Here is a 56,904-nt window from a genome sequence, read left to right as displayed (position 1 = left end):
ACCGCGCAATCATAACCCAACGGCAGCCGGCGCGCTGTAGAGACGCGACACCTCGCGTCTCATCGTTGAACAACCAAAACCGCGCAGTTTCAACCTAACGTCAGCAACGGCGAGACGCAAATATGCGTCTCTACAGCGTGCAACAACAAACTGCCGGATGGACCGGGGCCTGGCCCTGCTTCGTCCGGTAGTTGGCGTTTGGGGGCGGCGGGGCGCCCGATTTTGGTGAATGTGTGCTACCTTCCGCCCCACCCGCCGTGGCGGGTTTTCCACCCTCTCTCAATTCCATGCAGAATTACGTACTGACGCTGGCGGCGGCGGTGCTGCTGGCTCCCGCGGGAGCTGCGGCCCAGGCGCGGCCGGCCCTTACCGCCCCGGATTATGCCCGGGCCGAACGTTTTCTGGGCTACAACACCCAGCCCCTGGTAGATGGCAGCGCCGGCCCGCCCAACTGGCTGGCCAACGACCGGTTCTGGTACCGGGTGCTCACGGCCCGGGGCAGCGAAATCGTGCTCGTGGACCCCGCCCGCAACACCCGCACCGCTGCCTTCGACCAGGCCCGGCTGGCGGCGGCCCTCTCGCAGGCCACCAGCCAGCCCTACGAGGCCAGCCGCCTGCCCCTGCGCGGGCTCACGCTCTCGCCCGATGCCAAAACGCTGACCCTCACGGCGGCGGGCAAAACCTGGCGCTACGACGTGGCCGCCGGCCAGCTGACCCCCGCCGCGCCCGAGCCGGCCAAGGGCAAGGACGTCAACGAGGCCAACGAAATCCTGTCGCCCGACGGGGCGCGGGCCGCGTTCATTCAGGACCATAACTTGTGGATGCGCGACACCAAAACCGGCCAGCTCACCCAGCTCACCACCGATGGCGCGCCCGACTACGGCTACGCCACCGACAACGCCGGCTGGACCCACAGTGAGAAGCCCGTGCTGCGCTGGTCGCCCGATTCGCGCAAGATTGCCACCTTCCGCCAGGACCAGCGCCGGGTGGGCAACATGTACCTGACCACCACCAACGTAGGCCGCCCGAAGCTGGAAACCTGGAAGTATCCGCTGCCCGGCGACCCGGACATCATCACGATTGAGCGGGTAATTGTGGAGGTGAGTCCGGCCAGAGTGGTGCGCCTGCAGGTGCCGCCCGACCCCCACCGCGGCTCCCTCTCCGACGATATTTCCAGCAGCGGCACCTTCGACGACGTGGACTGGAGCCCCGACGCCACGCAGCTGGCCTTCGTCTCGACTTCGCGCGACCACAAAGAGGAAAAAATGCGGATTGCTGATGCCGCCACCGGGGCCGTGCGGGAGGTGTTCGCCGAAACCGTGGCCACCCAGTATGAGTCGGGCCAGGGCGCTATCAACTGGCGCTACCTGCCCAAAACCCGGGAAATCATCTGGTACTCGGAGCGCGACAACTGGGGCCACCTCTACCTGTATGACGCCACCACCGGCCGGGTCAAGAACCAGATTACCAAGGGCGAGTTCGTGGTGACCCAGCTGCTGAAAGTGGACGAGCAGGAGCGGCAGCTGTACTTTCTGGCCAACGGCCGGGAGCCTGGCAACCCCTACTTCAGCCACCTCTACCGCATCGGGCTCGATGGCAAAAATCTCCGGCTGCTCACCCCCGAGCCCGGCCACCACCAGGTCACCTTTGCGCCCTCGGGGAGCTACTTCGTGGATACCTATTCCCAGCCCGATCAGCCGGGCATCTCGGTGCTGCGCTCGGCCGCGGGCAAGCTGCTCAGAACCCTGGAGAAAACCGATATTTCCCGCCTCCTCGCCACCGGCTGGCAGCCGCCCACGCCCATCACGGTGAAGGCCGCCGATGCCCGGACTGACCTCTACGGGCTGATGTTCACGCCCACCACCCTCGAGCCCGGCCGCCAGTACCCCATCATCAACTACATCTACCCCGGGCCTCAGGGCGGGGGCGTAGGCAGCTGGTCGTTCAGTGCGGCCCGTTCCGACCACCAGGCCCTGGCCGAGCTGGGCTTCGTGGTGGTCGTCATAGAGGGCAGCTGCAACCCGTTGCGCTCCAAAAGCTACCACGACGCCTGCTACGGCAACATGGCCGAAAACACGCTCTCGGACCAGATAGCCGGCATGCGCCAGCTGGCCCAGCGCTACCCCTACATCGACCTGGCGCGGGCCGGCATCTGGGGGCACTCGGGCGGGGGCTACGCCACGGCGGCGGCCATGTTCCGCTACCCCGAGTTCTTCCAGGTGGGCATCGCCGAATCGGGCAACCACGAAAACCGTAACTACGAGGACGACTGGGCCGAGCGCTACATCGGTCTGCTCAAAACCAACCCCGACGGCACCACCAATTACGACAACCAGGCCAACGCCCTCTTCGCCAAAAACCTGCGGGGCAAGCTGCTGCTGGCCCACGGCCTGCTCGACGACAACGTGCCGCCCTACAACACCTGGCTGGTGGTGGAGGCCCTCACCAAGGCCAACAAGAGCTACGATTTGGTGGTGTTCCCGAACGCGGCCCACAGCTACGGCAGCTCGTCGTACTATATGATGCGCCGCCGCTGGGACTACTTCGTGGAGCACCTGGCCGGCCTCCAGCCCCCCCACGACTACCAGCTCACGCCCGCTGCCGACCCGCGCACGGCGGCCCGGTAAGTGCCGTCCGCCCGCTGCCGCCTGCGCGAAAGAAAGCGCGCCGAAATGGGCCCGGTAGGAGGACGTATTCCCTGCACACAGAAAGGCCGCCCGCCGGATACGTTCCGGCGGGCGGCCTTTCTGTGTGCAGGGAGGCCGGAACCAGCCAAAAACAGCTTATTCCGGCAGACTGCGGCGGAAATGCAGTTGCAGGATATGGTCGATTTTTTCCTTGGTGAGGGGCTTGCTGACCAGGCCGGCAATGTTGAGTTCCTCCAGGCGGCTCAGGTCGCGCGCATCCATGGTAGTGGTGAGCATGATGATGACGGTGGCCCGGTGCTGTACGGCGGGTAGCTGCCGGTAGGCTTCCAGAAAGGCAATGCCGTCCATGCCGGGCATGTTCACATCGAGCAGGATGAGGGCGGGTTCATCCTGGTCGGGCGTGTCGGCAATGATTTCCAGAGCCCGGGCCCCGTCTTCGGCCGTGAGCAGGTGGTCGGTTACGTTGAGTTGCTTGAAGAGCAGCTCGTTCAGGAAATTATTAGTCGAGTCATCGTCGACCAGCAGGATACTCGAAAGCTTCTCCATGAGGAAAAATAAAAGACAATGAGGCCAGCCTAAGCCGGCAATGAAACGGTGAAGGTGGAGCCCTGTCCGGCCTGGCTTTCCACAATGATGGTGCCGCCCGCATTTTCCACCAGCCGCTTCACCGTGAACAGGCCCACGCCCGAGCCTTCTACGTGGGTGTGCAGGCGGCGGAACATGCCAAACAGGTCAATCTGCTGGGCTTCGGTGAGGCCCAGGCCGTTGTCCTGCACCGTCACGGTAAGACGCTCGGGCGTGCAGCGGGCCCGCAGCCAGACCTGGGCCGGCCGGTCGGGGGTGCGGTACTTCACGGCGTTGCTGAGCAGGTTATAAACCACTGAGCGCAGGGTTTTGGGCGCCACGTGGATGGCCTCGCACCCGGCCAGGTCGATGGAGAGGGTGGCCCCGGCGGCTTCGATGAGCGGGGCCAGATCCAGCTGCACGCCCGCAATGAGGGCGGCCAGGTCCATGGTTTCGGGGGCTTCGGTTTGCTGGAGCTGGGAAATATCGGTGAGGTGGCCGATGGTGCGCTGGAAGCGCGTAACCGAATCCTGGATCAGGTCGAGCAGGCGGGCCACCACCGGGCCCTGGCGCACGTGGGCGGGCAGGTCCTGGCGCAGGGCCAGCAGCAGCCCCTCGATGTTGGCAATGGGCGCCTTCAGATCATGGGAAGCGGTATAGACGAAGGTGTCGAGGTCGGTGTTGGTGCGCGTGAGGCGGGCGTTGGTGAGGTGCAACTCCTCGTTGGTTGCCTGCATTTCCCCGTTGATGGTGGCCAGCTCCTCGTTGAGAAACTGCACCTGCTGGCGGGCCCGCACCTGATCCGTTACATCATAAATGAAGGCGGCCACGCCCACAATGCGGCCCTGCTCGCGGTAGGCCTGGTAGGAGAACGTGACGTAGCGCGGGCTGCCGGGGTGGAGGTTGGCCAGGGGCATGTCGAGCACGGCCTGGGGCTCCCCGGTCTCAAATACGACATCGAGCAGCGTAATCAGGCCCGCCGTTTTGATGCGGGGGTACACCTCGGCCAGGGTATGGCCGTGCATGTCGGTGCCCGTCCATTCCTCGGGCGGAAACAGCTCCTCGAAGGCGGGGTTGAAGTAGTCGATGCGGTGGTCGGGTTCGCGCAGCAGCACAATGGCCACCGGGGTCTGGGCAAAAATCTGGTAGAGCTCCTGGCGCTGCTGGGCCCGGCGCTGCACGGCCGCCAGGGCAGCGGCCTGGAGGGTTTCGGCCTGGCGGCGGGTGCGCACCTGCTCCGTAACATCGAGGGCAAATACCAGAATCCCGTAAACTTGTCCTTGGCGGTCGGTGAGAGGCTGGTAGGTGAAATCGAGGTACTGCTGGCTGGCCGGGCCCGTGGGCTGGGCCAGCAGAACCGCAATTTCCTTCCCGATGAAGGGCTCCCCGCTGGTGTACACCTGGTTGAGCAGGGGCAGAAAGCCCTGCTCCACTATTTCGGGCAGCGCTTCGGCCACCGTCTGGCCCAGGCGGGCGCGGTTCCCGGAAAGAGCGTAATACTGGTCGTTGAAGAAAGTGAAGCGGTGGTCTGGTCCGCTGAGCGTGGCCACGGCGGCGGGTACCTGGGCCAGAATCTGACTCAGCAGATTCTGCTGCTCGCGCAGCTGTTCGCGCTGGTCCTGGGCTTCGCGTAGGGCGGCGTGGGCCTGGGCCGTACGCTCCTGCACGCGCACTTCCAGCTGGTCGTTGAGCTGCTGCACCTGCTGGCGGGCCAGCACCTGCTCGGTCACTTCGGTGGCAACCACCATGGCGCCGTAAATGCGGCCGTCATCCTCATACATGGGTACGTACACGAAGTCCCAGTACACCGTTTCGCGCCGGCCGTTCCGGTCGTGCTGGGCGGGCATGGCGTGGGCCACGTAGGGTTCCCCGGTGGCCATTACGCCATCGAGCAGTTCTTCATAGCCCATGCCGGCCACTTCGGGCAGGGCTTCAAACAGGCCCTTGCCGATAATATCCTGCTGGTTGCGCCCCCACAGGCGGCACACGGTAGGGTTGGCCAGCTCAATGATGTACTGCGGCCCGCGGTACACGGCAATGGCCACCGGGGCCTGTTCCAGCACGCGTTCCAGCTCGCCCTGCTGGCGCTCGGCCGCCATCTGGGCCCGTTGGGCTTCCCGGGTGCGGATTTCTACCCGGGCTTCCAGGGCCTCATTACTGGCTTGCAGCTCGCGGTTGAGCTGCTGCACCTGCTGGCGCACCAGCACCTGCTCCGTGACTTCGGTGCCGCTGGCCATCACCCCGTTGATTTCGCCGTTGGCATCGAAGAGGGGCTGAAACGCGAAGCTCACGTAGGCCTGGTTGGCCTGGCCGGTGTGGGTCCGCGTCAGCGTAACGGGGGCATCTACCAGAAAGGAGGCCTGGCCCGTCGCCAGTACCCCGGACAGGACCTGGCCAAAGCCCGGGCCGTCCGTTTCGGGCAGAGCTTCCAGGTAGGGGCGGCCCATTACCTGGCTGACCTCCCGGCCCCAGATGGCCAGGATGGCGGGATTGGCCAGCTCCACGCGCAGGTTGGGGCCCCGCAGAATGGCAATGGCCACCGGCGTCTGCTCAAACACCTGGTAAAGCTGCTCGCGCTGCTGCTCGGCGGCGGCGTAGGCGTGGCGCAGGGCCTGGGTCCGCTCCAGCACCTGGGCTTCCAGATCCTGATTGAGCTCCTCCACCTGTCGGCGGGCCAGCACCTGCTCGGTCACTTCCAGGGCCACATCGAGCACGCCCAGCACCTCCCCCCGGGCATCGTAGAGGGGCTGATACACGAAATTGTAGTAGGTCGTCGTCAGCTCTCCGTTGCGCAGCAGCCGGGCCGGCACCTCCGTGCCCACGTACGGAACGCGGGTGTCGCGCACCTGCTCCATGAGATGCTCAAACCCCTGGCCCCGCAATTCGGGTACGGCTTCGAGCAGGGGGCGGTCGAGCAGTTCGGCCTGCGGCCGGCCCCACATGTCGGCAAGGCGGGTGTTGGCGGCCGTGATGCGCAGCTCGGGGCCCTCAAACAATCCCAGCGCGACCGGGGCCTGGTTGACGAGGGCCTGCCACTGGTTGCGCTGGCGCTCGGCCTCGGCGCGGGCTTCCCGCTCCCGGGCCTGACTGGCGCGCAACGTTTCCTCAATGGTTGTGCGCTCCTGGTCGTTGCCATCCGTGAAGCTGACGACCAAAACGTTCTCGTGGCGCTGGGCCCGCAGCACGTAGTAGCCATCCAGGCCGTCGTGCTGGTACAGGTTCTGGCGCTGCCGGAGCCGGCCCGACTCGAAGGCCTCGCGGTAAAAATCGAATACGCCTATGCTGTTGGCGGTCGGGTACAGGGTCAGGAAGCTTTCGGTGGGATGTTCCGGCAGATTGAGCATCTGCTGGGCGGCCGGGTTGAGGCGCACCCAGTCAAAATCAATAATTTCCGGGCCTTCCGGCGCGTACCGGGGGCGCAGCAGCAGAATGCCGTCGAGGGAAGTCGTCAGTAAAACCTCCACCAGGCCGGCCGGGTTAAAGTCGGGTAGGGGAGGGCTAACAGAAGCAAAATCAGGCATAGAAAGCAGTAGCAGTAAGCGCAACAACCCGGCGCCACGGCCGCGGGGGCCGCTCAACGCTCAGCTGGTCAAAACAGTAACCCGGTTTCCCACCGGCCCGCCCACGGCAGCTCACCGGCTCCCTGCTGGCAAAGGCGGCCGCTCGCCCGGGGCCCGCGCCGCCAGGCAGGCTCGGGCGTAATACGGCCCCGATTATAAAAAGGGGGTAAAATGTATCTTTGAGGCCGATAATTTTTTGCTCCCTCCTACCATGCAGGATGAAATAAACGAACTCCGACGGGTCATGCAGCAGCAGGGCTTCCACGCGGCGTTGCAGTACCTCAACCACCGCACGCCCCACCGCTACACCGGCGTGTTTCGGTTCGATGGGGAGCTGCTGCGCAACGAGGCCTTGTTCGACCGGCTGCAGCCCGCCGTGCAGCAAGGTGCCGACGTGCCGATGGCCGTTACCTACTGCTCCCTGGTCGGGCGCCAGCAGGCTCCGCTGGAAATAACCGATGCCACCACCGACGCCCGCGTGCGGGGCCTCATCGATACGCCCGTGGTTTCCTACTGCGGGGTGCTGGTGCGCGATGCCCAAGGCCAGCCCTTCGGGACACTGTGCCACTACGACCTGCAGCGCTGCCAGGAGCGGACCACCGACCAGCCCCTGCTGGAAGCGGCCGCCTCGCTGTTCTACGAGTACCTGCAGGCCGGCTCCCGGCCCCCGGCTGCCTCTGCTGCCCGGTAAGCCCGGCCGCCACCGTTCCGGCCCTGGGGGCGGCGGCCAACGGGAATCCGGGCCGCCGCCGTTCCGGCCGGATTCCCGTAGCTTTGCTCTTTGCGCCGCCACCGGCGCGCTCTTTCTTCTGAATCCGTTATGAAAATCCGCTCTACTACCGTGCTGGGGGTGCGCCACAACGGCCAGGTGGCCCTCGGGGCCGACGGCCAGGCTACCATGGACAAGCACGTGGCCAAAAGCAACGTGCGCAAAGTGCGCAAGCTCCACGACGGCAAAGTGGTCACCGGCTTTGCCGGCTCCACCGCCGATGCCTTTATGCTGCTCGATAAGTTCGAGGAGAAGCTCGGCAACTACAGCGGGCAACTGCGCCGTGCCGCCATCGAGCTGGCCAAGGAGTGGCGCAAAGACCAGTACCTGCGCAAGCTCGAAGCCATGATGGTCGTCTGCGACCGGGACGAGCTGCTCATCATCGCCGGCACCGGCGACGTGCTGGAGCCCGACAACGACGTGGCCGCCATCGGCTCGGGCTCCATGTACGCCCAGGCCGCCGCCCTGGCCCTGAAAAAGCACGCCCCCCACCTCACGGCCCGCCAGATGGTGGAGGAGGCCCTGCACATCGCCGCCGACATCTGCATATACACCAACCACAACCTCATGATTGAGGAGCCGGTATAGCGTAGTTGTTAGTTATTCGTTGTCAGTTGTCAGGTCGTTTTATCCTGACAACTGACAACGAACAACGAACAACTAACAACTGACAACGACCAACTGACAACCCAATCCATGCAAATCACCAACTTCCTCAAGCACCACTACCGCCACTTCAACGCCGCCGCGCTCATTGATGCCGCTGAGGGCTACAACAAGCACCTGGCCGAGGGCGGTAAGATGATGATTACCTTGGCCGGGGCCATGAGCACCGCCGAAATGGGCATTCAGCTGGCCGAGCTCATCCGCCAGGACAAAGTGCAGATCATCAGCTGCACCGGTGCCAACCTGGAAGAGGACATTTTTAACCTGGTGGCCCACGACTTCTACGAGCGCGTGCCCAACTACCGCGACCTGACGCCCGCCGACGAGCAGGCCCTGCTCGAGCGCCACATGAACCGCGTGACGGACACCTGCATTCCCGAGGAAGAGGCCATGCGCCGCCTCGAGCACTCGGTGCTGAAGTTCTGGGAAAAGGCCGATAAGGCCGGCGAGCAGTACTTCCCCCACGAGTTCTTCTACCAGATCCTGAAGTCGGGCGAGCTGGAGCAGTACTACCAGATTGACCCCAAGGACAGCTGGATGCTGGCCGCCGCCGAGAAGAACCTGCCCATCATCTGCCCCGGTTGGGAAGACAGCACGCTGGGCAACATCTTCGCCGGCCATGTTATTTCGGGCGACATCCAGAACGTGCACACCGTGCGCACCGGCATCGAGTACATGATTTACCTGGCCGACTGGTACACGAAGCAGGCCACCGAGGAAAGCAAAGTGGGCTTCTTCCAGATTGGCGGCGGCATTGCCGGCGACTTCCCCATCTGCGTGGTGCCCATGCTGCACCAGGACCTGGGCCGCACCAGCGTTCCGCTGTGGGGCTACTTCTGCCAGATTTCGGACTCCACGACCAGCTACGGCTCCTACTCCGGCGCCGTGCCCAACGAGAAAATCACCTGGGGCAAGCTGGGCCAGGACACGCCCAAGTTCATCATCGAGTCGGACGCTACCATCGTAGCGCCGCTGGTGTTCGCCATGGTGCTCGGGCAATAGGCCTCCGCATCATCTTGAAAAAAGTCCCGCCGCTGAATTCAGCGGCGGGACTTTTTTGTGTTTGTTGAGGAACGGGCAAAACTACCGAAGTAGCGCCGCAGCGGGCTTACCGACGCGGGCCTGCTGCAGCCGTTGCTGCTCCATCTGCTGCTTCATAGCCTCTTTGAAAGTAGACCAGTTGATGGCGTAGGTAGTAATCACAATCACCAGCACGCAGACTATGTAGCCTAGCATGTAGGTCATGAAGCCGCACCACAGGCGGCGGGCCAGGCTTAGGGTAGTGTGCTTGAGCAAGCTGCCATACGCCCAGGTGGCGTAGGCAACCACCGGCAGCATGAACAACATGCTGGCCATACTAATCTGGTGCGTACCGCTATACGTGTACATGACTGGCAGGTATAGCAAGGCAAAGAAGTTGATGATGGCTGTAACAAAGGCCGCGATAATCAGACATTCGGCGTAGTTGTAGCCGCCGCGCCGCAGAAACCACCGCGCAAACAGCGCCCATACCGGTACCATGGCCACATAGCACCAGCTCAGGTACTTCATGAAGAAGCCGGTGGAAGCTTGCTGCATCTTCCACACTGCCTCGGGCATAGTGGGGTCGCGGGGCGGCATCATCTGAATGTGCAGCACCGACGACAGCAGCGCGTACAGACCCGTTATCATAAACAGCAGCGCCAGGGGCCGAAAATGGTCGACGCGCTTGCCGGCCAGATACTCCCGGATGGTAGGGCCGGGCCGGCGGATCATGGTGCGCAACGTGTACAGAATGCCCTTATCCACGTGCCAGATGCTGTGCAGCACGTCGTGGGGCATGTCGGCCATCGTGAAGCGGTGGGTGTGGTGGGCGTCTTGGCCGCAACGCCCGCAAAACCGGTCGGGCACGGGGTGGCCGCAATTCAGACAGGCCGAAGAGGTGTGCGCCGCTTCTGAAGAATGGGACTGATGCGCGGCAACAGGTGCGGTAGGTAGGGAAACGGAGGGCATGCTGCGGAAGGCAGAGAACAGGTGACGGGAGGATTGAAAGATTAATAATAGGAAATACTATATAAAAAGGCCCGCCGCTGGATTCAGCGGCGGGCCTTTTTGATGTTTTTTTTAGCGGTCAGGATACATACGTTGGGCTTTCAGTAGGGACCAGCTGACATCGTGAATGGTGCAGGCGTGGCGTTTCAGCTCTTCCAGACCGGTTGCCGCAATCCATTGATTAGCGCGGTCATAGAAGTCAAAAAACGGCAGGCCAGCTATAGAGTCTTCGGCCGCCTGGTCGGGGCAATGGATGCCAATGGCCGGATAGTGCGGGTCCAGCCCGGGATTATGCGGGTTGGTTACGGCTATCAGATCAAACGCACTACCTGAGGCCTCGGGTAGGATACCGGGAAAAGCCCAGCGGACTACCTCATGGCATTTGACCAGTAAATCCAGTTCCCAGTCCTGGGGTATATCGATTTCAACAAGGAGGTAGCCGCGTTCCATGCACAAACCTTATGTGGTCTGGCCTACGCTACCTCCGCCACCTCCCGCACTGCTTGCGGCACGCCCACGGCCTCAAACGCTTGGCCTAAATCCAGCATCAGGTCCTGCGGGTCTTCCACGCCGATGCTCAGGCGAATCATCTGGGCGGTGATGCCCATTTCCTTCTGGTCCTCCACGGTGATGTCGGAGTGGGTCATGGTGGCGGGGTGCTCGGCCAGGCTCTCGGTGCCGCCCAGACTCACGGCCAGCTTGATGAGGCGCAACGCATTGAGGAAGCGGAAGGCTTCGGCCTCGCCGCCCTGGATGTCAAACGAAATCATGGAGCCCGGCGAGAGGCAGTGGCGCTGGTAGATGTCCTGCTGGGCGGGGTTGTGCTCGAGGTGGGTAAGGTAGTGGGTGCGCTCTACCAGCGGGTGCGCGCGCAGCCAGTCGGCAATTACCTGGGCCGACTGGGCGGCGCGCTCCATGCGCAGCTTGAGCGTTTCGAGGCTGCGCATGAGCATCCAGCCGGTGTTGGGGTCGCACATGGTGCCCATGAACGTGCGCATGGCCTTGATTTCCTTCATCAGGGCGTGGGAGCTGAGGGCGGCGCCGGCAATGAGGTCGGAGTGGCCGCCCAGGAACTTGGTGGCCGAGTACAGCACCACGTCGGCGCCGTGCCGGAGCGGGTGCTGGAACACGGGGCCCAGGAAGGTATTATCCACCACGAAGCGCACGGGCTTGTCGGGGGTGGCGTACTGGCGGGCCAGGGCGGCGCAGGCTTCCAGGTCGATGAGGTGGTTGGTGGGGTTGGCGGGCGTTTCCACGTACACCATGGCCAGGCGGCCGGGGGCAATAGCGGCGGCCTGGGCCCGCATTTCGGCGGGCGTGGCGGTGGGGCGGAAGCCCACGGCCTCGATGCCGAACTTGCGCAGCACGTTCTTCAGGAAGAAATCGGAGCCACCATACACGGGCTCGGAGTGCAGCACCACGTCGCCGGGCTGCAGCAGGGCCAGCAGCGTGGTGCTGATGGCGGCCATACCGGAGGCGAAGGAGGCCGCTTCCTCGGCCCCGTCCCAGAGGGTGAGGCGGTGCTCCAGGATTTCGAGGCTGGGGTTGTTGAGGCGGGAGTAAATCAGCCCCATTTCCTCGTCGGGGCCCTGCTGGCGCAGGCCATAAGCCAGTTCGAAGAAGGCTTTGCCCTCCTCGGCGTTCCTGAATACGAAGGTGGAGGTCTGGAAAATAGGGGGCTTGATGGCGCCTTCGCTCCAGGCGGGCGTGTAGCCGTAGCTCATCATCAGGCTCTCGGGGTTCAGGCGCTGCCCGTTGATGCAGGCGTGGTCGGTGGGGTTGGTCATGCGGGTGGGAAGTGGAGGGTGGGTGGGAAAATTGGGTAGCGTGAAGTTACCGTTTCCCGCGAACCCGCCCCGAAAAAAGCCGGCATTTCCCACTGCAACCGTGTACCTTCGGGCTCACCCTCCCTTTCCCGCCGCGCCATGTCCTTGGATATTCTGACCTACCTCCAGCACACGACCGAAGCCGAAAAAACGACTTTCTACGTTCATGGCGAGGATGAGGACGGCGAGGAAACCCTTCAGGCCCGGCAGGCGCTGCTGGTAGCCTGCACCCAGTATCAGAAGCTCTTCATCACCCTCGAGCCGCGCCGCCGCTACCTCACCCACAGCCAGGTGCCCGGCGAGGAGGAAGTGGAAATAGACTTCCTCCAGGACTACGAAGAGGTAGAAGCCATTATGGAAGACGCCGGCCTCGACGGCATCTACGACGGCGACCAGGGCGTCCTCTACCACAACCTGCTCTTCCTGTTGATGAACCCGTAATGGAGTTGTCAGTTGTCAGTTGCTGGTTGTCAGTAGAAGAACGTCATTCCGAGCGGAGCCGAGGAATCTCGCGTGCTGACGTTGAGTTACTACTGCAACATCAGCACGCGAGATTCCTCGGCTCCGCTCGGAATGACGTTCTTTTACTAACAACTGACAACTGACAACTGACAACTGACAACTGACAACCAGCAACTCATTTCCGCGTGTAGTCGGCCAGCAGGCCTTCGTAGATCCAGTTGGCCAGGGCCTGACGATTATCGGCGCGCAGGAAGCGTTGCTGGTCGCGGGCGTTGCGGATGTTGCCCAGCTCCATAAATACGGCCGGGGCGTGGCTGGTGCGCACCTCGTAAAGGCCGCTGCGCTCCGATACATTGCCGGCGTAGGGCCGATTCGGCTGGGCGCGGCGGTAGCGGTTGGTGAATACCTGGTGGATGTTGCGGGCCAGGCGCAGGCCGGCCGGGCTGTTGGCGTGGTGGTAGAAAAATACGTCGATGTTCTGGCCCGCGCTCCGGCTATCAACGTGCAGGGCCAGCAGGCGCTGATAGGCCCCCTTGTGGCGGGCGTAGAGTTTGTTGGCCTGGGCAATGCGCTGCTGCAACCGCCGAAGCTGGCTGAGCGGAATGCGTTGGTGCGGGTAGGTCACCTCGTCGTGGTCGATGGGCAGGATGCTCGCGTCGCGGATGCCGTCGTTGGGGTCCTGCACCAGCATGTACACCGTGGCGCCGTGCTCCAACAGTACCCGGGCCAGGCGCAGGGTCACGTCGTAGGCATACTCATCCTCGGCCAGGCGGTAGGCCCCGTACTTGCCAATAGCCCCCGGATCGGGGCCGCCGTGCCCGGCCGAGAGGTAGTACACGGCCCCGCGCAGCGCCCGGTCGCGGACAATTACCCGGGCGTAGGAAGGGCCGAAAACCGGGGCTTGCAGTGCCGAGGCGCTAACCGGAGGGGCCGGGCGGGCGGGCGTAACCGCGCCCGTGGGCAGGCGGTAGGTGCGGCCCGCCACGAGGCCGTTGCCGGCGGTCAGGTTGGCCTTGTTGAGCGTCAGAAACTGCTGGAAGTGCTGGCTGGAGGTGAGGCCGTAGCGGCGGAGCAGGGCGTGGGCCCCGTCGCCGGGACGGGCCACCACGGTGGCAGGCACCCGCTGGGCAAGTACCCCCGGACAAATCAGAAACAGCAGACCAACGAGAACGGAAAAACGCAAAAGCAACAGGGTTGACGAGAGAAAAAGCACCGGGGCCAGCCGGGCGCAAAAACCGGGCAACGAATGCCGCGCCCTCCCCAAGGCCGGGTACCGGACGGGCAGCACACCGGGCAAAAGTACTGTCCCGGAGGGATGCTGCCGGAAGGCAGAACGGTAAACCTACGGCCCTGGCACGACTGTTACAAATCCGCCTGCCCCCCGCAGACCACGGCAGAAGGCCTCCGGGGGCGGGCCCCGGTCTTCGGGCAGAGGGCGGGCGGAAAGCCCCTGTTGGGTGTAGCGCTACCTGAGTCAGGAACGGAAATGCCAGTCTTGCTGGTAGCGTTTTTGCCGGCATTTTCGCCCTTTCCAACCCTTAAACTGTTGTTTCAGGCGCTAGTACACCTGCACGTTGAAGCGGACTCCACCGTGTTCACCCCAGTTCGTATCAACAGGATACGTGCCGCTTTTTACTTTGATGGCGTGGGCGCCCAGGGCGTCGGTTTCCGGCTGGGCCACGAAGAACTCCTCCCCGGGCCGGATGGTGATACGCTTCACGTCCGGATCGTAAGGGGTCAGGAACTGCACGTGCAGCCGGCTCGGGCTCAGCGTAAGGCGTACGCGCGGAATGCGTGAGGGGGCGCTACTGGTCCGGCCCGTTGCCTCGGGCGAGTTGGCCTCCGTAACGGCCACGGCGCAGGCCCCGTAGCCCCAGATGCACTGATCGTAGAGGGCGAAGCCGCGCATGTACGAATCAACGGAAACGGAAGCCCGCGCGGCAGCGGCGGCAGCAGCGGGCTGCACGTCGGAAGTGGCGGCCTGCTCGCAGCCCAGCAGCAGCAGCAGGCCCAGAGGTAGAAGCTTTTTCATAGGATGGAAAGGGGTGAGAAGGATGGGATGCGGGTAGCCAATATAGAAATTTAGAGAATGTCAATCATGGAATAACTAAAAAAGGTCGACCCCGGGGCCGACCTTTTTATAAACAACCAAACCGGCCTTATCCGGCGGTTTAAACGTGAAATACCGGGCGGGCCGGGTTCCATATGCCCCAGGGAATCATAATTAATACCAGGATTAGTGCAACCAGAAACCAGGTGAAGGCCTTCTTGTGCTTGAGTACGGGGTCGGAGGCTTTCTTGGAGAGGGTACGGCCCACCTGGGCGGCCACCACGGCCAGCAGCATGCCCACCAGGTGCTCCACGGCGAAAAAGCGGCCGGTCGGGTCTTTCATAACGGCACTGCCCGCCGTTTCAAAGGCCTTCACGCCGTAGGGGCTGATGAAGTACAGGATGATGCCCAGCAGCAGCTGCAGGTGCATGGAGCCCACGAAGGCGGCACCCATGCCGTTGTCGGCGCCCACCCAGGGCTTGCGGCCCTGCCAGCCGGCGAAAGCGCGGAAAATGGCAATCAGACCAAAAACAAGGACGAGCCAGCGCGTCCAGGAGTGCAGCAGCAGAATGGGTTGGTACATGGGCAAAAGAAAGCAGAAAGATGTAGGAGAGCCGGCAAAAGTCGGGACCGGCGTCCAAAAGTACACGCCCGGATTCACATTCGGCCGGCCGGCGGCTTATTGGGCCGTTTCAAACAGGGTGGGGGAGGATTCGTACTTGTGGCCCTCAAAGGCGTAAATCTTTTCCGGCACGTACAAATCGTCTTCCTGCCGCAGAATGGCCAGGTTGGTAATGGCCAGCTTGAGATTGAACGTCTGCTGGTTGAGGTACTGCATCACGGGCCCCAGCAGCTCGGGCGTAGTATCGTGCAGGGCCAGGGAAATGTGGGGCAGCCAGCAGTCGGGCCCGCTGAACTTATCGGTGCGCAGGCACAGGGGCGCGGTGGCGCGCAGAATGCGGTGGTGGAGCTGGTTGAGGGCGTCGGAGCGCAGCACCGGGATGTAAATAACCGGGTTGGGGCCCGGGAACACGCCCAGGCCGCTGGTATGGGCCACGAAGGGCTGGGTGTGGCGGGCCACCTCGCGCAGTACCTGCTTGAGGGCGCTACGCTTGCGCACCCCGGCCAGCTGGTAGGTGATGTGCGGATCGGGGGTGGCCTGCACGTCGTCGAGGCCAAATTCCGTTTCCAGGTTCTTGATCAGCCGGTTGATCCGGTCCGCGTTCTGGGCGTTGAGCAGAGAAGTTATGGCGAGCATCGGGCAGTTAACTGCAAACACGGGCGATAGGTTGGGCGGTTAGTCGAACGAAATCCCGGCGGGGTTCTTCGGCGCTGTGCAAGGTAGCCGTTCCGGCCGGATTGGATTACGTGGCAGTCGGACGGTAAGGTAAAAAAATGTGCAGTCAGTTCAGCCGCGACCCCGATTGCCGTCGTAAGCCCAGCCGTGCCAGTTCTCTCCCACTTTGCTGCTTCCCGCGTCGGGTCGGGGCTGCGTCGCCACTGGGGCCGCGGGCTGCTGGGTGTGCTGGCGGGGCTGGCCGTGACGATCTGGGCCGCCGTTACCTTTCTGCTCGACCCCTGGCTGCAACGCACGCTGGAGCAGCAGGTGCGCACGGCCAGCCAGGGCCGCTACCAGCTGCGCATCGGGCACTTGCGCACCAGCCTGCTGCGCCAGCGGGCCGAGGTGCGCCGGGTGCAGCTGCGCACCGTGGGCACCGATTCGGCCCGCCGGCCCCGGCTGGCGCTGGCCCTGGGCCGCGTGCTGGTCGAAGACGTGGGCCTGTGGGCGTTGGTGCGCGGGCGGGAAGTGCCCATCGGCCGCCTCCGCCTCGATTCAGTGGCCGTAAGCCTGGACCGTCTCCCGCAAGCCGACGACCCGCGGCCTTTGCACGAGCAGCTACCGGGCGCCGGCCTGCGGGTGCAGTACCTGACGGTGCGCCACCTTACGGGCCGCATCGGGCCGGCCACCCAACCGGCGGGCCGCCTGGCCCGGGCCGACCTGACGGTCCGAGACCTGCGCCTGAGCGCGGCCGGCGCCGCCGATTCGGCCCGGGTCGGTTACGCGGCTTCGGTGGCGGGGCGGGCCCGGGGGCTGGTGGCGCAGGTGCCCGGCCACACCGTAAGTCTGGGGCGGCTGCGGTTCGCTACCACCGTCCGCCAGCTCGTACTCGATTCCGTAGCCATTCATCCCACCCAACCCATTAACAACCGGCGCAGCGCGGCCCTGCGCGTGAGCCTGGCTTTGCCCCAGCTGGTGCTGCGCGGCCTCGATGCCGCCGCCCTTGGCCGCCGCCGCTTCCGGGCCGATACGCTCGGGTTCCGGCGCCCGCACCTGGCCCTCACGCTGCCCGCCACGCCCCCGCCGCCCTTCCATGAGTTGCTGGCTCCTTACCTGCGCGAGTGCCGCCTGGGCGCGTTGGTAGCCACCAGCGGCCGCCTGCGCGTGGCCGGTACCGGGCTGGCCCCGGCCGCAGACCGCGTGCAGGTGCGGGGCTCCGGCCTGCGCGTGCTGCCTTACCGCCCGCCCGGAACCAGTATCTTTTATGCCGAAGCCTGGCGGCTGCGCACCGGCCGGGCCACGGCCACCCTCGATGCCCCCTACTACCACCTTTCCTGGCAGCAGCTGCGGGCCGATACCCGGGCCCGGCGCCTGGAATTGCAGCAGGTAGCGGTGGTGCCCACGCGGTCGGTGGTGGCGCTGGCGCGGGGCAAGGGCCACCAGGTGGCTCACCTGACGGCGCGGTTGCCCGTGGTGCGTTTGGTGGGCCTCGATTTCGCCGCAGCCGCCAACGGCCACCAGCTGCGGGCCGGCACGCTGACCATGGACCACCCCCGCATCAGTACCCGCAGCGACGGACGCTTCCCCGAGAACCCCGCCGTGTCCCACATCACCCCTGAGGCCCTGGGCCGGCTCCCTTTCCAGTTCGGACTCGACGAGTTCCGCATCCGCGGGGGAACCATCACAACGCAGTACCGCGCCCCGCGGCAGGCGCAGCCGGGCATTCTGCAGATTTCCCGGTTTGCCGCCACGCTGCGCAACGTGAGCAACGACCCGGCCCGCATGCGGGCGGCCCGTCCGCTCACGGGCGAGGCCACCGGTTTGCTCCAGGGGGAATGCTGGGCCCGGATAACCCTGCGGGCCAATGTGCTCGACCCAACCGGGCGGCACACGGTCAGCGGCACGTTTTACGCGGCCCCGCTGGCCATCCTCAATTCCATGACTGTACCTACCCGGGGCATCCGGTTTCGCCGCGGCAGCATTGCGCAAATCCGGTTCCGCATGCAGCTCGACCAGCGGGCCGCCCGCGGCACCATGTGGGCCCGGTACTCTGATCTGAAGCTGCAGCGCCTCAACCGCCGGAACCAGCCGGGCGTTTTGCACCGGGTACAAACCACGCTCATCAACGGCCTGGTTATCCGCGACAACAATCCCCGCCGGCCCGGGCAGGCGCTGAAATCCGGCAGTATGCACTCGGGCCGGGAGCGTCACTACTCGGTGTTCACCCTCTGGCGGCAGGGCCTGGTGAGTGGCCTGCTCAACAGTGCCGGCGTCCCGAAACCGTTGGCCAAAAAACTCAGCGAAGGCGGATAGCCCCCCGGCTTCTACCCGAAACAACGAAAAAAAAGGTGCGCTACGAGCCGGGCAGTCCGTCCGGTGCCTGGCGCACCTGTTGGCGGCTGAGCCAGAGAAAGGCCGTGGCCACATCGTCGAAAGCCAGCACGGTGGGCTTTTCCAGGTACCGCACCAGGGCATCGGAGGGCTTGCGGCCCGGGTAGTCGGGGGCGTACACCCAGGCCACGAAGCGCAGGCCCTGGCCGTACATTTCCCGCAGCCAGTTGACCCCCCACTCCGTGAGCTGCATCTGCGGGCGGGAGAGGTTGGAGTTATCGTTGAGCAGTTTGCTGGTTGGGTACTGGCCCAGGGCCGTTTGAATGTGGTGGCACCCCACGCGCGCCGAGTCCTGCGTGTGCTCGCCCTGCCAGTCAGCGTACAGCCACTGGTTTTCAGTGTCATAGCTGATGATAATTTCCGGAGCTTCCAGAACAGGTAGCAAGGGCATATTCAGGTAGTAACGCAAGGAATAGCAGGCGGCAATACGAGCCAGCACGGGGCCAAATTAAGGCCTGGGTAACGGGCTGCAAGCTCAGTACGCGGGCTGCCCGGCTTCTGTTTTACCGGGCTGGCGCTACCGGATTGCCGCCGGGAGCCGGCGCGCGTTGCAACGGGTGTGAGGGGCGCACGAAAACCGACTGGTGCGGTAAATTCCGGCCGACCCAGCCTGGATTCCGGGTTTGCCGCCTATCTTGAGCATTCAACCGCTGCCTCCATGAATCGTCGAATTTTCCTTCGTACCGGCTCCGTAGCCGGGCTGTCCTTATCCGTATTCTCCCTGGCGGCCTGTTCCTCCGCCCCCGAGCAGACGCCCCCCGCCGGTTCGGGGGCGGGGGCGGCTGGTGCCGCTTCCCCCGCCCCCGAACCGGTGGCGGCCGACTTCGGGCTGCTGGAAAATACGCTGGCCGAGTTGCAGGAGAAGATGCAGCGCGGCACGCTCACGGCCCGCGGCATTACGGAGCAGTACCTCAACCGCATCAAAGCCCTCGACCAGGCCGGCCCCCGCCTCAGCGCGGTGCTGGTGGTGAACCCCGAGGCGCTCGACCTGGCTCACCAGCTGGACCAGGAGCGCAAGGCGGGCAAAATCCGCGGACCTTTGCACGGCATTCCCATTCTGCTCAAGGACAACATCGATACCGCCGACCGGCAGCCCACCACGGCCGGCTCCCTGGCCCTGGCCGGGCACCGCGCCAAGCAGGACGCCTTTATCGTGCAGAAGCTGCGGGCCGCCGGGGCCGTGGTGCTGGGCAAAACCAACCTGAGCGAGTGGGCCAACTTCCGCTCCACGCGCAGCACCAGCGGCTGGAGCAGCGTGGGCGGCCAGACCAAAAATCCTTACATCCTCGACCGCACGCCCAGCGGCTCCAGCGCGGGCTCGGGCGCGGCGGCCTCGGCTAACCTGTGCGCCGCCGCCATCGGTACCGAAACCGACGGCTCCATTGTATCGCCGGCTTCGTGCAGCGGGCTGGTGGGGGTGAAGCCTACGGTGGGCCTGTGGAGCCGCTCGGGCATCATCCCCATTTCGGCCACCCAGGACACGGCCGGGCCCATGACGCGCTCGGTGCACGATGCCGCCCTGCTGCTCACGGCCCTGGCCGGCCCCGACCCCCAGGACGCCGCCACCCGGGCCAGCGCCGGCAACATCCCGGCCGACTACACCGAATTCCTCAAAGCCGACGCTCTGAAGGGCAAGCGGCTGGGTGTGGAGAAAAACCACCTGACCGGCAACTCCGAAGGCGTGGCCCTGCTGCAGGCGGCCCTGGCCGTGCTCCGGGCCCAGGGCGCTACTATTGTGGAAGTGGAAGTGGAAAAGCTCACGGATCCGCTGGGCCAGGCCGAGTACGATGTGCTGCTTTACGAGTTCAAGGACGGCGTGAACCAGTACCTGGCCACGGCCGGGGCGGGCGTCAGGAACCTCTCCGAGGTCATTGCCTTCAACCTCCGGAACAAGGCCAAGGCCATGCCCTTTTTCCAGCAGGAAATTCTGGAAGCCTCCGACAAGCTCGGCGACCTGACCACCCCGGCCTACCGCAAAGCCCTGCAAACCTCGCGCGACGGGGCCCGGGCGGCCCTGAACGGGGTGCTGCAGCAACACCGCCTCGATGCCGTGGTGGCCATCACCAACAGCCCCGCCCGCTGCATCGACCTGATTAATGGCGACGCGGGCGGCGGACCGGGCTTTTCCTCCCCGGCGGCCATGGCGGGCTACCCGCACATTACGGTGCCCATGGGCCAGGCCCACGGCCTGCCGGTAGGCCTTTCCTTCGTGGGCGGGGCCTGGCAGGAAGGCCCGCTGCTGGCCCTGGCCTACGCCTACGAGCAAGCCTCCAGGCACCGCGTGGCCCCGGAGTTCAAGGGGCCGTTTGTGGGGTAGAGGGCCCTTGGCGCCGGGATGCCGCCGCCGGCAAGCTTAGCGGTGATTATGGCTGGGCTCGTAAATCAGGCGCAGAAAGGAGCTGAGCCGCTCGTTCTCGCGGCGTACCGGAATACCGCCCACAATGCCGATAATCAGGTTGTCGGCCACACTCACGCGCATCTGCGGCCGGAAAGTCAGGTCGAAGCTACCGTGCTGCCAAACCTTGTTAGTCTCCAGGCCGATGAAATTGCGGGTGCCCGGAATCATGTAGTGAAAGCTCGAGTTAAGCTGGTAGCTGAACTCGGTGTGCCCTTCGCGCCCGTAGTGCTGCTCCCAGATGGGGCCGGTATAGATGAGCGAGTGCACATTGGAACCCCAGCGGCGGGCCGCCACCAGAAACGGGCTGTAGGCGTTGCCCGTGACGGCGCGGCGGCTCAGGGCCGTAAAATCATTGAGCAGCACTTCATTGATATAGCCCAAAGCCAGGGAAGTCTGGTGCTTTTCTGAAACGTAGAAGGAATACTGAAACGCCGTTTTGAGGCCATTCAGTCGGTTTTTGGGCCGCTGCGTGTCGTTCTGGCGGCGGCCCGAGTAGAAAGTAACCGGCACTTCCACCTCCAGGCCCAGCCGGTTTACCGGCGCCCATTCGTATTCGACCAGCAGCTCGTGGCTGTCGTAGCTGAAGTTATCGGTCAGGCCCAGGCCCACGTTCCACTCCCGCTCGCCCTTGCGCGCGCCCAGGTCCCGGATCAGGTCGATGAACAGGGGCTCGGCGTGCAGTACTTTGTCAGGGCCCTTCACGTCCTGGGTTTCGGCAATGTAGAGGCTGTCGAGCCGGGGATTGGCCAGGGAATCGGGCGTTTGGGCGGCGGCGGGCAGTGCCAGCAGCCCCAGCGCGGCTACAACGATCAGGCGGAAAAACGGAATCATGACGAAAGACGAGGATGAGCGGCCCCGCCCACAAAAACGTTGCCGTCCGGGGCCGTTTAACGTCGATTTAACGCCGCTCTGCCACCCCGGCCGTTGTTGCTACGGCACGAACTGCTCCGTCAGGCTCACGATTTCGCCCTGCCGGGTAACCACCACAAACGGCGCATACTGCAGCGCCGCCGGGGGCGCTGCCAGAACCTGGGCCGGAGCCAGAGGGCGCTGGGCCAGGCCGTTGCCGCCGTTCTGCCAGAACCGGAACGTGGCCCTGGTGCCCAAAGGCAGGGTACGCTCCTTTTTCACGTCGTTGACGATGTAGTAGTTGTTGGGTACTGAATACACTGTGTCGCCGTTCTGCATCTCCGTCATGGCGTCGCCGCGGCGCTGGGCGGCGGCCACTGCGTCGGGGCCCTTCAGAAACTGCACGTAATCGAGCACGGCGTAGTAGCGGCCTTTCTGCTCGTAGAAGCGGCGCACATAGGCATGGCCCCGGCCCGTGTTGCCCACTTTCTCAGTGGTCGACTGCTCGCCTTCCAGCGCCGTCAGGTTCTGGTCGCGCGATTCGGCCACCGAGCCTTCCTGCTCCGTGGAGCGGCAGGCGGCAAAAGCAAGAAGCAGGGCAACGGGCAACAGGCGACGAATCATGCGGCAGAAGTAGGAGAGGGGATTGAGTCCGCAAGATACAGGCTGAACCGGCCGCTACCAGCTACGCGGCGAGTTCTGTATGCCCGGCCTGCTTCCGGTAGTCACATTGCCGGAGCAGCAGATGGGGCAGAGCGGGGTGAGAGAGGGAGATAAGTTACCTGAAACGAAACACCGGGCTACCGGCCTGCTTCGAGCTTATACCACTGAAGCTGAGCCACCGTGTCACGGAAGCTTATTCGACTGTGCTTTTTTATGCCCTTCAATCGGGTGACGTACGTGATTTTGTAGTCCTTTCCGACTTGTTCCAGCTTCGTGATGCCAATGCTGGTGTCGGTGGTAGTGCTGTCCTTAAACGCGCGGATTTCAGTGAAAAAATCGACGTTGTCGTTTCTGTACAGGCCAATAAAATCCACATTTTTCCGGGGGTTAATAAGGACTGCACTGGCCACAAACGCTGTGGCCTTATCACCGAACGGGTACGTCTTCTCTTTGAATGTATAGACGCGTTTAATATCGCCGCCCGCGTGGCTGGCTAGAGTAGATTCCAGTTGTTGAGTAATATCACGGGGTAAATAATCACTAACTGAATCCAGTGGGCTGGCTACGGTATCGACGGCTTCACCAGACGTATACACTTCCCTGCTTGCGGGTAATCGAATAGCAGTTCTCTTATACTGGCTGACCTCAGATTCGCAACTGCAAAATAGATACGCGCTCAGGGCGAATAGAATATACTTCATAGGAGGGCCTCATGATTTAAGGGGGGGGTGAAGCGGTAAGGAGGTAAGTGCAGAGTGCCTACCTCTGTGGGTAAACCTGTACCTTTGCGGCTTCAAGCCCCGCAAAGTAGGATGATTTCCATTACCGACCTCGACTTCCATTTCGGCTCCCGTACGCTCTACGACAAGGCCAGCCTGCACATCAAACCCAAGGATAAGATTGGCCTGATCGGGCTCAACGGCCGCGGCAAATCCACGCTGCTGCGCATTCTGGTGGGCGAATACAAGCCTGATGGCGGCTCCATCTCGATGAGTAAGGACGTGAGCCTGGGCTTCCTCAACCAGGATTTGCTCAGCTACGATTCCCACGAGTCCATCCTGCTGGTGGCCATGCAGGCCTTTGGCGAGGCGCTGGATATTCAGAAGAAGATTGACGAAATCCTGCTGGAGTTCGAAACCAACTACACCGACGACTTGGTGGAGAAGCTGGCCGACCTGCAGGAACGCTTTGAGGCCCTGGGCGGCTATACCATGCAGGCCCGCACCGAGGAAATTCTGGAAGGTCTGGGCTTCACTACCGAGGAGCTGCAGCGCCCGCTGAAGCTGTTTTCGGGGGGCTGGCGCATGCGCGTGATGCTGGCCAAAATCCTGCTCCAGCAACCCTCCCTGCTGCTGCTCGACGAACCGACCAACCACCTGGACCTGCCCTCCATCAAGTGGATTGAAAACTACCTGGCAGGCTACGAAGGCGCCGTTATCATCGTGAGCCACGACCGGGAATTCCTGGACCGCACCACCAACACCACCGTGGAGGTAACCGGCGGCAAGCTGGTGCCTTATGCCGGCAACTACTCGTTCTACCTCGAAGAAAAGGAGGAGCGCAACGCCATTCAGAAAGGCGCCTTCGAGAACCAGCAGGCCCAGATCAAGCAGGCCGAGCGGTTTATTGAGCGGTTCAAGGCCAAGGCCAGCAAAGCTAAGCAGGCCCAAAGCCGCGTGAAGGCCCTCGACAAGCTGGAGCGCATCGAAGACGTGGCCGCCGACGACGCCAAAGTGAACATCAAGTTCAACTTCACCGTCACGCCCGGCCGCCACATCCTGCGCATGGAGCACGTGGGCAAGAAGTACGGCGAGAAAATCATCTTCCGCGACACCCACGTCCACATCGAGCGGGGCGACAAAATTGCCCTCATCGGGGCCAACGGCAAAGGCAAATCCACGCTGATGCGCCTGGTAGCGGGGCAGGAGGCACCCACCAACGGCAACCACCAGCTGGGCCACAACGTGATTATGTCGTTCTACGCCCAGCACCAGCTGGAAAGCCTGCGCATCGAGAATGAGATTCTGCAGGAGATGGTGGAAGCCGGCTCGAAACGCTCGGAAATGGAGCTGCGCTCAGTGCTGGGCTCCTTCCTGTTCACCGGCGACGAGGTGTACAAGAAAATCAAGGTGCTTTCGGGCGGCGAGAAAAGCCGCGTAGCCCTGGCCAAAACCCTGATTTCGGAGGCCAACTTCCTGCTGCTCGACGAACCGACCAACCACCTGGACATGCAGTCGGTGAACATCCTGATTCAGGCCCTCGACCAGTACCAGGGCACCTACATCGTGATTAGCCACGACCGGTTCTTCGTGGAGAACGTGGCCAACAAGATCTGGTACATCGAAGACTTCCAGCTCAAGGAGTACCCCGGCACCTATGCCGAATACGAGCAGTGGCAGGAAGACCGCGAGAAGGCCGCCAAGAAGGCCGGGCTGCCCTCGCCCTCGGCCCCCAAGCCCCTGCCGAAAGAGGAGAAGAAGGTAGAAGCCGCGCCCGCCAAAACCCCTTCGCCCGACCAGAAAAAGGCCCTCAAAGAGCTGGCCGAGGTGGAAAAGAAGATTGACGAGCGGGAAAAGGAGCTGGCCCAGTACGAAGCCCAGCTGGCTGACCCCCAGATCTACCAGAACGCCGCCCAGCTCAAGGACACCACCCTCAAGTTTGAGCAGGTGAAAAAAGAGCTGGCCCAGCTCAACGACCGGTGGGAAATGCTGGCTGAAATGTAAGCCAACGGATTCCCCAAATACAAAAAGCCCCGTCAGATGCTTCGGCATCCGGCGGGGCTTTTTGCGTGTATGAGAGAGACGATGTACTGGCTAAAAAAATGTCATGCTGAGCGTAGCCGAAGCATTTCTACCGCTTCGTTGCACGGTTTGGTCGATGTAAGTGCGGAGAAGTAGGGACGGCGGCAGTAGCGCGAACTGTGTAGTTCGCGCCCCAGAACGAAATCGTCCGGATGGCGCGGGGACGCGAACTACACAGTTCGCGCTACTGCCGGCCGCACCGCAACACGTCAGGCTCCCCCTCTCCTTTTCCGGAGAGGGGGCCGGGGGGTGAGGCGAGACGTAAGAACGGCTGTAAGCGCCTTGATAAACCAGCGGCGGCGAACATTCGGGACCATTATTTTGTCTTTCTACATAAGAATGATTCTTATCTGGGAGTCATTTCCTACTTTTGAGCCCGACAACCAGCCGCCGCTGAAACGGCGGGTCTGACCATCCGGCCGCCACGCGCTGGCGGTGACTCCGAAGTATTCCCAGCGTTCCGTTTACATCTTCTTAAACATCCTCATGGCGCACGAACAACAGGGGCACGCCCCCGAAAACAACACCACCGAGTACTTCATGAACGACACCTCCGTGGCGAAGTGTCCGTTCCTGAACGGGGAGCTGAAGCAGGCGGCCGGCAGCGGCACCCGCAACCGCGACTGGTGGCCCAATCAGCTCCGCCTCAACATCCTGCGGCAGCACTCCACCCTGTCGGACCCGATGGACCCGGGCTTCAACTACGTGGAAGAGTTCAAGAAGCTCGACCTGAATGCCGTGAAGCAGGATCTGTTCGAACTGATGACCACCTCGCAGGACTGGTGGCCCGCTGATTACGGCCACTACGGCCCGTTCTTTATCCGCATGGCCTGGCACTCGGCCGGCACCTACCGCATTGCCGACGGCCGTGGCGGTGCCGGCTCGGGCATGCAGCGCTTCGCTCCGCTGAATAGCTGGCCCGATAACGCCAACCTCGACAAGGCCCGCCTGCTGCTGTGGCCCGTGAAGCAGAAATACGGCCGTCAGATTTCCTGGGCCGACCTGATGATTCTGGCTGGCAACTGCGCTTTGGAGTCGATGGGCTTCAAGCCGTTCGGCTACTCGGGTGGCCGCGCCGACGTGTGGGAGCCGCTGGACGAAATCTACTGGGGCTCGGAGAAAGAGTGGCTGGGCGGCGACCTGCGCTACACCGGCGACCGGCAGCTGGAAAAGCCGCTGGCAGCCGTACAGATGGGCCTCATCTACGTGAACCCCGAAGGCCCCAACGGTAACCCTGACCCCATGGGCTCGGCCCGCGACATCCGCGAAACCTTCGGCCGCATGGCCATGAACGACGAGGAAACCGTGGCCCTGATTGCTGGTGGCCACACCTTCGGCAAAACCCACGGTGCCGCCGACCCCGCCAAGTACATCAAGCACGAGCCCGCCGCCGCCGGCATTGCCGAGCAGAGCCAGGGCTGGCTGAACTCCTACGGTACCGGCAACGCTGGCGACACCATCACCAGCGGCCTGGAAGGTGCCTGGACCTCCACGCCCGCGCAGTGGAGCCACGACTACTTCAAGTTCCTGTTTGAGTATGAGTGGGAGCTGACCAAGAGCCCCGCCGGTGCCCACCAGTGGCGCCCCAAAAACAACGCCGGCGAAGGCCTGATTCCGGATGCTCACGACCCCGCGAAGAAGCACGCGCCGTTCATGCTTACTTCCGACCTGGCCCTGCGCGTAGACCCCATCTACGAAAAGATTTCGCGCCGTTTCCTCGAAAACCCCGAGGAGTTTGCCGATGCCTTCAGCCGCGCCTGGTTTAAGCTCACCCACCGCGACATGGGTCCTATTTCGCGCTACGTAGGCCCCGAGGTGCCCGCCGAGGAGCTCATCTGGCAGGACCCGCTGCCCAAAGCCGACTACGCCCCGATTGATGAGGCCGACGTGGCTGCGCTGAAAGACGCGCTGGCCAGCTCGGGCCTGACGGTTGCCGAACTGGTGCGCACGGCCTGGGCCTCGGCCTCCACGTTCCGCGGCTCCGACAAGCGCGGCGGCGCCAACGGTGCCCGCATCCGCCTGATTCCGCAGAAGTACTGGACTGCCAACAACCCCGCCGAGCTGGACAAAGTGCTGGACAAGCTCACGGCCATTCAGCAGCAATTCAACGCCGGCCAGACCAACGGCAAGCAGGTGTCCCTGGCCGACCTGATTGTGCTGGGCGGCGGTGTCGGTATCGAGCTGGCGGCCCGCGCGGCGGGTCAGTCGGTGGAGGTACCCTTCGCCCCCGGCCGTACGGATGCCACCCAGGAGCAGACCGACGCTCAGTCGTTTGAGGCCCTGGAGCCCAGCGCTGAGGGCTTCCGCAACTACCTGGCCCAGCACCACGAGGCCGTGGCCGAAGCCATGCTCATCGACCGCGCCCAGCTGCTGACCCTCACGGCTCCCGAAATGACGGTGCTGGTAGGTGGCCTGCGCGTGCTCGACGCCAACTACGACGGCTCGCGCCACGGCGTGTTCACCGACCGTCCCGGCCAGCTCACCAACGACTACTTCGTGAACCTGCTGGACATGGGCACCACCTGGCGCGCCACCTCCGAGGCCGACGAGCTGTTCGAAGGCCTCGACCGCAAAACCCGCGAGGTGAAGTGGACCGGCACCCGCGTCGACTTGATCTTCGGCTCGAACACGGAGCTGCGCGCCATTGCGGAAGTGTACGGCACCCACGACGCGGGCGAGAAGTTCGTGCGCGACTTCGTGGCTGCCTGGACCAAGGTCATGAACCTGGACCGCTTCGACCTGCACCGCTAAAACCGGCAAACAGGTAAATAAATAGCAAACCGCCCCGCCCGAAGCTTTACGCTTTGAGCGGGGCGGTTTTGTGTGTTGTATTATTTGTAACGTTTTTCGGCTTGGCGATGTGGCGGATTTTTAGCACAAAAGTTCAATAGAATTAATGCTGTTGAACCTTGCACAAATGTTTCATAGAAGCACTTCAGCCGCCATATTGCCAAGCCGATGTTATGTGCTGCTTTTTTATTCATTTTTTTTAATTGTCGGAAATCCATTTTTCCATTTTCGTTCTTTTGAGTTCCACATTAAATATGGTTCGTCAAAACCTCCAACAAAAATTAATTCAAAAGTATGGTCATCTAATTTACTATATTCTGGTTGTAAAAAGTCAATTTTATCTTTAAATCCAAATTGTCGTAGATTTTCCCAATCGTTATTTTCAGGGAGTTTATTTGTCAAGCTATATGTTTCAATTTTGTTTATGATTTCATTTCCAAGTTTAACGTCTGCACTTCTGTTAATTGTCACTGGAAGTCTCCACCAAATTAAATACGCCCCAACAGCTAACGCAAATATTGAAATTAATAAGATGGTTACTTTTTTCATTATCTATTGTCAGCCTTTAATTGTCTATAAAGTTGAATAAGTCGCTCTGTAATTAGACCATAAAATGCACAGTTAATTGCAAGTCCAAGAAAGTGAACTGTCGCACCAAATTTGGTTATAGAAGTCCACAGTAAAGTGTGTGTCGGGAAATGGAGAACATAAAATAGTTTAGCAAATGTTGTCCAAATTATATTCGTTCCAAGTGTTCCTTCGTCTTCTGCCCAAGCAGCCAAAAAACTCGGAATTAATAAAAGTCCAAATATAATTGTCGAAATGGTAAAAGTTGATTTGCTAAAGTTTTTCATTGTCGGCTTGGTGTCGTTCTAAAGTAGCACATAACATTCTTATTGCCGCTACTGGCATAGGTGGTTCAGTTTCGGTTATATCTACTTAGCCCGCAGGTAAGTAGCGGTTATATGTCCAACAGTGGCACTATAACCGCAAGTTGGTCGGTTAAAGGCCAAGACTGTTGAGAGGGGAGGCGGGGCGGTTACGTCGGGCCACACGGGTGTAGATTTTGGTGGTTTTGATGCTGGCATGGCCCAACAGGTCCTCAATAATACGAATATCGGTTGCCGGCTTCCAGCAAATGCGTGGCGTAGGAGTGGCGCAGCATGGTCCCATCGTAGCATTTCTGGGTAGTACGGTAAGATAGGGAGCATCCCGTACCTTCGCAAACATGCGCAATTACACCATTCCGCTTCTGCTGCTGCTTGCTACGGCCTGCGTGCCGCTGGGTACGCCCATCACCGACCCCAACGCCGCCCGCCGGCCCGCCACCCCCGGCCAGACGGGGGCGGAGTACTACGCCGATAAAAAGCTCCGCTACGAGGACTACGTCTACGACCCCAATGTGCGCACGGTGCAGTGCTACGTGCCCACGGGCCAGGCCGGGGAGGTGTTCAACCCGCCGGTGGTGCCCCTGAGCCAGGGCCAGCCCGTGCAGCTGGAGTTTGACGTGCTCGGCGGGCCGGGTCAGCGCGTCACGGCCAAGCTCATCCACTGCGACCTGAACTGGCAGCCCTCGGTGCTCACGGACATGCAGTTTCTGACTGACATCAACGAGCAGAACATTACCACCTACCGGGCCTCGGTGAACACCAAGGTGCCTTACCTGCACTATTCGGTGCAGATGCCACGGGTGACGATTTCGGGCAACTACCTGTGGGTGGTGCAGGGGGCGGGCGGCACCCCGCTCATCAGCCGCCGGGTGCTCGTGTTTGAGGAAGGCGCGGTGCAGGTGCGGCTACAGCAGGGCATTCCGGTGGCGGGCCAGGAGCGCTACACGCTTCAGCAGCTTGACTTCGGTATCCGCTACAACCGGCAGCTCGTGAATCCGGCCCAGGAAGTGAAAGTGGTGCTGCGCCAGAATTTCCGCTGGGATAACGCTCACTACAACCTGCGCCCCACCTTCGTGCGCGACGCCGAGCAGCAGCTCGACTACCAGTATTTCAACTTCGAAAACGCCTTCCCCGGCCTGAGCGAGTTCCGCTTCTTCGACCTGCGCACCTTCCGCTCCCTGGGCATCGGGGTGGCAGCCATCGACGCCGAGGCCACGCCCCGCACCGCCGCGCTCCAGCCCGAAACCACCCGCGCCGGCCAGGGCTACACCCAGTACGACGACATCAACGGCCAGCGCGTGATTGAGAGCCGCGAGTACGGCAACGGCGACACCAACGGCGAGTACTTCGACGTGGCCTTTCTGCTCCGGGCCGAAGCTCCCGCCGCCGGCCCCGTCTACGTGCTGGGCGCCCTCTCTGACTGGCAGCTGCGCGACGAATTCCGGCTGACTTACGACGCCGCCAACCAGGCGTACCGGGGCCACGCGCTGCTCAAGCAGGGCTACTATAACTACTACTACGCCACCCAGACGCCCACCGGGGCCAACAGCGTGCCCTGGGAAGGCAGCCACCAGGAAACCGAAAACCAGTACGACCTGCTGGTGTACTACCGTCCGCCCGGTACCCGCACCGACCTGCTCATCGGCTACCAGCGCCTCGACGTGAACCGCCGCCGCCCGTAAGTGGGGGGAACCGGGTTGATGAGGGCTGAGAGACGAGGTAAACGAACGGTCCTCCTGAGCGAAGTGGAGCGGAGTTGGAGCATCTCGCGTACTGCTGTTGCAGAACCAAGCCGGCTGTTAGGCGTTACCATTGCGCGCGCGATGCTCCGACTCCGCTCCGCCTAACGTACTGTCAACTCCGATCAACTTATTCCCCCGGACCCCAACTACCCCGGACCCTCACGTGCATGTCCCTGTATAATCTGATTCTCGTCGTGCTGGGCGTGGCTATTCTGGGCGTGGCCTGGCTGCCTTCCCTGCTTCGCAACTACCCGCTCTCGTACCCCATCTTCTTCATCGGGCTGGGCATGCTGCTGTTCTGGCTGCCGCTGGGCCTGCCCGACCCCGACCCGGTGGAGTTTTCCTCCTTCACCACCCACCTCACCGAAATCTGCGTGACGGTAGCCCTGACCGGAACCGGCCTCAAGATTGACAAGCGCTTTTCACTTCGGGCCTGGCGGATTCCGCTGGTGCTGGTGCTGGGCCTGATGCTGCTGACCATCGGCAGCTTTGCAGGCATTGCCTGGGGCCTGTTCGGCATGCTGCCCGCCTCGGCCGTGCTGCTGGCCGCCACCCTCGCCCCCACCGACCCCGTGCTGGCCGGCGACGTGCAGGTGGGCGAGCCCGGTGAGGGCCGCGAAGACAACGTGCGCCTGGCCCTGACCGCCGAGGCCGGCCTCAACGACGGCCTGGCCTTTCCCTTCGTGTACCTGGCCCTGGCCCTGCTGCCGGTGGCCGCCGAGCCCCTGGGGGCGCGCCTGCTGCACTGGGCCTGGATGGATCTGGGCTACCGCACGGCCATGGGCGTGCTGGGCGGCTGGCTGGCGGGCCGGGGGTTGTCGTACCTGATTTTCGATCTGCCCCACCGCATCCGTATCCGGCCCGAGGCCTACGGGTTCGTGGCCCTGGCCGTCACGCTCACGGCCTATGGTCTCACCGAGCTGGTACACGGCTACGGTTTTCTGGCCGTGTTCGTGGCCGCCGTCACGTTGCGCCGCCACGAGCGCAGCCACGAATACCAGACCGAGATGCACGACTTCACCGACCAGCTGGAGCGCCTGCTCATCGTGGTAATTCTCATGCTATTCGGCGGAGCCATTGCCTGGGGCCTGTTCGATTACCTGACCTGGACCGGCGCGGCGCTGGGGCTGCTGCTGGTGCTGGGGCTGCGGCCCCTGGGCGGCATGCTCACGCTGATGGGCAGCGGACTGAGCTGGCCGGAACGACTGGTAATTTCGTTTTTTGGCATTCGGGGCATCGGCTCGTTTTTCTACCTGGCCTTCGCCCTCGATACCCGTTATTTTCCGGCTGGCCGGGAGCTGTGGGCCACGGTCGGGTTTACGGTGCTCGTGTCGGTGGTGCTGCACGGCGTGCTGGCCACGCCGGTCATGAACTGGCTCGACCGGCAGCAGGGCCGACCCACGGTGCAGGAAGAGGAGGAGCAGACCACCGCCGGGCCGTCGCGCCACGAGGAAAACCCGGCGCCGGCTTCCGGCTCGTGAGGGGCCCCTGGCCGGGGAACGTCAACAGTTGGCGGGAAAATTGCGTTGAACGCCTACTTCTCACCGGCATTCCTCTCCCTATGCTCCGACGCTTTCTACTCCCTGCCCTTACGGCTTCCTTGCTGCTGCCCGGCTGCGCCACCAATCCCGTGACTGGCAAACGGGAGGTGATGCTGGTATCGGAAGGGCAGGAGCTGGCCATGGGCCAGCAAACCGACCCGGCCGTGACGGCCCAGTTCGGCCTCTATCCCGACCAGAAACTGCAGGCCTTCATCAATGAGAAGGGCAAGCAGATGGGCGCCGTTTCCCACCGCGCCGACCTCACCTACCAGTTCCGCGTCGTCGACTCGCCGGTGATTAACGCCTTTGCCGTGCCCGGCGGCTACGTGTACTTCACGCGCGGCATCATGGCCCACTTCAACAACGAAGCCCAGTTTGCCGGCGTGCTGGGCCACGAAATCGGCCACGTGACGGCCCGGCACTCGGCCAAGCAGCAAACCAACGCCATTCTGGGCCAGGTGGGTATGATGGGGGCCATGATTGCCTCGCCCCGGCTGGCTCAGTTCGGCGAGCAGGCCATGCAGGGCATGCAGCTGCTCTTCCTCAAATTCGGCCGCGACGACGAAAGCCAGTCCGACGAACTGGGGGTGGAGTACTCGAGCAAAATCGGGTACGATGCGGCGCAGATGGCCGATTTCTTCCAGACCCTGCAGCGGGAGCAGGCCAAAAGCGGGGCCGAGCCCATTCCCGACTTCCTCTCGACTCACCCCAACCCCGCCGACCGGTACAACCGCGTGCACCAGCTGGCCGACGCCTGGAAGAAAAACAATGGCAACCCCACCACCCTCAAAGTCAACCGCGACCAGTACCTGCGCCTGATTGACGGCATCACCTACGGCGAGGACCCGCGTCAGGGCTTCGTGGAGAACAGCGCCTTTTATCACCCCGAGCTGAAATTCCAGTTTCCGGTGCCCCGGGGCTGGAAGCACCAGAACTCGCCCCAGCAGTTCCAGATGGCCGACCCCGCCGGCAAGGCCCTGATGATGCTCATGCTGGCCCCCGGCGCCTCGCCCGAGGAAGCTGCCCAGGCCGTGGCCAAGCAGTTCAGCCTCCAGGTGGCCGAGTCGCGCAAGCTCACCGTGCACGGCTTCCCGGCCGTGGCCTTCGTGGCCGACCAGGTGCAGCAGGACCCTCAGACGGGCCAGCAGGTGGCCGGCGTGCGGGTGCTGAGCTACCTGATTCAGGACGGCAAAACCATCTACGCCCTCATCGGGGCCGCCGCCCCGGCCGATTTTGCCGGCTACGCGCCCGTCTTCACCAGTACCATGGAGGGCTTCCAGCGCCTGACCGCCGCCGACAAGCTTAACCGCCAGCCCGAGCGCGTGCGCATCCGCACGGCCAAAGCCGGCCAGACCCTGGCCCAGAACCTGACCGCCAACGGCGTGCCGGCCGCCCGCCACGAGGAACTGGCCATCCTCAACGGCATGCAGCTCTCCGACAAGCTGGGCCGGGGCATGCTGTTCAAGGTGGTGGGGAAATAGAGCACCCTGTACTACCAAATGGCCGTCATTCCGAGCGCAGCCAAGGAATGACGGGTGTAGTTAGACCTTCTGGTTCCCAACCCGCCCAACGTTACTTTTCCATTACCCCGCCTCGTTGCCGGGGTATTCCCACCTTTTGCTTTCCCTATATGATGCTCTTTCGTTCCTTCCGTTTCGGTGCGCTGGCTCTGCTGTTGCCGCTGGCTGGTTCCACGGCGTTCCGCCCCCTGCCCCCGGCCAAGGAGCCCGACCCGCAGGTGGTGGCCCAGTTCGGGCTGCTCAATAACCCGGCCCTGCAGAAGTTTATTGATGTGAAGGGCCAGCAGATGGCCGCCGTCTCGGACCGCGCCAGCTACGGCTACCAGTTCACCATCCTCGATTCGCCGATGATTAATGCCTTTGCCGCCCCCGACGGCAACGTGTACTTTACGCGCGGCATTATGGCCCACTTCAACAACGAGGCCCAGTTTGCCGGCGTGCTGGGCCACGAAATTGCCCACATCACGGCCAAGCACGGGCAGAAGCAGCAGACGCGTTCCACCCTGGCCTCCGGGGCGCTGCTGCTGGGCTCCATTCTCTCGAAGCGGGTAGCCTCGGTGGCCCAGCCGCTTTCCCAGGGCGTGGGCCTGGTATTTCTCAAGTACGGCCGCGACGATGAGCGGGAATCAGATAAGCTGGGCGTGGCCTACGCCAGCAAAATCGGGTACGATGCGGCCCCCATGGCCGATTTCTTCCTGACCCTGCAGCGGCAGGAGCAGGCCAGCGGCGCGGGCGGCACGCCGACCTTTCTGAGCAGCCACCCCAACTCCGCCGACCGGTACACCACCGTGAAGCAGCTGGCGGCCCAGGCCAAGCAAAACGCCGGCGGCCGCACCCTCACCGTAAACCGCAACAGTTACCTGCGCATGCTCGAAGGCCTGCCGTACGGCGACGACCCGCGCCAGGGCTTCGTGGAAAGCAACGTATTCTATCATCCCGAGCTGAAGTTCCAGTTTCCGGTCCCCCAGGGCTGGCAGCACCAGAACTCGCCCAGCCAGTTCCAGATGGCCGAGCCCAACGGCAAAGCCGTCCAGATTCTGACCCTGGCCCCCGGTGCCACCCTGGAGCAGGCGGGGCAGGCCCTGGCCAAACAGCTCAACCTGAACTCGCCCCAGGCCAGCCGCACCACCATCAACAGCTTCCCCGCTTTGGCCATTCAGGGCGACCAGGTAGGGCAGAATCAGCAGGGGCAGCAGGGCGTTACGGCCAGCACGCTGTCCTACATCATCCAGGATGGCAAAACGATGTACGCCCTCATCGGCCTCTGCGGCCCCGGCACGCTCGGCAGCTACGGGGCCACCTTCCAGCGCACGGCCCAGGGCTTCCGCCGCCTCACCGATGCCAGCAAGCTCAACCGTCAATCGGAGAAAATCCGCATCCGCACCGCCAAAGCCGGCCAGACCCTGGCCCAGGCCCTGGCCGCCAACGGCGTGTCCTCGAAGCGCTACGAGGAGCTGGCCATCCTCAACGGCATGAAAACCACCGACAAACTCAGCGCCGGGACGCTGTTTAAGGTGGTGGGGAAGTAGCAAGATTATGCTCATTGAATAAAAGAGAGGAGGCATTAATGGTTGTGAATACCTCTTCTCTTTTATTCAATGAGCATAATCATTTGCGCGTGTACTATCCGGTAATAGCCAGGGTGGAATTGGTTAATCACGACGGCTCCCGCCATACGCCGAGGTGTGGTTTTATATATTTCGTTAACTGATAGATCGTCCTCACGTTGTAGAGTAAGCTCAACAGCAGATATGTAAGACCGTTCTTCAAAGCTGCCTTTCACGTAGAATGAGTCGGGCGAACTGGGCCAAGAATGCCTCATTAATGCGAATTCAAACTGGGCGGGAGATACAATGCGGGCTGTATGCGCAGTTATCGACATAACATTCTGGCCCAGTGAAAGGGTGTCGCTGAAACTGCACGGAATAAAGTAATCACCGCTCGTACAGTTGCGCGCTCTGTCCATTACCAATAATCCTGTTTCATGCAGAATAGGCGGTTTTGACTGGCAGGACGTGCTGAGAAATAGCCCAGCTATACAGTACATGAATTGTTCCATTTGAATAAAAAAAGTGCCCCGTCCGAATTGTTCGGGCGGGGCGCTTAAGGTACGGCGGAGGCGGCAGAAACTGCGGCGTTATGCTTTCTTCAGGAACTCGGTTTTGAGCACCATCGTGCTGCCGCCGGCCCGGCCTTCAATTTCGGCGGGGCTGTTGGTGAGGCGGATGTTCTTGACCACCGTGCCGCGCTTGAGCGTGAGCGAGGAGCCTTTCACTTTCAGGTCCTTGATGAGCGTCACCGAGTCGCCTTCCGCGAGCAGGTTGCCGTTGCTGTCTTTTACGTCCATGAGGTTGGGAGGGAAAGGGTAAAAAGAACGTCATGCTGAGCAAAGGCGCAGCCGCAGTCGAAGCATCTCTACCGCAGTGGTAATCCTGACGCTAAAGTTAGTACTGCAACGAAGCGGTAGAGATGCTTCGACTCCGCTCCGCTGCGCTCAGCATGACGCGCGGGGATGTTCAGCTACACGTTGAAGCGGAAGTGCATGATGTCGCCGTCCTGGACCACGTACTCCTTGCCTTCCACGGCCATTTTGCCGGCTTCCTTGATTTTGACTTCGGTCTTGTACTCCTGGTAGTCGGCCAGCTTGATAACCTCGGCCCGGATGAAGCCCTTCTCGAAATCGGAGTGGATGACGCCGGCGGCGGCGGGGGCTTTGTCGCCCCGGTGGATGGTCCAGGCGCGTACTTCCTGCACCCCGGCCGTGAAGTAGGTAATCAGGTTGAGCAGGGAGTAGGAGGCGCGGATCAGGCGGTTCAGGCCCGATTCGGTGAGGCCGTACTCGCCCAGGAACATCTCCTTTTCCTCGGGGTCTTCCATCTCGGCAATCTGCGACTCGATGGCGGCCGATACGAGCACCACTTCGGCGCCTTCCTGGGCCACGTGGGCCTGGAGGGCGGCCACGTGGGCGTTGCCGTTCTGGATGCTGCCCTCGTCCACGTTGGCCACGTAAATCACGGGCTTGATGGTGAGCAGCTGCAGATCGGCCACGGCTTCGAGCTCCTCGGGCGTAGCGTTAAGGGCGCGGGCGTTCTGGCCGCCTTCGAGGGCCGCCTTGAACTTCTGGAGCACCACCACTTCCTTCTTGGCCGCCGCGTCGCCGCTCTTGGCCGAGCGTTCCGACTTGGCCAGCTTCTTGTCCACGCTCTCCAGGTCCTTGATCTGCAGCTCGGTGTCAATCACGTCCTTGTCGAACACGGGATCCACGCCGCCGGCTACGTGCACGATGTTCTCGTCGTCGAAGCAGCGCACCACGTGGATGATGGCGTCTACCTCGCGGATGTTGGCCAGGAATTTATTGCCCAGCCCTTCGCCTTTGCTGGCGCCCTTCACGAGGCCGGCAATATCCACGAACTCGATGATGGTGGGCAGCACGCGCTTGGGGTTCACCAGGGCTTCCAGAATCTGCAGCCGCTCGTCGGGCACGGTAATCACGCCCACGTTGGGCTCGATGGTGCAGAACGGGTAGTTGGCCGATTCGGCTTTGGCGTTGGAAAGGGCGTTGAAAAGCGTGGATTTGCCGACGTTCGGCAGGCCGACGATACCGCAGCGGAGACCCATAAGGTAAAATGGTGAGTTGGTGAAATAGCGAGCCGGGCTATCGGCCCGATTCAGGGGGCAAAGGTACGGGGCTTTTTCGGGGAAAGCACGGTGGGCGTGCGTTGGGTGCAGGAAGCCTGCGTTACACGTTTGCGGGCGGATAGCGAAACCAAACCAACCAGCTCAGATCAATAAGTGCCCATTCCAGAGCATGATCTTAGTAAGAACCGGTTTTATCCGGGATAATGTAGCGACGCATATGGGCGTCTCATCGTCCGCACTGGGCGGCTGATTTTGTTCAATGACAAGACGCAACTATGCGTCGCTACCCCTCGGCCCAATAGCACAACGGCGCGCCAGAGCCGAAGCCGGGCGCGCCGTTGTGCTGTTGGGCAATCAGCAATAAAAAAGAGTAAGCTTGTTTCGCTAGGCGAGGGGAAATAGGGGGTTAGTAGGTGGCGTTGCCGTTCTCGGCGCGGTTGTAGTTGCCGTCGCGTGGGTCGCTGTCGTAGGCGGGGCGGGGGCGGTCCAGCTCAGCTACTTCCTCGGGCGTGAGCAGCTCGTCGCGCACGTAATCCACGGCGTCCTGGAGGGCATCCACAAACTTGAGGAAATCCTCCTTGTAAAGGAAGATTTTGTGTTTCTCGTAGGAGAACGTGTCGTCGTCGCGCAGGCGACGTTTGCTCTCCGTAATGGTCAGATAATAGTCCTGCCCGCGCGTGGCTTTCACGTCAAAAAAATACGTGCGCTTACCGGCTTTAATGCGCTGGGAGTAAATCTCTTCCTGGTCGTGACGGTCTTCCACAGTCCTTTCGCGTAAAGTTTGGTTATTCCAAGATGATTGAAGTTCAGCGCAAAATACGGAGTAGCAGGCAGATAGTAAAATTTTAAGGCCTGATTTTTCCTTTTCCGGGATGAAATTTCGAAAAATCGTGCATAATCACGTAAAATCACAGTTTACATATGAATCGTACCGTTGGGCGCTTCATAGAATTAAATCAAGATTAGATTTCCTGCCTTGTCGGGCAAAAGGTGTTACGTGACGATTGGGCCCGGTCGGGCCCGGGGCGGGCCCTCGTTTGATTCCGTTGTATCTTGCCCGTCCGCCCTTTTTTGTCCCGCATCATGGCCCAACCGCTTGACCTTGCCGCCGTCAGTTCTTTCGGAAACCTGGAGTTTCTGGCCCGTCAGTTGGTGGAAGGCTTTATCACGGGCCTGCACCAGTCGCCCTACCACGGCTTCTCGGTGGAATTCTCGGAGCACCGCCTCTACAACCCCGGCGAAAGCACCCGCCACCTCGACTGGAAGGTATTCGCCCGCACCGACAAGCTCTTCGTGAAGCGCTACGAGGAGGAAACCAACCTGCGCTGCCACCTGCTGCTCGACGTGAGCCCGAGCATGTACTACCCCGCCCCGAACCACGACAAGCTACGGTTCTCGGTGCTGTGCGCGGCGGCCCTCACCACGCTGCTACAGAAGCAGCGCGACGCGGTGGGGCTGGTTACCTTCGCCAACGAGGTGGAATTGCAGACGCCGGTGCGCTCCACCAGCACCCACCGCCACACTTTGCTGCTCACCCTGCAACAGCTGCTGGAGCGCCCCGCAGCGCCCGGCCGGGCCCAGACCAACGTGGCGGGCGTCATCCACACCATCGCCCAGCAAATCCCGAAACGCTCGTTAGTTATCCTGTTTTCCGACATGCTGGGCCGGGCCCCCGAGGAGCAGGACGAAACCCTGGCTGCCCTCCAGCACCTGCGCCACCAGCACCACGAGGTGCTGCTGTTCCACGTGATGGACCGCGCCACCGAGGCCGATTTCAACTTCCAGGACCGCCCTTACCTGTTCGAAGACCTCGAAACCGGCCAGACGCTCAAGCTCCAGCCCAGCCAGGTGAGGGAGCAGTACCAAGCCGCCATGCGCCGCTACGAGCACGATCTGGCCCTGCGCTGCGGCCAGTACAAAATCGACTTCGTGCCAGTAGACATCCGCGAGCCATTCGATAAAGTGCTCTACGCTTACCTGGTCAAGCGCGGTAAGGTGCGGGGGTAATGTGCCTGGGTAGGGGCATGCAAGAAAATTACAACTCCGGCTTCTCTGAAAAATAGAACAGACTAATTTTAAAGATGATAATTTTTTAGTGGCTAATTTTATGAGTAATAGAATACTGTCATTAGTTTTATGTGTTATTATATTGGTGTTAATGAGAGATTTTATTGCAGATACGGTGAAGAGATATAACCGCTTGGATGATGACTTGTTGATGTTGAAAAATATTAGCAGTAAAAATGTCAAACGCATTAAAATAATTCCGTTAGATAGGTATAATAGTTTGATAGATCATCAGATTGTAGTGAATGATAGATCAATTATAGAAAAGATAGTTGAAAGTTATGGCAATATGCGTAAACAGCGTATAGAGGGTGATGGAAAGCTCGGTGGAGAGTGGCAGATAGAGTTGATAGTGGAAATGAATGAATCAAAAAATATTAGATCATTCATTTTTGCTAACGAGAAAAGTAGTTTAGTCTTTATTCTGAATATGAAAGAAGATAATTGCAAAGATATGCAATTGGCAGATTGCTTGGTGAATACAGATGTAGCAAGGATTGTTTTAGAGGAAATTATTAAAAAATAAAGGTATTGCATCGATTTCGGTATTTCCGCTTTGATTTGGCTGTGTCGCATTAGATAATGACCGTTACAGCTGGCCTGAACAAAGACACTCTTATATGTTCAGTCGTAGGTAAAATAAAGCCGTCTGCTTTCATCCCTCTTAATCTTCACCACCTATGTCCCTTTGGTTTTGCCGCGTTTGCGGCCTGGATTATGACGAGTCGCCGTGGGGCGCGGATGGGCGCACGCCCGACCACACGCTGTGCGCCTGCTGCGGGGCCGAATTCGGCTACCACGACGCCACCCCGGAGGCGGCCCGGCAGTTTCGGGCCAAGTGGCTGGAGCAGGGCACCGAGTGGTTTTACCCCAACGTGCGGCCCGCCGGCTGGCAGCTGCCGCCCCAGCTGGCCCAGATTCCGGCCGCTTATCAGTAGGCGGCTTACTTTCGTGCTATGCAACTCTTCGATACCCTGTTCTTCGCCCTGCCCGTCTGCCTGCTGTCGGCGGTGATGACCGTTTATATTGCCCACATGTACGGGCGGCGGTTCTGGCCCTGGCTGCTGTTCGGGTTCTTCGTGCCGCTGCTCTCCACGTTCGTGGCCATCCTGCTCGGCATCCGCGACGCCCGCCGCCAGGAAGCCGCCGACAAGGAGAAGGAATAGGAGGGGAGGAGCGCCAGCCGCCGCCTAATCCTGCACGGGCTCCAGCGGGGGCACGGCGGCCAACTGAGCGGGGCGGGGCTTGCGGCTGACCAGGAACACGCCGATGAAAATCAGCAGGCCCTGCCAGGCCCGGTCCCAGGTGAGGTGGTCCTTGCCCAGGCTCACGGCAATGAGCACGGCCAGGGCCGGCTGGAGGTAGATGTAGGCGCCCAGCAGGGCGGGGGAGGCGTACTTGAGGGCCCAGTTATTGAGCAGGTAAGCCAGAATGGTCAGGCAGATAACCATGTAGGCAATGGCCGCCCAGATACCCGGCGGGAAGCTGGCGTAATCGGGGGCCTGCACCTGCTCCCAGCCGGCCGGCACCGCCAGGCAGGCGCCCACCAGGAAGATGCGGGCCAGCACCGTGAACGGGTGGTACTTGCGCATGAGCGGCATCACGAGCACCAGGTACACCCCGAAGGCGGTGGCGTTGAGCAGGATATAGACGTTGCCCAGCAGCCCGTCCTGGCCGCCGGCCGCCACGGGGCCCTTGCTCAGAATGATACTGGCCGCCCCCAGGCCGGCCACGGCCACGCCCAGCACCCGGCGCAGCGTGAGCTTTTCGCCCAGCAGCACCGCCGAGGCCAGCACCGTGACCACCGGGGCAATGGTCTGGATGAGGGAGGCGTTGATGGGCGAAGTCAGGTTGAGGCCCGAGAAGAACAGCAGCTGGTTCAGGCCGATGCCCAGCACCCCGCAGGCTACGGCCCGGAGCTGGTCGGCGCGGCCCGTGATGCGGTCCTGGGGCGCGGCCAGGCGGCTGGCGACGGTGAAAAACAGCGTCGCCCCCACGATGCGCAGCAGCACCAGCCCGAAGGGCCCCATGTAGCGCGGCATCACGTCCTTGGAAATGCTGTAGTTGGCCGCGTAAATCAGGGCGACCACAAACAAGGCCGCGTGGACCCGGACGGAATTCTTCATGAGGGGAGTTTCAGACCGCAAGCTACGCGCTGCCGGCCGCAGGTGGCGCAGATGGAAACTAAAAAAGCCGGAAAGGGTTACAGCCAGTTCGCCTTACACCTGCGGCGGCGGTTCGCCCCCAACCGGCGGCCGGCGGCCCACAGCATGTAGCTTGCGGCCTGAAATCCTCGTTATGTCTTCTACTGGTTCCCTGTTCGATTCCGACCCCACCCCGGCCCCCCAACCCGCCCGGCCCGGGGCCCACGCCCCCCTGGCCGAGCGCCTGCGCCCCCGCACCCTGCAGGAGTACGCCGGCCAGAAGCACCTCATCGGCCCCGAAGGCGTGCTGCGCCGCTACCTCGATGCCGGCCGCCTGCCCTCCCTGATTTTATGGGGCCCGCCGGGCGTGGGCAAAACCACCCTGGCCAACCTGCTGGCCCAGGAGCTGGGCAAGCCCTTCGCCTCGCTGAGCGCCGTGAATGCGGGCGTGAAAGACGTGCGCGAAGTGATAGAGCGGGCCCGCAAGCAGCGCGGCACCGTGCTCTTTATTGATGAGATTCACCGCTTCAGCAAGAGCCAGCAGGACGCGTTGCTGGGGGCCGTGGAGCAGGGCGTGGTCACGCTCATCGGGGCTACCACCGAAAACCCCTCGTTTGAGGTCATTCCGGCCGTGCTCAGCCGCGCCCAGGTGTACGTGCTCGAGCCCCTGGGCAAGGAGGTGCTCACCAGCTTGGTGGACAAAGCCCTGGCCGAGGACGAGGTACTCAGAACTAAAAACGTGCACATGCAGGACTACGGCGCCCTGCTCACCATCTCGGGCGGCGACGCCCGCAAGCTGCTCAACCTGCTCGAAATCGTGGTGGAAGCCAGCCGCCCCGACCCCCAAACCGGCCAGATTCTCATCACCGACGAAGGCGTGCAGCAGCTGGCCCAGCAGCACCTGGCCCGCTACGACAAGGGCGGCGAGATGCACTACGACGTCATTTCGGCCTTCATCAAGAGCATCCGGGGCTCCGACCCCAACGCGGCCCTCTACTACCTGGCCGTGATGCTCGAAGGCGGCGAGGACGCCAAGTTCATTGCCCGTCGCCTGCTCATTCTGGCTTCCGAAGACGTGGGCCTGGCCAACCCCAACGCCCTCATCCTGGCCCAGAGCTGCTTCCAGGCCGTCACGGTCATCGGCATGCCCGAATCGGACATTGTTCTGGGGCAGACGGTGGTGTACCTGGCCACTTCGCCCAAGAGCAACGCCAGCTATAAAGCCATCCGGGCGGCCCGGGCGCTGGTGCGCCAGCAGGGTGTGCAGCCGGTGCCCATTCCGCTGCGCAACGCCCCCACCAAGCTCATGCAGGAGCTCGGCTACGGCAGCCAGTACCAGTATTCGCACGATTACCCCGGTAGCTTCGCCTACCAGGAGTTCCTGCCCGAACCCCTGAGCGGCACCACCCTCTACCACCCCGGCGACAACCCCGCCGAAGCCAAAGCCCGGGAACGGCTGCGGGCCCTGTGGGGCCAGAAGTACGGGATGTAGGAGTGAGGAGCTGGAAGATAGGAGGGAGGAGCCAGGAATTATGTGCTCCTAACTCCTCACTCCTACACCTCGCTCCTCCACCTCGTTCCGGCCCGAAAACAGCCCGTTGGTTGAATACCCGGCGGCGGGGCCCGAAAGCCGCTACATTTGTTACAGGACCTAACCTGCTAGTTGCTTTTCATCATGAGACAGTTCTTAAAATATGTGCTGGCCACTATCACCGGCGTGCTGGTGCTGGGCCTGATTGCCACCGTGCTGCTGGTGGGCCTGATTCTAGGCCTGGCTTCTTCCGATAAAGACGTGACCGTGGCCCGGGATTCGGTGCTGCAGCTCACCCTCGATAAGCCCATCGGGGAGCGGGGCTTCAGCAATCCGCTATCGGGTTTTGTGGGCGGGCAGGCCAGCAGCATCGGGCTCGATGAGCTGAAAGCCGCCATCCGCCACGCCAAAACGGATGGCGACATCAAGGGCATTTTCCTGAACCTGGAGCTGGTGCAGGGTGGCATGGCCTCGCTGGAGGAAGTGCGCCAGGAGCTGGTGGAGTTTAAGAAAAGCGGCAAGTTCATCGTGAGCTACGCCGATGCCCAGTCGGAAAAGAGCTACTACCTGGCCTCGGTGGCCGATAAGCTCTACCTCAACCCCCAGGGCACGCTCGAATTCAACGGCCTGAGCTCGGAGCCGATGTACTACAAAAACCTGTTCGACAAGCTGGGCGTGCAGGTGCAGATTTTCCGGGTGGGCTCGTTCAAGAGCGCCGTGGAGCCCTACTTCCGCACCAGCATGTCCGACTCGGCCCGGTTGCAGACGTCCTCGTTCCTCAACTCGCTCAACAACGCCATGCTCGCCGACGTGGCCGCCGCCCGCAATATCGCCCCGGCCCGCCTCAAGGTGATTTCCGACTCCATGCTGGTGCACAACGCCGACGACGCCAAGCGCCTGGGCCTGGTCACCGACCTGGGCTACTACGATCAGGCTACCGACTACATCAAGGGCAAGCTGGGTGTGAAGCGCGACGCCAAACTCAACCTCATCAGCCTGGATGACTACAGCAAGTCGGCCGATGACGAGGAGGAAAGCAGCAACCGCATTGCCGTGGTGTACGCCGAGGGCGACATCGTGACGGGCAAGGGCGGCAACGAGAGCATCGGCAGCACCCGCTTCGCCGAAGCCATCCGCAAGGCCCGTCTCGACGACAAGGTGAAGGCCGTAGTGCTGCGCGTGAACTCGCCCGGCGGCTCCTCCCTGGCCTCCGACATCATCTACCGCGAGGTAATGCTGACCAAGAAAGTGAAGCCCATCATCGCCAGCATGTCGGACGTGGCGGCCTCGGGCGGCTACTTCATCGCCATGGGCTGCGACACGATTGTGGCCCACCCGACCACCATCACGGGCTCCATCGGGGTGTTCGGGGTGCTGCCTAACATTGCGCCCTTCCTGAGCGACAAAATCGGCATCACCACCGACCGCGTGACTACCGGTAAGTTCTCCGATTTTCCCACCATCACGCGGGCCCTCACGCCCTTCGAGCAGCAGCAATTCCAGCAGGAAATCAACCGCATCTACGCCGACTTCACCACCAAGGCCGCGGCCGGCCGCAACATGCCGGTGGAGCGGTTGCGCCGCTTCGCCTCGGGCCGGGTGTGGTCGGGCACCGAAGCCAAGGCCCGCGGCCTGGTGGACGTGCTGGGCTCCCTGGATGACGCCGTGCGCATTGCCGCCCGCCGCGCCAAGCTTCAGCAAGGCGACTACCGCCTCCAGAAGCTGCCCCGCCAGAAATCCTTCGCCGAAAACCTGTTCAGCTCCTTCAACGAGGAAGCCCGCCTGCGCCTCGTGAAATCGGAGATGGGCCCGCTCTACCCCCTGTTCGAGCAGTACAAGAAGCTCTCGGAAATGAAGGGTGCCCAGGCCCGCCTGCCCTACGAGCTGAACGTGCAGTAAAGTAACGGGCTGATTTTAAGCGGGTGTTCCGGGCGAGAAATTCTGCCCGGAGCACCCGCTTGTAGTTGCTGCCGGCCCTTCAACCCCAATTAGGCCCTGACTCTGCGGGGCTCTGATCCACCCAGTCCGTATGGCTTCCGACCTGCAGCAGGCCGCATTGCCGGCCCCGGAGCGGGGGGGCGTAGAGCAGACAGCCGGCAGGTACGGCGGTGCATAAAGGGCCAGCAGTTCGCCGGTGTCGGGGGCCAGGTTCCGGAAAGTAGCCGCCGACAGCCAGAAACATCCTCCCAGCCATACTACTGCTGCCAGGAGCATGACTAGCGCCTGCCTGGGACTGGCAGCCAGCGCAAGCCGGCATCGGGAGGGCGAAAAGCAGAAGGCCGTGAGCCAGAGCAGCAGCAGGTGCAAAGGCAGCAGAAACCGGACTTCAATGGCGGTGGGTACGCTGGCCAGGCAAGGTATCAGAATGGCCAGCAGCAGGAGTGCCCGGGGCAGCGTAAGCCAGCGGCGGGGCGGGGTGAGGAGGATTAAGCCCAGCGCAATACCCAGTGCCGAGTAGTTCAGTAGTTGCACCCATGGCGTTTCCCAGCCGTAGCTTCGTAGCAAATAGGGCGCGGGCTGCTGAACATCGAGGCCATTGAAGAGGTGCCGCAGGTATCGGAAGGCAAAGTTCAGCGGGTGCCGCGCCACCACGCCAAGATATTCGGCATACGACGCATACTGCCCGATTCCTTTCGCCCGCAGCAAGGCAACGCCCGCCGGATCAGCATAGAAGAGCCGGTGCTCCAGGCTGGTATCATAGCGCAGAATACGCGTGCCCCAGGTAAGCTGCTGAAGGTATAGATAGGCATCCACCTTCGGATCGATACGAGCCAGCACGAATGGGGTGTTGCGCTGAAAGTGAAGCTGGTTGATCCGCAGCTGCGGGCTCATCACCAGGGCCAGGCCAAGTAACAGCGCTACCCAGCGCCCAACCCGCTGCCGGGAAGGATGCTGACTGCTCCACCACACGGCCAGCCCCAGGGCCGGTACCACAGAGGCCAGGTAAACAGGCCGGCTGTTGAACGCCGCTGCCAGGCTCAGACCCGCTACCAACCACCACACGACAGCAGATCGGCTCAGACTCCATAGCGCTAGTAGCAGCAGGGTCAGGGCTGGCACATCGGTAAGCGAAAAGCTGAAATGGTCGCGCCAAAAGGCGAAGCTCAACAGCAGGAATACCAGCCACCGGCGCCCGTCCAGGCGTCCCGGCTTTATACTTTGCCACAAGGCGGGCAATAGCCAGGCCATTAACAGCACGGCCCAACCAATACCCGCTGTTTTGGCAGCCACGGGCATGGAGCTGTTGGTTAGCAGCCGCACGACCAACGCCGGAAACTGCACCAGTGCCGCGCAGTACCCGCGCATAGCATAATGGTAAGTGAGCAGAGAGAATTGCCGGTCAGGGCCTCTGAAGGAAGTAGCCAGTTCCCAGTATTCACCTGCGTCGTAAGGCATCCGCTGGCCGGTAAGGCCACCACCCAGCAGAAAGTACAGCCCGTACAGCGCCACTACGGCCAGGGCCCGCACTATCAGGGGGCGCTTCTCATAGGTAAGCTTTAGATACGTAACGGGTGAACTCTGAAATGAGGTGGCAGACAAGGAGGGGAGGGCCATAAAGCGGGCGGGCAGAGAACACGCGGAAGTCCCGCAGCAGGGCCGCGGCGGGCCTAAAGGTACCATGTCAGAGCTTTTGATGAGAATTGCGGCCGGACAGGCCCGATTCTCACCCGTTCGAACCAGTGGCGGAAGTCATACGGTTCTTTTTTCAGACCTTTCCGTACGGTAATCAGCCAAAAACCAATAACCACCCACCAAAACCGATAATGCAACAACTCCACGAAGCCACCGCCTACCTCAAGCAAACCCTCCAAGATTTCCGGCCCGAAGCGGGCATCATCCTCGGCACCGGCCTGGGCGCGCTGGTGGAGGACGTGGAAATTGAGCACCGCTTCAGCTATGCCGACATCCCGCACTTTCCGGTTTCGACGGTGGAGAGCCACGCCGGGGAGCTGCTGGCGGGCACGCTGGCGGGTAAGAAGGTGCTCGTGATGCGCGGCCGTTTCCACTACTACGAGGGCTACTCGATGGAGCAGGTGGTATTTCCGGTGCGGGTCATGAAGCTGCTGGGCATCCAGAACCTGTTCGTGAGCAATGCCAGCGGCGGCCTCCACCCCGACTACGACTACGCGGATCTGATGCTGCTCGAGGACCACATCAACCTCCAGCCCACCAACCCGCTCATCGGCCGGAACCTCGACGAGCTGGGCCTGCGCTTCCCCGACATGCTGGAGCCCTACGACCTGCGCCTGCTCAGCCTGGCCGAGGAAGCCGCCCGCGACCTGAACCTGGATGAATACATCCGCCGCGGCGTGTACGCCTCCCTGCCCGGCCCCATGCTCGAAACCCCCGCCGAGTACCGCTACCTGCGCACCATCGGGGCCGATGCCGTGGGCATGAGCACGGTGCCCGAAGTTATTGCCGCCGTGCACATGGGCCTGCCGGTGCTGGCCATTTCCGTCATCACGGACCTGTGCGCCCCCGGCAAGCTCAAAAAGGTCAACATTGCTGATATCCTGCGCACCGCCGCCGTGGCCGAACCCCGCCTGACGGCCATCATCAAAACGGTGCTGGCCAAGCTCTAGGAAGCGAATAGTACGCCGGAAAAACCGAAGGCCGCCGCAGATTCTGCGGCGGCCTTCGGTTTGGGAAAGCAAGAGGTTTTACAGCGTACTGCTGAAGCGCAATTCCTCCGTTTTGCCCTCCTTGTTCACCCGGGCGTAGCGCAGCTCCCGAACAGAAGAAGCCCCGATAACATAATCCTGGGCATCGCCCTTATGATCGGTCAGGTGCAGCACCGTGGCGGTGCCCGGCTCCAGCTTCCAGGTGCCCTTGAAGGCAGTGCCGTCGCTGAGCAGAGTCTGGGTGTAGGTGTCGTCGGCTTTGAACTGGATGATGTAGCGGTCCTTGATACTGGTTCCGCTGGCGGAGAGGGTACCATTCAGGTAAATTTCATCCAGTTGCCACTTCTGCACCAGCTGGGCTTTCAGGATAGAGCCATCCGTCGTAGTCGGAGTAGGGTCTTCCTTGTCCTGGGAACAACTGGTGGCTGCGCCGAGCGTGAGCAGCATAACGGGAAATAGAAAGCGTAAGCGGGGCATACGGAATGGAAATAGGATGAATACTGCCGCCAGGATACCAGCTGGCCGGGAAAGGTTGCACGCCGCCCGCTGGCTGGCGCGGTGCGACTAGCGCACAATCACCCGGCGCCGGTCATAGACGAGGACCGTAAACACGCCCAGCCCGCCCGTAACGGTGCTCCTGATGCCGGCGGGCTGCCCGAAGGGGTTGCCGTTGGCGTTACGCGCATCCTCCACCGACTGCAGAAACTGGAAATAGGCCCGGTCGAGGTGGTAGAGCGTGACGAGCAGGGTGTCATTGGGGTCGAAGCGGTAGCTGGTGCCCAGGGAGAACTCAGAGCCGTTGTTGAGGCGGTCTTCCACGGTGTATTCCACCTCCGGTTCCCGGGAAATACTGTCGCGGTGAATCTGGAGGCGGTAGTAGTCGGTGGTGGCGGCCGGGTCCCGGAAGCGGGTGAGCAGGTAGGCCTCGCGCTGCTCCTCGGGCCGGTCGTTGAACTTCCACTCCACCGTATCGATGGGCACGGGCTGGGGCGCGGTGGCCGTGCCGGTGACGCGGCGGCCCTGGCTATCGGTGAGGTCGAGGCCGAAGGTTTCGCCCGCCCGGATCGTGAGGGCCTGGGTGCCCAGGTGGGTGTAGGCTTTGCCGGTGCGCGCATCCAGGCCGGGGGCGAAGCGCAGCGTCTGGCGCTGGCCGTCGGGCAGCAGCAGGGTGGCCGTCACGTCGGTGGGCACCTGGGGCGTAGGCGTAGCCAGGTATTCCACCGATTCGGTCACGGTCAGGCGCGGCACCTGGCCGTCTTCGAGGTAGGCTTCCACCACCAGCTGGGGCGGGTAGGCGGGCAGCACCACGTCAATATCCTGCTGCAGCCCGCAGCCGGCCAGCAACGTGCCGGCCGCCGCCAGCCGGGCCGCCCGCCCGCTCAGGCGGACCGGCCACGTATCCAAAATCCGCGAAATGAGAGGAATCCGCATAATCCGCGCTTAAAATTTGAAGTTGTAGGTCACCGACGGAATAATCGGAAACAAAGACACCTGCCGGGCCCGGAAGCTGGTTACCTGGTCCGTTTCGGGGTCTTTCACCTGGTCGAAGTACACGAAGTAGGGGTTGCGGCGGCTGTAGGTGTTGTACACGCTGAAGGTCAGGTCAGACTCGGGAATCCAGCGGTTGGGCCGCAGCTGCCAGACCACGCCCACATCGAGGCGGTGGTAGGGGGCGAGGCGGTAGGTATTGCGCTGGGGGTAGATGGGCACGGCGGCGGCATCGGCCCCGTACACGTCCTGAAACAGAAAGCGGCCCAGGGGCAGGGTGGTGGCCTGGCCCGAGCTGTACACGAACGAGCCGGTGAGCTTCACCCGGTCGGAGAGGCTGTGCAGCGCCACCACCGTCAGGTTGTGGCGCCGGTCGTAGGTGGGGAAGAAGGTGTCGCCGTTGTTGATGCCCGAGGTGCCACGCTGGGGCGGAAACCGCCGCTTGGTCCAGGAAAGGGTGTAGCCGATCCAGCCGGTGGTGCGGCCCTGCTTTTTCTCCAGGTAAATTTCGTCGCCGTAGGCCCAGCCCTTGCCGAAGAGGAATTCCGAGTCGAGGTCGGGATTCACGAACAACTGGGCGCCGTCCTTGAAGTCGATCTGGCGCTGGGCCCACTTGTAGTACACCTCGTTGGTGAGCAGGTAGCGCCCGTCGCCGAGCAGCCAGCTCACGCCCGCCGCCACCTGCTGGCTGCGCTGCGGCAGCACCGACTGGCGCGAGGGATACCAGATGTCGGTGGGCAGCGAAGCCCCGGAGTTGGTGACCAAGTGCACGTACTGATACATGAGCGCGTAGCTGCCCTTGAGCGAGACGTTGGGCGTGAGCGAGTAGCGCGCCGCCGCCCGGGGCTCCAGGCCGCCATACTGATCCTGGCCCGAGCGGAAGCCCGAGGCCCGCAGCCCGTACTCAAACTGCCACTTGTCGGAGGGTTTGTAGATGTCGGAGGCGTACAGGGCGGCTTCCTGACCGTCGTACGTAATGTCGGAGCCCAGATTCAGACGGCCGTCCTCGGAGCCGGCCCGCAGGCGGCCCGTGCCGAAGCGGTGAGCCGTGGCCGTGGCCCCGAAGCGCAGCGTGTGCCGGTCGTTGGGCCGGTAGTCGAGGTCGGAGCGCAGGGTGAAGTCGCGGATATCCGAGGACAGATTGAAGGCGAACTGGTCGAGACGGTTGCTGATGCTGTACTTATAGCCGGTGTAGGAGGTGGTGGTGTTCAGAAACAGGCGCTGGTTGAACTGATGGCTCCAGCGCAGCGCCGCCACCTTGTTGCCCCAGCTGAAATCGAAGTTGAAGCCGTTGGGGGAGTTAAACCCGAACACGTCGTTGCCCAGGTAGCCCGAAAGGAACAGTTCGTCCCGGTCGCCGAGCTTGTAGTTGGCCTTGGCGTTGAGGTCGTAGAAGTAGTAGTCGGGGATGGGGTTGGAGTCGGGGTCGTCCTCGGTGAGCTTGTTGATCTGGCGGGTGAAGATGTCGAAGTACGTGCGGCGGCCCGAAACCAGAAACGCACCCTTGCCTTTCTTGATGGGCCCTTCCACCGTCAGGCGGGACGAAATCAGGCCGATGCCGCCGCTGGTCGTGAACTTCTCGGGGTTGCCCGGCCGCAGCTTCACATCCACCACCGAGGAGAGCCGGCCGCCGTACTGGGCCGGGAACCCACCCTTGTACAAGTCCACCGACTGCACCGCATCGGGGTTGAAGACCGAAAACAGCCCGAACAAATGGCTGGGGTTGTACACCAGCGCATCGTCGAGCAGCACCAGGTTCTGATCGGCCGAGCCGCCGCGCACGAACAGGCCGCTGGTGCCTTCGCCGCCGTTCTGCACGCCGGGCTTGAGCTGGAGGGTTTTGAGAATGTCCACTTCCCCGAACAGGGCCGGCAGCAGCTTGGCCTCCTTGGCCGTGAGGCGCTCCACGCTCATTTGGGTAGTCTGGAGTTTCTGCTCCAGCGTGCCGCTGCCCTGCACCACCACCTCGCCAAGCTGGTTGCCGGCGTCGGCCAGCTGAAAATTCTGGCGCTGGTCGCGGGTCAGGTTCAGCTCCCGGGTCTGGGTTTGGTAGCCGATAAAGGACACCACCACCTGGTGGCGGCCGGCGGGCAGGGTCAGCGAATAGGCCCCCTGGGCGTCGGCGGTGGCTCCCAGGCCCAGGGCGGGCACGGCCACGGTGGCCCCGGGCAGGGTTTCGGCCGTGCCGGTGGCTCGCACCAGGCCGCTGAGCGTGTGGCGTACCTGGGCCTGCGCGGCCGGGGGCAGCAGCGTGCAGAACCCGATAAAGAAACCAAGCAATAAGAACCGTAGCGTCATTTAATCCAGCCGTATGGGGCCCCGCAAAGGTACGGCGGCCCCGGGGAACCTCGCTCCCCCGAAGGAAAGCGGCCAGGGCCCGAAAAGTTGCCCCGGTGCCGGATTTTGCCGCTACTGGCCCACGCCCTGCACTACTTGGCTGATCTGGGCGGCGGGCACCACGCCGGCCTGCCGCCACACAGGCTGGCCCTTGTGGAACAAAATCAGCGTGGGGATGCTCTGGACCCGGAACTGCTGGGCCACTGCCTGGTTCTTGTCCACGTCAATCTTGATGACTTTAAGCTTACCCTGGTGCTGCTGGGCGACCTGCTCCAGAATGGGCGCCATAGTTTTGCAGGGGCCGCACCAGTCGGCGTAAAAATCGACCAGCACGGGCATGCCGGGGCTGCTGATGAGTTCGGAAAAGGATTTCTTGGGCATAAGGCAAGGGGTTGACCGGGGCCCGGCGCACGTCGTCGGGCAGGCCTACGTGTACGGGCGGAACCGCCAAAAAGTAACGCCACCGGCCGGGGCGGGTACAAAAAAGCCTGATGCTGCAACACCAGGCTTTCCGAGAATCAGGGGTTGGTGAGCGAGCAGGAAAGAAGGCCTAGTTGCGCCCCACCATGGTTACGTCGTTGGCTACTTCCGAGAAACTGAAGCGTCCGCCCACTACTTTTTTGCCGTTTACCTGGCATTCCCACAGGTAACTACCCGCCGCGGCCGTACCTGCCTCGCCCGAAGCCGCCTTAAAATAATCAGCTTCCGAAGCAGGCGACGGATACACCACATCAATCCCGTTCTGACCCTTGGGAATTTCCTTGGTCAAAATGTATTCCTTGCCGGTACGCTGGTTGATTACCACAAACTTGGCCGTATAAGCGCCCAACTGGCCGAATTTGTCCACTACGCCCAGCTTAACGTAGGCATCAGTAGAAACCAGCCAGGTCTGAGCCTGGGCCTGCCGGGGGGCAAAAGCCACCAGAGCCAGCAGCAGAACGGCCACTTGCAGAAAACGGCGCAAAGGAGAAGCAGGAGTAGAAAGACGCATAGAAAAAAGGTAAAGAGTGAGGAAAAAGGCAGGCTCAGAAGAAAAAAAACTAACGGACTCAAACTCCGGGTAAGGAATCTGGCAAGCAGATAGACTATTGGAAGGCAATCAAATATAGCCGTTCGTAAGCAGAAGCAATAAAATTTTGGCCTTTATTTTACCAGCCGGCTACTGCAGCTTGCATTCAGAAAAAGGAGTTGTCAAGTCATCCCAAGCCCCTAGTATAACGCATGAAAATCAGCATGTAAAGGGTGCAGTGCGGTTTGCCGGAATTTACGGCGGCATTGGCCGCCGGCTTATTCGGGGAAAATGAGCGGAAGGCGGTGCTATTTCGGCTAAAACAAGCTAAAAAATGGGAAGCAAGCGCCTAACCAACCGATTCAGGAGCCGAATCCGGGTATTTTCCGGGCGAATGACCGTACTTTGAATTTTTCCAGCTCATCTGCTGATGGTGCAAAAAAATTTTGTTCCGTTCCGTGAACTACGTCGGCAACCCACTATTGTAGTGGACAGCACGGGCCTGGGGGCCGTCCTCACGCTGGCCCACTGGCGCGGGGCCGCCACCCCCGCCTCCCTGCGCGACGATACCAGCGCCGGCTCGGTGTTGCGGGCCCTGCGCGCGCCCGCCACGCCCGGCCTGGATGCTGCGGCCGTGACGGCCAACCACTTCGACGTAGACGGCTTCGTGGGGGTGTGGGCCCTGCTGAACCCGGAACTGGCCCGGCGCCACGAAACGCTGCTGCGCCTGGTGGCTGTTCTGGGCGACTTCCGCGAAATCGACTGGCACCATCCTTTGGCCGACCACGCTCTGCAACTGGTGGCCTGGCTGAACGCCGAGGAAAAGGCCCGCTTCTACGAGCCCTTCGGAGCCCCGGCCCGGCGGCAGCGCGAGGACGAGGCCTCGGCCGTCAAATTCGCCTGGTTTCTGCCCCGCTTCGCCCAGATGCTGGAAAACTCCGAAGTCGGCCGGGCCGCCTGGGAGCCGGAGTTTGAACGGGTGAAACGGGCGGTGGAAGTTCTACAGAGTCCCCCCACGGCCGTGCGCCGTTACCCCGAAATCGGGCTGACGGTGGTGCGCACGCCCGAGCCGTTGCCCTACTACGCCCTGTTCAGCCCCAGCCGCGGCACCGACATCGTGCTGAGCCTTTACGATGGGCAGCGTTACGAGCTGGAGTACAAGTACACCACCTGGATTGATCTGGAAAGCCGCCCCACGCGGCCCCGGTTGCCCCTCGGTGCCCTGGCCGCCCGCCTCAACGCCCGCGAGCAAACCCCCCGCCGCTGGACCCACGACGGCATCACCGACACCGGCCCGCTGCTGCGTCTGAGCGGCCGCGGCCTCAGCAAAGCCCAGCGCTACGCCGACCCCGACCAGCGCCCGATCTACTCGTCCTCCATCCCGGCCAGGGAGCTGGAAGAGGAAGTCGTGGCCTTTTTCGAGGCCGGCTACGCGGGCATCGAGCCCAGGCGGTACTGGAGCTGGGCGGCAATCCGGGCGGCGGGCGGCGGCGCTTAGCCGAACGGCCTGTGGCTGTCGCCTCAATGCGGCCTTCGCTCACGACGGACGATGCCCCGGCATACTACGCACTCTACAACGCCCCATCGAACCCCAGCACCTGCAGGGAGCTGATGCCGCCGGCGCCCTTGCGCACGTTGATCTGGGTGCCGACGCGCTCCTTGAGGGCCTCGACGTGGGAGATGATGCCGATGGTTTTGCCCGAGCCCTGGAGCATTTCCAGGGCCGAGAGGGCCACCTCCAGCGTGTCGGGGTCGAGGGTGCCGAAGCCTTCGTCGATAAAGAGCGTATCGATCTGGGTTTTGCGGCCGGCCAGTTCCGAGAGGCCCAGGGCCAGAGCCAGGCTCACGAGGAAGCTTTCTCCGCCCGAGAGCGAGTTCATGGAGCGCGTGGCCCCGGCCTGGTAGTCGTCCTGGATGAGCAGGTCCAGGTGCTGGTCGGGGTTGCGCAGGATGCGGTAGCGGTCAGTGAAGCGGTGCAGATGGCGGTTGGCCAAGTCCACGAGGCGGGCCAGGGTCAGGCCCTGGGCAAACTCGCTGAACTTCTTGCCGTCGGCCGAGCCGATGAGCTCGGCCAGGTGGCGCCAGCGGCGGGCCTGTTGCTGCTGTTTTTCCAGGTCTTCGGCCAGGGCGGCGTGGCGCGCCAGCCCGCTGCGGTGGGCGTTGAGCCGTTCCTGACGCTGGCCCAGCTGCTGGTTAAGGGCAGCCAGTTGCTCACCGACGGCGCTCAGCTGCTGGGCCGTGTGCTCGGGCGCATCGGTGGTGAGGGCGCGGGCGGCCTGCCGCTCAAACTGAGCCGTGGTATCAGCCAGCACCTGGGCCGCCAGGGCGCTGTCCTGCTCGTGTTGGCGGAGCTGGGCTTGCAGGGTGGCGGCTTCGGCAGCAGGCAGCAGCAGGGTCGGCAACGCGGCCGGGTCGGGGGGGAGGCCGGCCGCGGTCAGGCCCGTTAGTAAGGCGGCGTGGCGCTCCTCGCGGGCCTGGTGCTGGGCGGCCGTGTCCAGCTCGCGCTGGCGGAGCTGGTCGGCGGCCACGGTCAGGGCGAGGTCGTGCTGCTGAAACTGCTGGTCGGTTTGCTGGCGGCGCTGGTCGGCGGCGCGGGCGGCCTGTTCCAGCTGGCGGCGCACCAGGGCCACGTCGGGCTCGGGCAGCAGGGCGTGGCGCTCGGCTCTCTGGCGCTCAATGGCCTGGTGCTGGTCTACGAGGCCCTGCTTGTGGGCCTTCAGCCAAGCCCGGGCCTCGGCTTCGTCGCGGGTTAGCCTATCGATAAGGGTCTGTCCCACTTCGGCCTGCTTATTCGCCTCGTTAAATTCGGCTTGGCGGGCTTTATACTCGGCCTCCAGGGCCCGAAGCCGGGTTTGCATGGCCGCCGCGTTTTCGCCCGTAAAGGTGAGGTCGAAGTTGCGCAAGAGGCTTTCGAGCTGGGTTTTTACGGTGGGCAGCTGCTCGCGCACGTCGCGGAGCTGGTGCTGGGTTTCCTGTAAGTCCTGTTGGGCGCTGGCCTGGGCGCGCTGGGCAGCCTGCTGCTCCGAAGCGGCCTGGGCCAGCTGCTTCTCCGCGTCGATGCGCTGTTGCGCCAGGTCCTTGAGCTGTTGCGCCAGGGCGCGGCTCTCGGCGGGTACCGCTTCCTCACGGGCGGGCGTCACGAGTTGCAGGGGCGCGTCGGGCGCTACCCGGCTGGCGTCGCCGCCGGCATTTTCGAGCAGGTTGATAAAGGTATTGAGGCGGTTGACGCGGGTGTTGAGGGCGTGGGCTTCCTGGGTCAGGCTTTCCACCTGGGCCTGCTCCCGGGCCAGTCCGGCATCGGTGAGGCCGAGCACGCCGGCCGCGTAGGGATGCTCCAGGGCCCCGCAGAGCGGGCAGGGCTCGTGGGGCTTCAGCTCCCGGCGGGCTTCCTCATGGCTCAGAATCAGCTGGTGGGCCTGCACCAGCTGGCGCTGGGTTTCGCGGCGGGCCTCCTTCTCGCCGAGCTCCCGGCGCAGGGTGTGCACATGGTGCTGGAGCAGGCGCAGCCGCTCGTCGCGGGTGGCGGCGGCTACGCGGGCCTGCTGCTCGTGGGCGGTGAGGTCGTGGCGGGCTAGGCGGGTGGTTTCGGCGGCCTGCTGCTCCTGCTGTCGGGCTTCGCGCAGGCGTCCCTCGAGCGTTGCCACGCGGGTGCCGAGCTGGCCGTCCTCGGTGCGCAGGCGGTCGTAGTCCTGCACCAGGCCCGTGAAGGCGGCGAAAACGTCCATCATCTCGGCCCGACGCCCGTGCTGGCGCAGCCACTCGGCCGTGGTGGTGAGCTGGGTGTGGGCCTGCGCGGTGCGGGCGGTTTCGGCGGCTAGGTCGGCGCTCAGGGCTTTGCAGGCGCCCAGCCGCTTCTCGTATTCCGCACGTTTCCCGCCCAAGTCTTCGATTTGCTGGGCAATGGCCTGGTCGAGCTGCTCGGCGGCGCGGAGCTGGGGCTCTTGGGTTTCGCGGGTGGCGGTGGCCGATTCGTGGGCCTGCTGGGCGGTGGTGCGGGCAGTTTCGGCGGCGGCGCGGCGGGCTTGCAGCTGGGGCAGCTGCTCGCGCAGGCGGGTGGTTTCGGTTTGGAGCCGCGCCAAGTGGGTTTCGGCTTCGCGGAGCAATGCCAGGGCGGGGGCGAGGGGCTGGGCCTGCTGGTGGCGGGCGAGGCGCTGGCGCTGGGGCGCGAGGGTTCCGGTTTGGGCCGCGAGCTGCTGCTGGCGCTGCTGGGTGTGCAGCAGCGTCTGCTGGAGGTCCCGGAGCTGGCGGTGCCACTGCTGCACCTCGCGCAGCTGCTCCTGGCGGGTGGTGACCTCGGTCAGCTGCCGGCTCAGGTCCTGGGCTTCGCCTTCCAAAAACGCCACTTCCTCGGCCGAGAGCAGGGCCACGCCAGCCAGGCCCTGGCGCAGCTCGTCCACGCGCTGGGTTTCCTGCTTGGCCCGCTCGAAGGCCGCCCGGGAGATGTCGGAGTACTTTCTGGTGTCGGTAATCTTTTCCAGCAGCTGGGCCCGCTCCCCGGCCGGGGCCTTCAGGAAGCGGGTGAAGTCGCCCTGGGCCAGTAGCACGGAGCGCAGAAACTGCTTGTACTCCAGTCCGCTCAGCTCGGCCACCCGGGGCGCGACCTTCGACTTGTATGTTTCCAGAAACT

47 protein-coding genes (1 of these 47 cut by a window edge) are annotated in these 56,904 nt (G+C 62.8%); 21 read left to right on the top strand and 26 right to left on the bottom strand.

All coding sequences use genetic code 11. The annotated features are described in order from the left end of the window. The first annotated feature begins 287 nt into the window (after window positions 1-287). Window positions 288-2,627: a S9 family peptidase gene (locus tag KLP40_RS10750; RefSeq protein WP_215593780.1), complete on the top strand. Its 2,340-nt coding sequence runs from the start codon at window positions 288-290 to the stop codon at window positions 2,625-2,627. 156 nt (window positions 2,628-2,783) lie between these two features. Here KLP40_RS10750 and KLP40_RS10745 read toward each other — a convergent pair whose 3' ends face one another. Together KLP40_RS10745 and KLP40_RS10740 are read right to left on the bottom strand one after the other, a co-directional pair. Next, window positions 2,784-3,194 (bottom strand): response regulator, encoded by a 411-nt coding sequence (locus KLP40_RS10745; RefSeq protein WP_215593779.1) that lies wholly within the window; start codon window positions 3,192-3,194, stop codon window positions 2,784-2,786. Window positions 3,195-3,223: 29 nt separating this feature from the next. Next, window positions 3,224-6,733, bottom strand: a complete 3,510-nt coding sequence (locus tag KLP40_RS10740) for a PAS domain-containing sensor histidine kinase (protein ID WP_215593778.1) — start codon at window positions 6,731-6,733, stop codon at window positions 3,224-3,226. A 250-nt stretch (window positions 6,734-6,983) separates the two neighbouring features. Between KLP40_RS10740 and KLP40_RS10735 the strand changes: the two genes are divergently transcribed. The 3 genes from KLP40_RS10735 to KLP40_RS10725 all read left to right on the top strand — a co-directional run bounded on the left by KLP40_RS10735 (window position 6,984) and on the right by KLP40_RS10725 (window position 9,209). Next, complete coding sequence (locus tag KLP40_RS10735; RefSeq protein ID WP_215593777.1) at window positions 6,984-7,463, top strand: hypothetical protein; 480 nt, start codon at window positions 6,984-6,986, stop codon at window positions 7,461-7,463. A gap of 129 nt (window positions 7,464-7,592) precedes the next feature. Further along, window positions 7,593-8,129, top strand: coding sequence for an ATP-dependent protease subunit HslV (gene hslV / locus KLP40_RS10730; RefSeq protein WP_215593776.1), 537 nt, complete (start codon window positions 7,593-7,595; stop codon window positions 8,127-8,129). Between the two features lie 108 nt (window positions 8,130-8,237). Next, window positions 8,238-9,209, top strand: a complete 972-nt coding sequence (locus tag KLP40_RS10725) for a deoxyhypusine synthase family protein (protein ID WP_215593775.1) — start codon at window positions 8,238-8,240, stop codon at window positions 9,207-9,209. An 81-nt stretch (window positions 9,210-9,290) separates the two neighbouring features. Here KLP40_RS10725 and KLP40_RS10720 read toward each other — a convergent pair whose 3' ends face one another. The 3 genes from KLP40_RS10720 to KLP40_RS10710 form a co-directional block, all read right to left on the bottom strand. After that, window positions 9,291-10,097, bottom strand: a complete 807-nt coding sequence (locus tag KLP40_RS10720; protein ID WP_215593774.1) for a DUF3667 domain-containing protein — start codon at window positions 10,095-10,097, stop codon at window positions 9,291-9,293. A 213-nt stretch (window positions 10,098-10,310) separates the two neighbouring features. Beyond that, the gene (locus KLP40_RS10715; RefSeq protein ID WP_215593773.1) at window positions 10,311-10,688 is read right to left on the bottom strand and encodes a hypothetical protein; all 378 of its coding nucleotides are present in this window, start codon (window positions 10,686-10,688) and stop codon (window positions 10,311-10,313) included. Between the two features lie 23 nt (window positions 10,689-10,711). Next, window positions 10,712-12,025 (bottom strand): cystathionine gamma-synthase family protein, encoded by a 1,314-nt coding sequence (locus KLP40_RS10710; protein ID WP_215593772.1) that lies wholly within the window; start codon window positions 12,023-12,025, stop codon window positions 10,712-10,714. Window positions 12,026-12,163: 138 nt separating this feature from the next. Here KLP40_RS10710 and KLP40_RS10705 point away from each other — a divergent pair, with 138 nt between their 5' ends. Continuing rightward, window positions 12,164-12,505, top strand: a complete 342-nt coding sequence (locus KLP40_RS10705; protein WP_215593771.1) for a hypothetical protein — start codon at window positions 12,164-12,166, stop codon at window positions 12,503-12,505. A gap of 196 nt (window positions 12,506-12,701) precedes the next feature. Here the strand turns inward: KLP40_RS10705 and KLP40_RS10700 are convergent, their stop codons facing one another. From KLP40_RS10700 to KLP40_RS10685, 4 genes are all read right to left on the bottom strand, one after another. Beyond that, entirely contained in the window at window positions 12,702-13,718 is a 1,017-nt protein-coding gene (locus KLP40_RS10700; RefSeq protein WP_394370026.1) for an N-acetylmuramoyl-L-alanine amidase family protein, read from the bottom strand. 366 nt (window positions 13,719-14,084) lie between these two features. Continuing rightward, on the bottom strand, window positions 14,085-14,558 hold the full coding sequence (locus KLP40_RS10695; protein WP_215593770.1) for a hypothetical protein: 474 nt from the start codon (window positions 14,556-14,558) through the stop codon (window positions 14,085-14,087). A 139-nt stretch (window positions 14,559-14,697) separates the two neighbouring features. Then, window positions 14,698-15,159 (bottom strand): hypothetical protein, encoded by a 462-nt coding sequence (locus KLP40_RS10690; RefSeq protein WP_215593769.1) that lies wholly within the window; start codon window positions 15,157-15,159, stop codon window positions 14,698-14,700. A gap of 96 nt (window positions 15,160-15,255) precedes the next feature. Further along, window positions 15,256-15,834 (bottom strand): 2'-5' RNA ligase family protein, encoded by a 579-nt coding sequence (locus KLP40_RS10685; protein WP_215593768.1) that lies wholly within the window; start codon window positions 15,832-15,834, stop codon window positions 15,256-15,258. Between the two features lie 186 nt (window positions 15,835-16,020). On the opposite strand from KLP40_RS10685, the gene KLP40_RS10680 reads away from it, so the two are divergent. After that, on the top strand, window positions 16,021-18,168 hold the full coding sequence (locus KLP40_RS10680; RefSeq protein ID WP_215593767.1) for an AsmA family protein: 2,148 nt from the start codon (window positions 16,021-16,023) through the stop codon (window positions 18,166-18,168). Window positions 18,169-18,208: 40 nt separating this feature from the next. Here the strand turns inward: KLP40_RS10680 and KLP40_RS10675 are convergent, their stop codons facing one another. Continuing rightward, on the bottom strand, window positions 18,209-18,637 hold the full coding sequence (locus KLP40_RS10675; RefSeq protein WP_215593766.1) for a hypothetical protein: 429 nt from the start codon (window positions 18,635-18,637) through the stop codon (window positions 18,209-18,211). A gap of 267 nt (window positions 18,638-18,904) precedes the next feature. On the opposite strand from KLP40_RS10675, the gene KLP40_RS10670 reads away from it, so the two are divergent. Beyond that, window positions 18,905-20,563 (top strand): amidase, encoded by a 1,659-nt coding sequence (locus KLP40_RS10670; RefSeq protein ID WP_215593765.1) that lies wholly within the window; start codon window positions 18,905-18,907, stop codon window positions 20,561-20,563. Window positions 20,564-20,599: 36 nt separating this feature from the next. Here the strand turns inward: KLP40_RS10670 and KLP40_RS10665 are convergent, their stop codons facing one another. From KLP40_RS10665 to KLP40_RS10655, 3 genes are all read right to left on the bottom strand, one after another. Further along, a complete protein-coding gene (locus KLP40_RS10665) occupies window positions 20,600-21,475 on the bottom strand; it encodes an HAEPLYID family protein (RefSeq protein WP_215593764.1) in 876 nt (291 codons plus the stop codon). Between the two features lie 99 nt (window positions 21,476-21,574). Then, window positions 21,575-22,117 (bottom strand): hypothetical protein, encoded by a 543-nt coding sequence (locus KLP40_RS10660; protein ID WP_215593763.1) that lies wholly within the window; start codon window positions 22,115-22,117, stop codon window positions 21,575-21,577. 176 nt (window positions 22,118-22,293) lie between these two features. Further along, on the bottom strand, window positions 22,294-22,857 hold the full coding sequence (locus tag KLP40_RS10655) for a hypothetical protein (RefSeq protein ID WP_215593762.1): 564 nt from the start codon (window positions 22,855-22,857) through the stop codon (window positions 22,294-22,296). Between the two features lie 111 nt (window positions 22,858-22,968). Between KLP40_RS10655 and KLP40_RS10650 the strand changes: the two genes are divergently transcribed. Together KLP40_RS10650 and katG are read left to right on the top strand one after the other, a co-directional pair. After that, the gene (locus tag KLP40_RS10650; RefSeq protein ID WP_215593761.1) at window positions 22,969-24,879 is read left to right on the top strand and encodes an ABC-F family ATP-binding cassette domain-containing protein; all 1,911 of its coding nucleotides are present in this window, start codon (window positions 22,969-22,971) and stop codon (window positions 24,877-24,879) included. 564 nt (window positions 24,880-25,443) lie between these two features. Beyond that, entirely contained in the window at window positions 25,444-27,708 is a 2,265-nt protein-coding gene (gene katG / locus KLP40_RS10645) for a catalase/peroxidase HPI (RefSeq protein WP_215593760.1), read from the top strand. 225 nt (window positions 27,709-27,933) lie between these two features. On the opposite strand, the gene KLP40_RS10640 is transcribed toward katG, so the two are convergent. Both KLP40_RS10640 and KLP40_RS10635 read right to left on the bottom strand, forming a co-directional pair. Continuing rightward, window positions 27,934-28,296, bottom strand: coding sequence for a hypothetical protein (locus tag KLP40_RS10640; protein ID WP_215593759.1), 363 nt, complete (start codon window positions 28,294-28,296; stop codon window positions 27,934-27,936). After that, entirely contained in the window at window positions 28,296-28,601 is a 306-nt protein-coding gene (locus KLP40_RS10635) for a hypothetical protein (protein WP_215593758.1), read from the bottom strand. The genes KLP40_RS10640 and KLP40_RS10635 overlap by 1 nt, the downstream gene beginning before the upstream one ends. Window positions 28,602-28,975: 374 nt before the next feature. On the opposite strand from KLP40_RS10635, the gene KLP40_RS10630 reads away from it, so the two are divergent. The 4 genes from KLP40_RS10630 (at window position 28,976) to KLP40_RS10615 (ending at window position 34,969) form a co-directional block, all read left to right on the top strand. Beyond that, window positions 28,976-30,319: a type IX secretion system plug protein gene (locus KLP40_RS10630; protein WP_215593757.1), complete on the top strand. Its 1,344-nt coding sequence runs from the start codon at window positions 28,976-28,978 to the stop codon at window positions 30,317-30,319. 227 nt (window positions 30,320-30,546) lie between these two features. Beyond that, a complete protein-coding gene (locus KLP40_RS10625; RefSeq protein WP_215593756.1) occupies window positions 30,547-31,860 on the top strand; it encodes a cation:proton antiporter in 1,314 nt (437 codons plus the stop codon). A gap of 80 nt (window positions 31,861-31,940) precedes the next feature. Then, window positions 31,941-33,401, top strand: a complete 1,461-nt coding sequence (locus KLP40_RS10620) for a M48 family metalloprotease (protein ID WP_215593755.1) — start codon at window positions 31,941-31,943, stop codon at window positions 33,399-33,401. A gap of 149 nt (window positions 33,402-33,550) precedes the next feature. Then, complete coding sequence (locus KLP40_RS10615) at window positions 33,551-34,969, top strand: M48 family metalloprotease (protein WP_215593754.1); 1,419 nt, start codon at window positions 33,551-33,553, stop codon at window positions 34,967-34,969. A 608-nt stretch (window positions 34,970-35,577) separates the two neighbouring features. Here KLP40_RS10615 and KLP40_RS10610 read toward each other — a convergent pair. The 3 genes from KLP40_RS10610 to KLP40_RS10600 all read right to left on the bottom strand — a co-directional run bounded on the left by KLP40_RS10610 (window position 35,578) and on the right by KLP40_RS10600 (window position 37,842). Then, a complete protein-coding gene (locus tag KLP40_RS10610) occupies window positions 35,578-35,787 on the bottom strand; it encodes a zinc ribbon domain-containing protein YjdM (protein ID WP_019947089.1) in 210 nt (69 codons plus the stop codon). Between the two features lie 173 nt (window positions 35,788-35,960). Continuing rightward, window positions 35,961-37,058: a redox-regulated ATPase YchF gene (gene ychF, locus KLP40_RS10605; protein ID WP_215593753.1), complete on the bottom strand. Its 1,098-nt coding sequence runs from the start codon at window positions 37,056-37,058 to the stop codon at window positions 35,961-35,963. A gap of 427 nt (window positions 37,059-37,485) precedes the next feature. After that, complete coding sequence (locus KLP40_RS10600; RefSeq protein WP_215593752.1) at window positions 37,486-37,842, bottom strand: DUF3276 family protein; 357 nt, start codon at window positions 37,840-37,842, stop codon at window positions 37,486-37,488. Between the two features lie 320 nt (window positions 37,843-38,162). On the opposite strand from KLP40_RS10600, the gene KLP40_RS10595 reads away from it, so the two are divergent. The 4 genes from KLP40_RS10595 to KLP40_RS10580 all read left to right on the top strand — a co-directional run bounded on the left by KLP40_RS10595 (window position 38,163) and on the right by KLP40_RS10580 (window position 40,312). After that, on the top strand, window positions 38,163-39,086 hold the full coding sequence (locus tag KLP40_RS10595) for a DUF58 domain-containing protein (protein ID WP_215593751.1): 924 nt from the start codon (window positions 38,163-38,165) through the stop codon (window positions 39,084-39,086). 151 nt (window positions 39,087-39,237) lie between these two features. After that, on the top strand, window positions 39,238-39,672 hold the full coding sequence (locus KLP40_RS10590) for a hypothetical protein (protein WP_215593750.1): 435 nt from the start codon (window positions 39,238-39,240) through the stop codon (window positions 39,670-39,672). A 154-nt stretch (window positions 39,673-39,826) separates the two neighbouring features. Beyond that, on the top strand, window positions 39,827-40,084 hold the full coding sequence (locus tag KLP40_RS10585; protein WP_215593749.1) for a hypothetical protein: 258 nt from the start codon (window positions 39,827-39,829) through the stop codon (window positions 40,082-40,084). A gap of 18 nt (window positions 40,085-40,102) precedes the next feature. Continuing rightward, a complete protein-coding gene (locus KLP40_RS10580; RefSeq protein WP_215593748.1) occupies window positions 40,103-40,312 on the top strand; it encodes a hypothetical protein in 210 nt (69 codons plus the stop codon). Window positions 40,313-40,336: 24 nt separating this feature from the next. Here the strand turns inward: KLP40_RS10580 and KLP40_RS10575 are convergent, their stop codons facing one another. Then, window positions 40,337-41,272, bottom strand: a complete 936-nt coding sequence (locus KLP40_RS10575; protein WP_215593747.1) for a DMT family transporter — start codon at window positions 41,270-41,272, stop codon at window positions 40,337-40,339. A 172-nt stretch (window positions 41,273-41,444) separates the two neighbouring features. Between KLP40_RS10575 and KLP40_RS10570 the strand changes: the two genes are divergently transcribed. Continuing rightward, window positions 41,445-42,782 (top strand): replication-associated recombination protein A, encoded by a 1,338-nt coding sequence (locus tag KLP40_RS10570; RefSeq protein WP_246558768.1) that lies wholly within the window; start codon window positions 41,445-41,447, stop codon window positions 42,780-42,782. 183 nt (window positions 42,783-42,965) lie between these two features. Next, a complete protein-coding gene (gene sppA, locus KLP40_RS10565) occupies window positions 42,966-44,720 on the top strand; it encodes a signal peptide peptidase SppA (protein ID WP_215593746.1) in 1,755 nt (584 codons plus the stop codon). 15 nt (window positions 44,721-44,735) lie between these two features. On the opposite strand, the gene KLP40_RS10560 is transcribed toward sppA, so the two are convergent. Further along, the gene (locus tag KLP40_RS10560) at window positions 44,736-46,376 is read right to left on the bottom strand and encodes a hypothetical protein (RefSeq protein WP_215593745.1); all 1,641 of its coding nucleotides are present in this window, start codon (window positions 46,374-46,376) and stop codon (window positions 44,736-44,738) included. 209 nt (window positions 46,377-46,585) lie between these two features. Here KLP40_RS10560 and KLP40_RS10555 point away from each other — a divergent pair, with 209 nt between their 5' ends. Next, window positions 46,586-47,404: a purine-nucleoside phosphorylase gene (locus tag KLP40_RS10555; protein WP_215593744.1), complete on the top strand. Its 819-nt coding sequence runs from the start codon at window positions 46,586-46,588 to the stop codon at window positions 47,402-47,404. 78 nt (window positions 47,405-47,482) lie between these two features. On the opposite strand, the gene KLP40_RS10550 is transcribed toward KLP40_RS10555, so the two are convergent. The 5 genes from KLP40_RS10550 to KLP40_RS10530 all read right to left on the bottom strand — a co-directional run bounded on the left by KLP40_RS10550 (window position 47,483) and on the right by KLP40_RS10530 (window position 52,259). Next, window positions 47,483-47,890 carry a hypothetical protein gene (locus KLP40_RS10550; protein ID WP_215593743.1) on the bottom strand — a complete coding sequence of 136 codons (408 nt, stop codon included), beginning with the start codon at window positions 47,888-47,890 and terminating at the stop codon, window positions 47,483-47,485. A gap of 117 nt (window positions 47,891-48,007) precedes the next feature. Further along, window positions 48,008-48,874 carry a DUF4249 domain-containing protein gene (locus KLP40_RS10545; protein ID WP_215593742.1) on the bottom strand — a complete coding sequence of 289 codons (867 nt, stop codon included), beginning with the start codon at window positions 48,872-48,874 and terminating at the stop codon, window positions 48,008-48,010. Between the two features lie 9 nt (window positions 48,875-48,883). Next, window positions 48,884-51,229: a TonB-dependent receptor gene (locus KLP40_RS10540; RefSeq protein ID WP_215593741.1), complete on the bottom strand. Its 2,346-nt coding sequence runs from the start codon at window positions 51,227-51,229 to the stop codon at window positions 48,884-48,886. 111 nt (window positions 51,230-51,340) lie between these two features. After that, entirely contained in the window at window positions 51,341-51,649 is a 309-nt protein-coding gene (trxA, locus tag KLP40_RS10535) for a thioredoxin (RefSeq protein ID WP_215593740.1), read from the bottom strand. 169 nt (window positions 51,650-51,818) lie between these two features. Next, entirely contained in the window at window positions 51,819-52,259 is a 441-nt protein-coding gene (locus KLP40_RS10530) for a hypothetical protein (RefSeq protein WP_215593739.1), read from the bottom strand. Between the two features lie 448 nt (window positions 52,260-52,707). Here KLP40_RS10530 and KLP40_RS10525 point away from each other — a divergent pair, with 448 nt between their 5' ends. Continuing rightward, window positions 52,708-53,775 carry a DUF6687 family protein gene (locus KLP40_RS10525; protein ID WP_246558767.1) on the top strand — a complete coding sequence of 356 codons (1,068 nt, stop codon included), beginning with the start codon at window positions 52,708-52,710 and terminating at the stop codon, window positions 53,773-53,775. A 73-nt stretch (window positions 53,776-53,848) separates the two neighbouring features. On the opposite strand, the gene KLP40_RS10520 is transcribed toward KLP40_RS10525, so the two are convergent. Beyond that, a protein-coding gene (locus tag KLP40_RS10520; protein ID WP_215593738.1) for an AAA family ATPase crosses the window boundary here: on the bottom strand, window positions 53,849-56,904 show its 3' portion. It continues 382 nt past the right edge of the window; the window shows 3,056 of its 3,438 coding nt (coding positions 383-3,438); its start codon lies off the right edge, out of view; the stop codon is at window positions 53,849-53,851.

The organism is Hymenobacter piscis, from assembly GCF_018760735.1.
Classification (GTDB): Bacteria; Bacteroidota; Bacteroidia; order Cytophagales; family Hymenobacteraceae; genus Hymenobacter; species Hymenobacter piscis.
Note: the sequence above shows the minus strand (reverse complement) of the source record. Positions and strands in the feature narration are given on the sequence as shown.

What these genes read in the sequence shown, in the direction of transcription:
- KLP40_RS10735 (WP_215593777.1), top strand. Translation starts at nt 6,984, where the DNA reads ATGCAGGATGAAATAAACGAACTCCGACGGGTCATGCAGCAGCAGGGC.
- KLP40_RS10575 (WP_215593747.1), bottom strand. Translation starts at nt 41,272, where the DNA reads ATGAAGAATTCCGTCCGGGTCCACGCGGCCTTGTTTGTGGTCGCCCTG.
- trxA (WP_215593740.1), bottom strand. Translation starts at nt 51,649, where the DNA reads ATGCCCAAGAAATCCTTTTCCGAACTCATCAGCAGCCCCGGCATGCCC.
- KLP40_RS10530 (WP_215593739.1), bottom strand. Translation starts at nt 52,259, where the DNA reads ATGCGTCTTTCTACTCCTGCTTCTCCTTTGCGCCGTTTTCTGCAAGTG.
- KLP40_RS10710 (WP_215593772.1), bottom strand. Translation starts at nt 12,025, where the DNA reads ATGACCAACCCCACCGACCACGCCTGCATCAACGGGCAGCGCCTGAAC.
- KLP40_RS10585 (WP_215593749.1), top strand. Translation starts at nt 39,827, where the DNA reads ATGTCCCTTTGGTTTTGCCGCGTTTGCGGCCTGGATTATGACGAGTCG.
- KLP40_RS10665 (WP_215593764.1), bottom strand. Translation starts at nt 21,475, where the DNA reads ATGATTCCGTTTTTCCGCCTGATCGTTGTAGCCGCGCTGGGGCTGCTG.
- katG (WP_215593760.1), top strand. Translation starts at nt 25,444, where the DNA reads ATGGCGCACGAACAACAGGGGCACGCCCCCGAAAACAACACCACCGAG.
- KLP40_RS10560 (WP_215593745.1), bottom strand. Translation starts at nt 46,376, where the DNA reads ATGGCCCTCCCCTCCTTGTCTGCCACCTCATTTCAGAGTTCACCCGTT.
- KLP40_RS10630 (WP_215593757.1), top strand. Translation starts at nt 28,976, where the DNA reads ATGCGCAATTACACCATTCCGCTTCTGCTGCTGCTTGCTACGGCCTGC.
- KLP40_RS10570 (WP_246558768.1), top strand. Translation starts at nt 41,445, where the DNA reads ATGTCTTCTACTGGTTCCCTGTTCGATTCCGACCCCACCCCGGCCCCC.
- KLP40_RS10610 (WP_019947089.1), bottom strand. Translation starts at nt 35,787, where the DNA reads ATGGACGTAAAAGACAGCAACGGCAACCTGCTCGCGGAAGGCGACTCG.
- KLP40_RS10595 (WP_215593751.1), top strand. Translation starts at nt 38,163, where the DNA reads ATGGCCCAACCGCTTGACCTTGCCGCCGTCAGTTCTTTCGGAAACCTG.
- KLP40_RS10745 (WP_215593779.1), bottom strand. Translation starts at nt 3,194, where the DNA reads ATGGAGAAGCTTTCGAGTATCCTGCTGGTCGACGATGACTCGACTAAT.
- KLP40_RS10550 (WP_215593743.1), bottom strand. Translation starts at nt 47,890, where the DNA reads ATGCTGCTCACGCTCGGCGCAGCCACCAGTTGTTCCCAGGACAAGGAA.
- KLP40_RS10685 (WP_215593768.1), bottom strand. Translation starts at nt 15,834, where the DNA reads ATGCTCGCCATAACTTCTCTGCTCAACGCCCAGAACGCGGACCGGATC.
- KLP40_RS10615 (WP_215593754.1), top strand. Translation starts at nt 33,551, where the DNA reads ATGATGCTCTTTCGTTCCTTCCGTTTCGGTGCGCTGGCTCTGCTGTTG.
- ychF (WP_215593753.1), bottom strand. Translation starts at nt 37,058, where the DNA reads ATGGGTCTCCGCTGCGGTATCGTCGGCCTGCCGAACGTCGGCAAATCC.
- KLP40_RS10540 (WP_215593741.1), bottom strand. Translation starts at nt 51,229, where the DNA reads ATGACGCTACGGTTCTTATTGCTTGGTTTCTTTATCGGGTTCTGCACG.
- KLP40_RS10725 (WP_215593775.1), top strand. Translation starts at nt 8,238, where the DNA reads ATGCAAATCACCAACTTCCTCAAGCACCACTACCGCCACTTCAACGCC.
- KLP40_RS10750 (WP_215593780.1), top strand. Translation starts at nt 288, where the DNA reads ATGCAGAATTACGTACTGACGCTGGCGGCGGCGGTGCTGCTGGCTCCC.
- KLP40_RS10555 (WP_215593744.1), top strand. Translation starts at nt 46,586, where the DNA reads ATGCAACAACTCCACGAAGCCACCGCCTACCTCAAGCAAACCCTCCAA.
- KLP40_RS10635 (WP_215593758.1), bottom strand. Translation starts at nt 28,601, where the DNA reads ATGAAAAACTTTAGCAAATCAACTTTTACCATTTCGACAATTATATTT.
- KLP40_RS10670 (WP_215593765.1), top strand. Translation starts at nt 18,905, where the DNA reads ATGAATCGTCGAATTTTCCTTCGTACCGGCTCCGTAGCCGGGCTGTCC.
- KLP40_RS10660 (WP_215593763.1), bottom strand. Translation starts at nt 22,117, where the DNA reads ATGATTCGTCGCCTGTTGCCCGTTGCCCTGCTTCTTGCTTTTGCCGCC.
- sppA (WP_215593746.1), top strand. Translation starts at nt 42,966, where the DNA reads ATGAGACAGTTCTTAAAATATGTGCTGGCCACTATCACCGGCGTGCTG.
- KLP40_RS10705 (WP_215593771.1), top strand. Translation starts at nt 12,164, where the DNA reads ATGTCCTTGGATATTCTGACCTACCTCCAGCACACGACCGAAGCCGAA.
- KLP40_RS10715 (WP_215593773.1), bottom strand. Translation starts at nt 10,688, where the DNA reads ATGGAACGCGGCTACCTCCTTGTTGAAATCGATATACCCCAGGACTGG.
- KLP40_RS10650 (WP_215593761.1), top strand. Translation starts at nt 22,969, where the DNA reads ATGATTTCCATTACCGACCTCGACTTCCATTTCGGCTCCCGTACGCTC.
- KLP40_RS10690 (WP_215593769.1), bottom strand. Translation starts at nt 15,159, where the DNA reads ATGTACCAACCCATTCTGCTGCTGCACTCCTGGACGCGCTGGCTCGTC.
- KLP40_RS10525 (WP_246558767.1), top strand. Translation starts at nt 52,708, where the DNA reads ATGGTGCAAAAAAATTTTGTTCCGTTCCGTGAACTACGTCGGCAACCC.
- KLP40_RS10655 (WP_215593762.1), bottom strand. Translation starts at nt 22,857, where the DNA reads ATGAAGTATATTCTATTCGCCCTGAGCGCGTATCTATTTTGCAGTTGC.
- KLP40_RS10580 (WP_215593748.1), top strand. Translation starts at nt 40,103, where the DNA reads ATGCAACTCTTCGATACCCTGTTCTTCGCCCTGCCCGTCTGCCTGCTG.
- KLP40_RS10695 (WP_215593770.1), bottom strand. Translation starts at nt 14,558, where the DNA reads ATGAAAAAGCTTCTACCTCTGGGCCTGCTGCTGCTGCTGGGCTGCGAG.
- KLP40_RS10590 (WP_215593750.1), top strand. Translation starts at nt 39,238, where the DNA reads ATGAGAGATTTTATTGCAGATACGGTGAAGAGATATAACCGCTTGGAT.
- KLP40_RS10740 (WP_215593778.1), bottom strand. Translation starts at nt 6,733, where the DNA reads ATGCCTGATTTTGCTTCTGTTAGCCCTCCCCTACCCGACTTTAACCCG.
- KLP40_RS10620 (WP_215593755.1), top strand. Translation starts at nt 31,941, where the DNA reads ATGCTCCGACGCTTTCTACTCCCTGCCCTTACGGCTTCCTTGCTGCTG.
- KLP40_RS10545 (WP_215593742.1), bottom strand. Translation starts at nt 48,874, where the DNA reads ATGCGGATTCCTCTCATTTCGCGGATTTTGGATACGTGGCCGGTCCGC.
- KLP40_RS10675 (WP_215593766.1), bottom strand. Translation starts at nt 18,637, where the DNA reads ATGCCCTTGCTACCTGTTCTGGAAGCTCCGGAAATTATCATCAGCTAT.
- KLP40_RS10640 (WP_215593759.1), bottom strand. Translation starts at nt 28,296, where the DNA reads ATGAAAAAAGTAACCATCTTATTAATTTCAATATTTGCGTTAGCTGTT.
- KLP40_RS10625 (WP_215593756.1), top strand. Translation starts at nt 30,547, where the DNA reads ATGTCCCTGTATAATCTGATTCTCGTCGTGCTGGGCGTGGCTATTCTG.
- hslV (WP_215593776.1), top strand. Translation starts at nt 7,593, where the DNA reads ATGAAAATCCGCTCTACTACCGTGCTGGGGGTGCGCCACAACGGCCAG.